At 64.6% G+C, this 56428-nt stretch carries 57 protein-coding genes and 1 tRNA gene (1 of these 58 cut by a window edge); 29 read left to right on the forward strand and 29 right to left on the reverse strand.

Going from position 1 to position 56428, the window contains the following annotated elements:
- Positions 1-34 precede the first annotated feature (34 nt).
- Positions 35-682: a DUF305 domain-containing protein gene (locus AC1U2B_RS27820; protein ID WP_480219323.1), complete on the reverse strand. Its 648-nt coding sequence runs from the start codon at positions 680-682 to the stop codon at positions 35-37.
- A gap of 47 nt (positions 683-729) precedes the next feature.
- A complete protein-coding gene (locus tag AC1U2B_RS27825; RefSeq protein ID WP_480219324.1) occupies positions 730-1125 on the reverse strand; it encodes a DUF6153 family protein in 396 nt (131 codons plus the stop codon).
- A 204-nt stretch (positions 1126-1329) separates the two neighbouring features.
- Here AC1U2B_RS27825 and AC1U2B_RS27830 point away from each other — a divergent pair, with 204 nt between their 5' ends.
- From AC1U2B_RS27830 to AC1U2B_RS27845, 4 genes are all read left to right on the forward strand, one after another.
- Complete coding sequence (locus AC1U2B_RS27830; protein WP_480219325.1) at positions 1330-3153, forward strand: fatty acyl-AMP ligase; 1824 nt, start codon at positions 1330-1332, stop codon at positions 3151-3153.
- A 186-nt stretch (positions 3154-3339) separates the two neighbouring features.
- On the forward strand, positions 3340-5151 hold the full coding sequence (locus AC1U2B_RS27835; protein WP_480219326.1) for a sulfatase-like hydrolase/transferase: 1812 nt from the start codon (positions 3340-3342) through the stop codon (positions 5149-5151).
- A gap of 68 nt (positions 5152-5219) precedes the next feature.
- Positions 5220-6836, forward strand: coding sequence for a peptide chain release factor 3 (locus AC1U2B_RS27840; RefSeq protein WP_480219327.1), 1617 nt, complete (start codon positions 5220-5222; stop codon positions 6834-6836).
- Positions 6837-6914: 78 nt separating this feature from the next.
- Positions 6915-8891: an OPT family oligopeptide transporter gene (locus AC1U2B_RS27845; RefSeq protein ID WP_480219328.1), complete on the forward strand. Its 1977-nt coding sequence runs from the start codon at positions 6915-6917 to the stop codon at positions 8889-8891.
- 163 nt (positions 8892-9054) lie between these two features.
- Here AC1U2B_RS27845 and AC1U2B_RS27850 read toward each other — a convergent pair whose 3' ends face one another.
- Positions 9055-10206, reverse strand: coding sequence for a hypothetical protein (locus tag AC1U2B_RS27850; protein WP_480219329.1), 1152 nt, complete (start codon positions 10204-10206; stop codon positions 9055-9057).
- A gap of 146 nt (positions 10207-10352) precedes the next feature.
- On the opposite strand from AC1U2B_RS27850, the gene AC1U2B_RS27855 reads away from it, so the two are divergent.
- Positions 10353-10772: a GreA/GreB family elongation factor gene (locus AC1U2B_RS27855; RefSeq protein ID WP_480219330.1), complete on the forward strand. Its 420-nt coding sequence runs from the start codon at positions 10353-10355 to the stop codon at positions 10770-10772.
- 38 nt (positions 10773-10810) lie between these two features.
- Here AC1U2B_RS27855 and AC1U2B_RS27860 read toward each other — a convergent pair whose 3' ends face one another.
- Positions 10811-11767 (reverse strand): mechanosensitive ion channel family protein, encoded by a 957-nt coding sequence (locus tag AC1U2B_RS27860; protein ID WP_480219331.1) that lies wholly within the window; start codon positions 11765-11767, stop codon positions 10811-10813.
- A gap of 275 nt (positions 11768-12042) precedes the next feature.
- On the opposite strand from AC1U2B_RS27860, the gene AC1U2B_RS27865 reads away from it, so the two are divergent.
- The 10 genes from AC1U2B_RS27865 to AC1U2B_RS27910 all read left to right on the forward strand — a co-directional run bounded on the left by AC1U2B_RS27865 (position 12043) and on the right by AC1U2B_RS27910 (position 19726).
- Positions 12043-12345 (forward strand): WXG100 family type VII secretion target, encoded by a 303-nt coding sequence (locus AC1U2B_RS27865; RefSeq protein ID WP_480219332.1) that lies wholly within the window; start codon positions 12043-12045, stop codon positions 12343-12345.
- On the forward strand, positions 12345-12632 hold the full coding sequence (locus tag AC1U2B_RS27870; RefSeq protein ID WP_480219333.1) for a WXG100 family type VII secretion target: 288 nt from the start codon (positions 12345-12347) through the stop codon (positions 12630-12632). The genes AC1U2B_RS27865 and AC1U2B_RS27870 overlap by 1 nt, the downstream gene beginning before the upstream one ends.
- A gap of 3 nt (positions 12633-12635) precedes the next feature.
- Positions 12636-15368, forward strand: coding sequence for a glycohydrolase toxin TNT-related protein (locus AC1U2B_RS27875; protein WP_480219334.1), 2733 nt, complete (start codon positions 12636-12638; stop codon positions 15366-15368).
- Positions 15365-15901: an Imm61 family immunity protein gene (locus tag AC1U2B_RS27880; protein ID WP_480219335.1), complete on the forward strand. Its 537-nt coding sequence runs from the start codon at positions 15365-15367 to the stop codon at positions 15899-15901. The genes AC1U2B_RS27875 and AC1U2B_RS27880 overlap by 4 nt, the downstream gene beginning before the upstream one ends.
- Before the next feature lie 142 nt (positions 15902-16043).
- Positions 16044-16865 (forward strand): hypothetical protein, encoded by an 822-nt coding sequence (locus tag AC1U2B_RS27885; RefSeq protein WP_480219336.1) that lies wholly within the window; start codon positions 16044-16046, stop codon positions 16863-16865.
- A 61-nt stretch (positions 16866-16926) separates the two neighbouring features.
- Positions 16927-17403 (forward strand): hypothetical protein, encoded by a 477-nt coding sequence (locus AC1U2B_RS27890; protein ID WP_480219337.1) that lies wholly within the window; start codon positions 16927-16929, stop codon positions 17401-17403.
- On the forward strand, positions 17400-17939 hold the full coding sequence (locus tag AC1U2B_RS27895) for a hypothetical protein (protein ID WP_480219338.1): 540 nt from the start codon (positions 17400-17402) through the stop codon (positions 17937-17939). Before AC1U2B_RS27890 ends, AC1U2B_RS27895 begins: the two co-directional genes overlap by 4 nt.
- The gene (locus AC1U2B_RS27900; protein WP_480219384.1) at positions 17911-18216 is read left to right on the forward strand and encodes a hypothetical protein; all 306 of its coding nucleotides are present in this window, start codon (positions 17911-17913) and stop codon (positions 18214-18216) included. The genes AC1U2B_RS27895 and AC1U2B_RS27900 overlap by 29 nt, the downstream gene beginning before the upstream one ends.
- 162 nt (positions 18217-18378) lie before the next feature.
- Positions 18379-18843 carry a hypothetical protein gene (locus AC1U2B_RS27905; protein WP_480219339.1) on the forward strand — a complete coding sequence of 155 codons (465 nt, stop codon included), beginning with the start codon at positions 18379-18381 and terminating at the stop codon, positions 18841-18843.
- A gap of 184 nt (positions 18844-19027) precedes the next feature.
- On the forward strand, positions 19028-19726 hold the full coding sequence (locus AC1U2B_RS27910) for an SDR family oxidoreductase (RefSeq protein WP_480219340.1): 699 nt from the start codon (positions 19028-19030) through the stop codon (positions 19724-19726).
- A 218-nt stretch (positions 19727-19944) separates the two neighbouring features.
- Here AC1U2B_RS27910 and AC1U2B_RS27915 read toward each other — a convergent pair whose 3' ends face one another.
- Positions 19945-20913 (reverse strand): metallophosphoesterase, encoded by a 969-nt coding sequence (locus tag AC1U2B_RS27915; RefSeq protein ID WP_480219341.1) that lies wholly within the window; start codon positions 20911-20913, stop codon positions 19945-19947.
- Between the two features lie 246 nt (positions 20914-21159).
- Between AC1U2B_RS27915 and AC1U2B_RS27920 the strand changes: the two genes are divergently transcribed.
- Positions 21160-22044, forward strand: a complete 885-nt coding sequence (locus AC1U2B_RS27920) for an HNH endonuclease (protein WP_480219342.1) — start codon at positions 21160-21162, stop codon at positions 22042-22044.
- A 480-nt stretch (positions 22045-22524) separates the two neighbouring features.
- Here AC1U2B_RS27920 and AC1U2B_RS27925 read toward each other — a convergent pair whose 3' ends face one another.
- Positions 22525-26163 carry an N-6 DNA methylase gene (locus AC1U2B_RS27925; protein WP_480219343.1) on the reverse strand — a complete coding sequence of 1213 codons (3639 nt, stop codon included), beginning with the start codon at positions 26161-26163 and terminating at the stop codon, positions 22525-22527.
- Between the two features lie 404 nt (positions 26164-26567).
- Complete coding sequence (locus tag AC1U2B_RS27930; protein ID WP_480219344.1) at positions 26568-28850, reverse strand: AAA family ATPase; 2283 nt, start codon at positions 28848-28850, stop codon at positions 26568-26570.
- 418 nt (positions 28851-29268) lie between these two features.
- Between AC1U2B_RS27930 and AC1U2B_RS27935 the strand changes: the two genes are divergently transcribed.
- Positions 29269-29709 (forward strand): potassium channel family protein, encoded by a 441-nt coding sequence (locus AC1U2B_RS27935; protein ID WP_480219345.1) that lies wholly within the window; start codon positions 29269-29271, stop codon positions 29707-29709.
- Positions 29710-29726: 17 nt separating this feature from the next.
- Here AC1U2B_RS27935 and AC1U2B_RS27940 read toward each other — a convergent pair whose 3' ends face one another.
- Genes AC1U2B_RS27940 through AC1U2B_RS27950 form a run of 3 tightly spaced genes read right to left on the reverse strand, consistent with a single transcriptional unit; the run spans position 29727 to position 32020 of the window.
- On the reverse strand, positions 29727-30533 hold the full coding sequence (locus AC1U2B_RS27940) for a transglutaminase-like domain-containing protein (protein ID WP_480219346.1): 807 nt from the start codon (positions 30531-30533) through the stop codon (positions 29727-29729).
- Between the two features lie 31 nt (positions 30534-30564).
- Positions 30565-31284, reverse strand: coding sequence for an N-formylglutamate amidohydrolase (locus tag AC1U2B_RS27945; RefSeq protein ID WP_480219347.1), 720 nt, complete (start codon positions 31282-31284; stop codon positions 30565-30567).
- Positions 31285-31291: 7 nt separating this feature from the next.
- A complete protein-coding gene (locus AC1U2B_RS27950; protein ID WP_480219348.1) occupies positions 31292-32020 on the reverse strand; it encodes a proteasome-type protease in 729 nt (242 codons plus the stop codon).
- Between the two features lie 391 nt (positions 32021-32411).
- Here AC1U2B_RS27950 and AC1U2B_RS27955 point away from each other — a divergent pair, with 391 nt between their 5' ends.
- The gene (locus AC1U2B_RS27955; protein ID WP_480219349.1) at positions 32412-32747 is read left to right on the forward strand and encodes a hypothetical protein; all 336 of its coding nucleotides are present in this window, start codon (positions 32412-32414) and stop codon (positions 32745-32747) included.
- A gap of 8 nt (positions 32748-32755) precedes the next feature.
- Positions 32756-33655 carry a hypothetical protein gene (locus AC1U2B_RS27960; protein ID WP_480219350.1) on the forward strand — a complete coding sequence of 300 codons (900 nt, stop codon included), beginning with the start codon at positions 32756-32758 and terminating at the stop codon, positions 33653-33655.
- Between the two features lie 27 nt (positions 33656-33682).
- Here AC1U2B_RS27960 and AC1U2B_RS27965 read toward each other — a convergent pair whose 3' ends face one another.
- Both AC1U2B_RS27965 and AC1U2B_RS27970 read right to left on the reverse strand, forming a co-directional pair.
- Positions 33683-34081, reverse strand: coding sequence for a DUF4267 domain-containing protein (locus AC1U2B_RS27965; protein ID WP_480219351.1), 399 nt, complete (start codon positions 34079-34081; stop codon positions 33683-33685).
- Positions 34082-34158: 77 nt separating this feature from the next.
- Positions 34159-35577: an SDR family NAD(P)-dependent oxidoreductase gene (locus AC1U2B_RS27970; protein ID WP_480219352.1), complete on the reverse strand. Its 1419-nt coding sequence runs from the start codon at positions 35575-35577 to the stop codon at positions 34159-34161.
- A gap of 127 nt (positions 35578-35704) precedes the next feature.
- Here AC1U2B_RS27970 and AC1U2B_RS27975 point away from each other — a divergent pair, with 127 nt between their 5' ends.
- The gene (locus AC1U2B_RS27975) at positions 35705-36295 is read left to right on the forward strand and encodes a TIGR03086 family metal-binding protein (protein WP_480219353.1); all 591 of its coding nucleotides are present in this window, start codon (positions 35705-35707) and stop codon (positions 36293-36295) included.
- Between the two features lie 47 nt (positions 36296-36342).
- Here the strand turns inward: AC1U2B_RS27975 and AC1U2B_RS27980 are convergent, their stop codons facing one another.
- The 3 genes from AC1U2B_RS27980 to AC1U2B_RS27990 form a co-directional block, all read right to left on the reverse strand.
- Positions 36343-36543 (reverse strand): hypothetical protein, encoded by a 201-nt coding sequence (locus AC1U2B_RS27980; RefSeq protein WP_480219354.1) that lies wholly within the window; start codon positions 36541-36543, stop codon positions 36343-36345.
- Positions 36544-36934: 391 nt separating this feature from the next.
- On the reverse strand, positions 36935-37597 hold the full coding sequence (locus AC1U2B_RS27985) for a DsbA family protein (RefSeq protein ID WP_480219355.1): 663 nt from the start codon (positions 37595-37597) through the stop codon (positions 36935-36937).
- A gap of 256 nt (positions 37598-37853) precedes the next feature.
- Positions 37854-38729: a formylglycine-generating enzyme family protein gene (locus tag AC1U2B_RS27990; RefSeq protein ID WP_480219356.1), complete on the reverse strand. Its 876-nt coding sequence runs from the start codon at positions 38727-38729 to the stop codon at positions 37854-37856.
- 87 nt (positions 38730-38816) lie between these two features.
- Between AC1U2B_RS27990 and AC1U2B_RS27995 the strand changes: the two genes are divergently transcribed.
- The gene (locus AC1U2B_RS27995) at positions 38817-39689 is read left to right on the forward strand and encodes an NYN domain-containing protein (RefSeq protein WP_480219357.1); all 873 of its coding nucleotides are present in this window, start codon (positions 38817-38819) and stop codon (positions 39687-39689) included.
- Between the two features lie 5 nt (positions 39690-39694).
- On the opposite strand, the gene AC1U2B_RS28000 is transcribed toward AC1U2B_RS27995, so the two are convergent.
- Genes AC1U2B_RS28000 through AC1U2B_RS28010 form a run of 3 tightly spaced genes read right to left on the reverse strand, consistent with a single transcriptional unit; the run spans position 39695 to position 43367 of the window.
- Positions 39695-41173 (reverse strand): glycoside hydrolase family 130 protein, encoded by a 1479-nt coding sequence (locus AC1U2B_RS28000; RefSeq protein WP_480219358.1) that lies wholly within the window; start codon positions 41171-41173, stop codon positions 39695-39697.
- Positions 41170-42192 carry a glycosyltransferase gene (locus tag AC1U2B_RS28005; protein WP_418003027.1) on the reverse strand — a complete coding sequence of 341 codons (1023 nt, stop codon included), beginning with the start codon at positions 42190-42192 and terminating at the stop codon, positions 41170-41172. Before AC1U2B_RS28005 ends, AC1U2B_RS28000 begins: the two co-directional genes overlap by 4 nt.
- Positions 42180-43367, reverse strand: coding sequence for a glycosyltransferase (locus AC1U2B_RS28010; protein WP_480219359.1), 1188 nt, complete (start codon positions 43365-43367; stop codon positions 42180-42182). The genes AC1U2B_RS28005 and AC1U2B_RS28010 overlap by 13 nt, the downstream gene beginning before the upstream one ends.
- 476 nt (positions 43368-43843) lie before the next feature.
- Between AC1U2B_RS28010 and AC1U2B_RS28015 the strand changes: the two genes are divergently transcribed.
- A complete protein-coding gene (locus tag AC1U2B_RS28015) occupies positions 43844-44017 on the forward strand; it encodes a hypothetical protein (RefSeq protein ID WP_480219360.1) in 174 nt (57 codons plus the stop codon).
- Between the two features lie 21 nt (positions 44018-44038).
- On the opposite strand, the gene AC1U2B_RS28020 is transcribed toward AC1U2B_RS28015, so the two are convergent.
- A complete protein-coding gene (locus tag AC1U2B_RS28020) occupies positions 44039-45127 on the reverse strand; it encodes a fatty acid desaturase family protein (protein ID WP_480219361.1) in 1089 nt (362 codons plus the stop codon).
- 197 nt (positions 45128-45324) lie between these two features.
- Here AC1U2B_RS28020 and AC1U2B_RS28025 point away from each other — a divergent pair, with 197 nt between their 5' ends.
- Positions 45325-45456, forward strand: a complete 132-nt coding sequence (locus AC1U2B_RS28025; protein WP_260940144.1) for a hypothetical protein — start codon at positions 45325-45327, stop codon at positions 45454-45456.
- 225 nt (positions 45457-45681) lie between these two features.
- On the opposite strand, the gene AC1U2B_RS28030 is transcribed toward AC1U2B_RS28025, so the two are convergent.
- Positions 45682-45765, reverse strand: a tRNA-Leu gene (locus AC1U2B_RS28030).
- 475 nt (positions 45766-46240) lie between these two features.
- Here AC1U2B_RS28030 and AC1U2B_RS28035 point away from each other — a divergent pair.
- Genes AC1U2B_RS28035 through AC1U2B_RS28045 form a run of 3 tightly spaced genes read left to right on the forward strand, consistent with a single transcriptional unit; the run spans position 46241 to position 47382 of the window.
- Positions 46241-46627, forward strand: a complete 387-nt coding sequence (locus tag AC1U2B_RS28035; RefSeq protein WP_480219362.1) for a hypothetical protein — start codon at positions 46241-46243, stop codon at positions 46625-46627.
- 48 nt (positions 46628-46675) lie between these two features.
- Positions 46676-47047 (forward strand): hypothetical protein, encoded by a 372-nt coding sequence (locus tag AC1U2B_RS28040; RefSeq protein ID WP_043394539.1) that lies wholly within the window; start codon positions 46676-46678, stop codon positions 47045-47047.
- Complete coding sequence (locus AC1U2B_RS28045) at positions 47044-47382, forward strand: DUF3817 domain-containing protein (RefSeq protein ID WP_043394541.1); 339 nt, start codon at positions 47044-47046, stop codon at positions 47380-47382. The genes AC1U2B_RS28040 and AC1U2B_RS28045 overlap by 4 nt, the downstream gene beginning before the upstream one ends.
- A gap of 6 nt (positions 47383-47388) precedes the next feature.
- Here AC1U2B_RS28045 and AC1U2B_RS28050 read toward each other — a convergent pair whose 3' ends face one another.
- The gene (locus tag AC1U2B_RS28050; protein ID WP_480219363.1) at positions 47389-48282 is read right to left on the reverse strand and encodes a haloalkane dehalogenase; all 894 of its coding nucleotides are present in this window, start codon (positions 48280-48282) and stop codon (positions 47389-47391) included.
- Between the two features lie 55 nt (positions 48283-48337).
- On the opposite strand from AC1U2B_RS28050, the gene AC1U2B_RS28055 reads away from it, so the two are divergent.
- Positions 48338-48952: a TetR/AcrR family transcriptional regulator gene (locus AC1U2B_RS28055; RefSeq protein ID WP_480219364.1), complete on the forward strand. Its 615-nt coding sequence runs from the start codon at positions 48338-48340 to the stop codon at positions 48950-48952.
- A 63-nt stretch (positions 48953-49015) separates the two neighbouring features.
- On the opposite strand, the gene AC1U2B_RS28060 is transcribed toward AC1U2B_RS28055, so the two are convergent.
- The 8 genes from AC1U2B_RS28060 to clpS all read right to left on the reverse strand — a co-directional run bounded on the left by AC1U2B_RS28060 (position 49016) and on the right by clpS (position 55045).
- Complete coding sequence (locus AC1U2B_RS28060; protein ID WP_480219365.1) at positions 49016-49927, reverse strand: endonuclease domain-containing protein; 912 nt, start codon at positions 49925-49927, stop codon at positions 49016-49018.
- 163 nt (positions 49928-50090) lie between these two features.
- Positions 50091-50696, reverse strand: coding sequence for an RdgB/HAM1 family non-canonical purine NTP pyrophosphatase (gene rdgB / locus AC1U2B_RS28065; protein WP_043394548.1), 606 nt, complete (start codon positions 50694-50696; stop codon positions 50091-50093).
- Entirely contained in the window at positions 50689-51471 is a 783-nt protein-coding gene (gene rph, locus AC1U2B_RS28070; protein ID WP_480219366.1) for a ribonuclease PH, read from the reverse strand. Before rph ends, rdgB begins: the two co-directional genes overlap by 8 nt.
- Positions 51472-51521: 50 nt before the next feature.
- A complete protein-coding gene (locus tag AC1U2B_RS28075; RefSeq protein WP_043394551.1) occupies positions 51522-52289 on the reverse strand; it encodes a cyclic nucleotide-degrading phosphodiesterase in 768 nt (255 codons plus the stop codon).
- 138 nt (positions 52290-52427) lie between these two features.
- Positions 52428-53087: a rhomboid family intramembrane serine protease gene (locus tag AC1U2B_RS28080; protein WP_043984214.1), complete on the reverse strand. Its 660-nt coding sequence runs from the start codon at positions 53085-53087 to the stop codon at positions 52428-52430.
- A 57-nt stretch (positions 53088-53144) separates the two neighbouring features.
- Positions 53145-54164 carry a P1 family peptidase gene (locus AC1U2B_RS28085; RefSeq protein ID WP_480219367.1) on the reverse strand — a complete coding sequence of 340 codons (1020 nt, stop codon included), beginning with the start codon at positions 54162-54164 and terminating at the stop codon, positions 53145-53147.
- A complete protein-coding gene (gene aosR, locus AC1U2B_RS28090; RefSeq protein ID WP_043394554.1) occupies positions 54161-54742 on the reverse strand; it encodes an oxidative stress transcriptional regulator AosR in 582 nt (193 codons plus the stop codon). Before aosR ends, AC1U2B_RS28085 begins: the two co-directional genes overlap by 4 nt.
- Positions 54743-54745: 3 nt before the next feature.
- A complete protein-coding gene (gene clpS, locus AC1U2B_RS28095) occupies positions 54746-55045 on the reverse strand; it encodes an ATP-dependent Clp protease adapter ClpS (protein ID WP_043394555.1) in 300 nt (99 codons plus the stop codon).
- A 44-nt stretch (positions 55046-55089) separates the two neighbouring features.
- Here clpS and AC1U2B_RS28100 point away from each other — a divergent pair, with 44 nt between their 5' ends.
- Positions 55090-56376 (forward strand): nicotinate phosphoribosyltransferase, encoded by a 1287-nt coding sequence (locus tag AC1U2B_RS28100; RefSeq protein WP_480219368.1) that lies wholly within the window; start codon positions 55090-55092, stop codon positions 56374-56376.
- Positions 56373-56428, forward strand: partial view of an ATP-dependent DNA helicase gene (locus AC1U2B_RS28105; protein ID WP_043394559.1) — the beginning only. It continues 1942 nt past the right edge of the window; the window shows 56 of its 1998 coding nt (coding positions 1-56); its start codon is at positions 56373-56375; its stop codon lies off the right edge, out of view. The genes AC1U2B_RS28100 and AC1U2B_RS28105 overlap by 4 nt, the downstream gene beginning before the upstream one ends.

Raw genomic sequence — 56428 nt, forward strand, 5'->3', positions numbered from 1 at the left:
AGTCACAGCTGTGACTGCCGCGTCTCGGCATTCCCTACATCTTGGCGAGCATGCCGTTCATCGTGGTGATCTCACCCTGCTGCGCAGCGATGATCGCTTCCGCCATCTTCTTGGCGTCCGGGTTGGTGCCGTTCTTCAGCTCGTCGTTGGCCATGGTGATGGCGCCCTGGTGATGCTCGACCATCATCTGCAGCCACATCTTGTCGAACGCCGCGCCGGACAGGCCCGTCAGCTCGGTCATCTGCTGCGGGGTCATCAGGCCCGGCATCGAGTGGCTCATGGTGGCCGACGGCGCGGGCTTACCGAAGCCGGCCAGCAACGTCGTCATCTGCTGCATCTCGGGGGCCTGTGCCCGCTCGATGGCCGAGGCCAGATCCTTGACCTGCTGGTTCTGCGAGCGGGTCGGGACCAGCTTGGCCATCTCGACGGCCTGGGCGTGGTGCGGGTACATCATCTGCAGGAACATCACGTCGGCGTCGTTGAAATTGGCAGCCGGCGCGGTGCTGGTGCCCGACATACCCGGCATCGAATGCCCGGGCATGTTGTGGCCCGACATCGGCATGGACGAGCTGGTCGCGGGCATGGTCGAGGCGTGCTCGCTGGGCGGGCTACACGCCGCGAGTGCGATGGCAGCAGCGGTTCCGGCTACAGCAACGGTGGCGATTGAGGCGATTTTGAACATGGTTGAACTCCTTGAGAATTGGATGGGTTGACGCGGGGCGCGGCCCATCAGATTCGGAGTAGGGACAGTTCCGCGAGGGTGAGCACCGTCCACGGCGGGGCTCTTTGCCTGCGCCGCAACGCCTGTCGAATCCGCGCCTGCACATTCTGCGCAGGCGCGACGCCGAGCCAGTACAGCAAAGCCAGACCCAGGATGGTCAGCAGTTCGGTCATGACGAAGACGCAAGCGTGAAAGCCGTTGTGTCCGTTGCAGTCGCAGGCATCCGACAAGGAGGTTTGCGCAGCCGGGGCACTCGCGTGCTGATGCACAGCCGCCTGCGAATGATGCGACGGACCGTGACCGGGCGTGACGACCAGCGAATGCATGCCGATGATGCCCGCGATCAAGACCAGCAGCCCGACAACCCGCCAGCCGACATGGACGCGCGTGCTGCGATGCGTCACGTCGGCCTCCGGTTCGGGTATCGGTTTCTCAAACTATAGTACCCGAGGGGGGTATATCTCCGGGAATAAATTCGCGGCCGGTGCATGCGGGACCGCGTCCCACGACAAATCACCGGTGGGCCGCATCACATGCGTCATTCGCAGTGGCGACTTTCACCGTTGTCAGACTCGCCACTTAGTTAGACCCGCTACTAGTGTCGACATATGGGTCGGGAAGCCTTGAGTCACAGCATTATTGGGGCGGCAGAGTCGCTGGAGCAATACGTTCAGCCGGACGGCAGGATCGTCATACCTGACGGCATCACGCTGACGTCGTTCCTGGAACGCAACCGCGCGGCGATGGGCGACAGCCCGTCGTACCGGTTCATCGACTACGCGCAGAACCCCGACGGCGAGATCATCGAACTCAGCTGGAACGGCCTCTGGGCTCAGGTCAACGCCGTCGCGGCCCGGCTGCAGCAGGTGACCAAGCCCCGCGACCGGGTGGCGATCCTGGCGCCGCAGGGCGTCGACTACGTGACGGCGTTCTTCGCGGCCGTGCATGCCGGAAACATCGCCGTCCCACTGTTCGCGCCCGCCCTCGCCGGGCACGCCGAGCGACTGGCCGCGGTGCTGTCCGACGCCAAGCCCTCCGCGGTGCTCACCACCACCGCAGCCGCCGAAGCGGTCCGCGCATTCATCAAGACGCTGCCCGCGGCCGAGCGCCCGAGGGTCATCGCGGTCGACGCCGTTCCCGCCACCCTGGCCGAGATGCACGTCAGCCCGGAGACAGGTACCGACGACGTCGCCTACTTGCAGTACACCTCGGGCTCGACGCGCACCCCCGCCGGCGTGGAGATCACGCACCGGAATGTGTGCACCAACGTCATTCAGATGATCCTGGCCGGCGGCCTGGACACCGACATCCGCAGCGTGAGCTGGCTGCCGCTGTACCACGACATGGGCTTGATCATGATCATGTTCCCCGCGCTGTGCGGCGGGCAGATCAGCCTGATGGACCCGATGGCGTTCGTCCGCCGGCCCTACCGCTGGATCCGGCGGCTGGCCGACGAGGCCGCGCACGGCCGGACTTTCGCGGCCGCACCCAATTTCGCCTTCGAGTTGTGTGCGCAGCGGGGCCTGCCGCCGGCCGGTGAGCCGCTCGACCTCAGCAATGTGGTGACGCTGCTCAACGGATCCGAGCCCGTGACGCTGCCGTCCATCGAGCAGTTCATGGAAGCCTTCAAGCCGTACGGGCTGCCCGAGACGGTGGTGAAGCCGTCGTACGGCATGGCCGAAGCCACGCTCTCTGTGGCCAGCATCGCCGCGGACGAAAAGCCGTGCGCCACATATCTGGACCGCGAGGAACTCGCCGCGGGCCGAGCCGTCGTGGTGGGCCGGCATGCCGACGGCGCGGTCCCCCACGTGTCGTGCGGGCGGGCCATCCCCGACCAGTGGGTGGCCATCGTAACCCCCGACGGCGACGAGGCCGCGGACGGCACGGTCGGCGAAATCTGGTTGCACGGCAACAACATCGGCCGGGGCTACTTCGGCCGGCCCGACGAGTCCGAGCGGGTCTTCGGCAACAAGCTGCAGACCCGCCAGACCGTCAGCCACGCCGACGGCGCCGAGGACAACGCATTGTGGTTGGCCACAGGCGATCTGGGCGTTTACGTGGGCGACGAGCTGTTCGTCACCGGCCGGATCAAGGATCTGGTGATCGTCGACGGACGCAACCACTACCCGCAGGACATCGAGGCGACGGTCAGTCGCGCCTCGTCGGCCGTGCGCTCCGGCTACGTGACAGCCTTTGCTGTGCCTGGTGATTCGGGCGAGCAACTGGTCGTGGTCGCCGAGCGCGCGGTGGGTGCCGGCCGCGCCGAATTGGAGCCTGTGGCCGAGGCCGTGCGGGCCGCGGTGTCGCGTCATCACCAGGTTCGCGTCGCCGAGGTGCGACTGGTCGCGGCCGGCCGCATCCCCCGCACGACGTCGGGAAAACTGGCCCGCACTGCCTCGCGTACGGAGTTTCTGTCCGGTCAATTCGACTGACGGCCGGCGGGTCGGGCGCGGTTGCGGCACTTCTGTTTTGGGGCGCCTAGGCCCACTGGGGCACGAGTCGTCTCCAGTTAACAGAACGTTATTTGTCGATCATGCCAATTTGCACCGTCGCGGTCGCTGCTCGTGTTGGATGACGCTGTAGCCCACATAGGCCAGTCCTCCGACGGGAGCACCCAGATGACGCCGCAGCGGCCCGACATCGTCATCCTCATGACGGACGAAGAGCGCGCGATCCCGCCGTACGAGGCCGACGACGTTATGGACTGGCGCCACCGCACCCTCACCGGCCGGCGCTGGTTCGACGAGAACGGTGTGCGCTTCACTCGGCATTACACGGGCTCGCTGGCGTGTGCCCCCAGCCGGCCGACCCTGTTCACGGGCCAGTACCCCGACCTGCACGGCGTCACGCAGACCGACGGTCTCGGCAAGCGGTACGACGATTCGCGGCTGCGGTGGCTGCGCCGCGGCGAGGTGCCAACATTGGGCAACTGGCTGCGGGCCGCGGGCTACGACACGCATTACGACGGCAAGTGGCACATCTCGCACGCCGACCTCGAGGACCCCAAGACCGGCAAGCCGCTGGCCACCAACGACGCCGACGGTGTCGTCGACCCCGTGGCCGTGCAGGCCTACCTCGACGCCGATCCGCTGGGGCCGTACGGCTTCTCCGGCTGGGTCGGACCCGAGCCGCACGGAGCGGCCATGTCCAACAGCGGTTTTCGGCGCGACCCGTTGGTCGCCGATCGGGTCGTCTCCTGGCTCGAGGACCGCTACGCCCGGCGGCGCGCCGGCGACCCGGATGCGCTGCGGCCGTTCCTGTTGGTGGCCAGCTTCGTCAATCCCCATGACATCGTGCTGTTTCCGGGGTGGGTACGCCGCAGCCCGCTACTCGACTACCCCGTCCTCGAACCGCCGCATGTGCCCGCGGCGCCGACGGCCACCGAAGACCTGAGCGACAAGCCGGCCGCCCAAGCCGCCTTCCGTGAGGCGTACTACTCCGGCTACGGCCCGGCGGCGGTGATCGAACGGACCTATCGCCGCAATGCCCAGCAGTACCGCGACCTCTACTACCGGCTGCACGCCGAGGTCGACGGCCCGCTGGACCGGGTCCGTCGGGCCGTCACCGACGGCGGGTCCGAAAACGCCGTGCTGGTGCGGACTTCCGATCACGGCGACCTGCTCGGTGCGCACGGCGGGCTGCACCAGAAGTGGTTCAACCTGTACGACGAGGCGACGCGGGTGCCGTTCGTCATCGCCCGGATCGGCGCGGACGCGACCGCGCCCCGTGAAGTCGAGGCGCCGACGTCACACGTCGACCTGGTGCCGACGCTGCTCGGCGCTGCCGGGGTCGACGTCGACGCGACCGCCGAAACCCTGGCCGCCACGTTCAGCGAGGTGCATCCGCTGCCGGGCCGCGACCTCATGCCGGTGGTGAATGGCGCTGTGGCCGAACAGGATCGGCCGATCTACATCATGACCCGCGACAACATCCTCGAGGGCGACACCGGGGCGTCGGGCGCGGCGCAGGCCATCGGCGCCAACACGAATCCGCCTGCGCTGCTGCGCATCAAGGTGCCTGCGAACGTCGCGGCCAACTTCGAGGGGCTGGTCTCGCGCGTCACCAATGCCGAGGCGTCCGGTGGATCCGGACATCTGTGGAAGCTCGTGCGCACGTTCGACGATCCGGCGACCTGGACCGAACCGGGCGTGCGGCATCTGGCGGCGAACAGCCGGGGCGGCGACACCTACCGCACCGACCCGCTCGACGATCAGTGGGAGCTCTACGACCTGACCGCCGACCCCATCGAGGCCTCCAACCGCTGGGCCGATCCCAGCCTGCACGAGCTGCGCCAGCATCTGCGGACGCAGCTCAAGCTGGTCCGGACGGCGTCGGTACCGGAGCGCAACGATCCGTGGCCGTATGTGAGCCGGCGGCCACCAGAGCCGGGCAGCGCCGTCCGCCGCCTGCTGTGCCGGTTCCGCCCGTAGGCAAACCTGCAGGTCACGCCGTCGCGATTACAGGTTTTACCTGGTCGGCCAATAGCATGTCTGGTGCTATGACCGACACCGCCCCCGCCAGCGATACCCGCGCCACCGGCCGGGTCGCAACCGAAGCCGCCCGTCGCCGTACCTTCGCCGTCATCAGCCACCCTGACGCCGGTAAATCGACGCTGACCGAGGCACTGGCCCTGCATGCCCGGGTGATCACCGAGGCGGGCGCGATCCACGGCAAGGCGGGCCGCAAGTCCACGGTGTCGGACTGGATGGAGATGGAGAAGGCCCGCGGCATCTCGATCACGTCGACGGCGCTGCAGTTCCCGTACCGCGACTGCGTCATCAACCTGCTGGACACCCCCGGCCACGCCGACTTCTCGGAGGACACCTACCGGGTGCTGACGGCCGTCGACTGCGCGGTGATGCTCATCGACGCCGCGAAAGGCCTTGAGCCGCAGACCCTGAAGCTGTTTCAGGTGTGTAAGCACCGCGGCATCCCGATCATCACGGTGATCAACAAGTGGGACCGCCCGGGCCGGCACGCGCTGGAGCTGATGGACGAGATCCACGAGCGCATCGGGCTGCGGACGACCCCGCTGACCTGGCCGGTGGGCATCGCCGGCGATTTCAAGGGTGTGATGGACCGCCGCAAGGGCCACTACATCCGCTTCACCCGCACCGCCGGTGGCGCCACCGCCGCGCCGGAAGAGCACATTCCCGCGGACAAGGCGCACGATGCCGCCGAGGGTGACTGGGACACCGCCGTCGAAGAGTCCGAACTGCTGTCGATGGACGGCTCGGACTACGACCGCGAAACCTTCCTGTCCGGCGAGTCCTCGCCGGTGCTGTTCACCTCGGCGGCGCTGAACTTCGGCGTCAACCAGCTGCTCGACGTGCTGGTCGACCTGGCTCCGTCGCCGGGCGCGATCATCGACGTCGCCAAGGAGCCGCGTCCGGTGGATTCGCCGTTCAGCGCGTTCGTGTTCAAGGTGCAGGCCGGTATGGACAGCTCGCACCGCGACCGCATCGCCTACGCGCGGGTGTGCTCGGGCACGTTCGAGCGCGGCGATGTGCTGACCCACGCCGGGACCGGCAAGCCCTTCGTGACCAAGTATGCGCAGTCGGTGTTCGGCCGGGAGCGTTCGACGCTGGACGACGCGTGGCCCGGTGACGTGATCGGCCTGGCCAACGCGGCGGCGCTGCGCCCCGGCGACACGCTGTATCGCGATGCGCCCGTGGAGTTTCCGCCGATCCCGAGCTTCTCCCCCGAGTACTTCTCGGTGGTCCGCGGCAAGGATCCGAGCAAGCACAAGCAGTTCCGCAAGGGCATCGAGCAGCTCGACCAAGAGGGCGTCGTCCAGGTGCTGCGCTCGGACAAGCGCGGTGAGCAGGCGCCGGTGTTCGCGGCCGTCGGCCCCATGCAGTTCGAGGTGGCGGCGCACCGGATGGCGACCGAGATCGGCGCGGCCATCACGATGGAATCGCTGCCGTACCAGGTGGCGCGGGTCGTCGACTCCGAGGACGCCGAGTTCATGAACAAGCAGGTGTCCTGCGAGGTGCTGACCCGCTCCGACGGCGTCCTGCTGGTGCTGTTCTCGACGCCGTGGCGGCTCGAAGGGTTCCAGCGGGATAACCCGTCGGTGAAGCTGCGCTCTCTGGTGGCCGCAGCCGAGAGCTAGCGGCACGCCCTGATAGCGGGCGCACGTCGGTCCTGAGCCCTTACGGTGTAGAGCACCCGTAAGAGAGAGGACGACGAGTTGGCCGTCGCGACCCCCGCCACCCCGACCCTGCGTGAACTGACCGTCCGCGGGGTTCTGCTCGGCGGTGTCATCACGCTGGTGTTCACCGCCGCCAACGTCTACCTCGGACTGAAGGTCGGTCTGACGTTCGCCACGTCGATCCCGGCCGCGGTGATCTCGATGGCGGTGCTGCGCAGCTTCGCCAATCACTCGGTTGTCGAGAACAACATCGTGCAGACCATCGCCTCGGCGGCGGGCACGCTGTCGGCGATCATCTTCGTGCTGCCGGGCCTCATCATGATCGGCTGGTGGACCGGTTTCCCCTACTGGATCACCCTCGCCGTGTGCGCGGTCGGCGGCACCCTCGGCGTCATGTACTCCATTCCGCTGCGGCGTGCCCTGGTCACCGGCTCGGACCTGCCGTATCCCGAAGGAGTCGCGGCCGCCGAGGTGCTCAAGGTCGGTGACAGCACCGGCGGCGCGGAGGCCAATCGCACCGGGCTGCGGGTGATCATCTTCGGTTCCCTGGTCTCGGCGGCCTTCGGGTTGCTCGCCAACATGAAGCTGCTCGCCAATTCCGTTACGGCGTATACCCGTATCGGTGCCGGCGGGACGATGTTCAGCGCCGGACTGTCGATGGCAATGATCGGCGTGGGGCACCTGATCGGGATGACGGTCGGTATCGCGATGCTCGTCGGGCTGGTCATCTCGTTCGGGGTGCTGCTGCCGATCCGCACGATCGGGGCTTTCGGGACCGGAGAGCCGATCGGCGACATCATCGACGGCATCTTCGTACACGAGGTCCGGTTCGTCGGCGCCGGCGCGATCGCCGTCGCCGCCATCTGGACGCTGCTGAAGATCTTGCGGCCCATCATCAAGGGCATCACCGACGCCTTGACGTCGGCGCGCAACCGGCGCCAGGGCCAACTGGTCGACCTCACCGAGCGCGACATCCCCTTCCCCATCGTCATCGGCACCGTCGTGCTGCTTCTGCTGCCGATCGCCGTGCTGCTGTGGGATTTCGGTCGCGGCACTGCGCTGCAAGGGCATTCGGCCGGGATCATCGTGGCGAGCCTGGTCTTCATCTTCGTCATCGGCATGGTCATCGCGTCGGTGTGCGGGTACATGGCCGGGCTCATCGGCTCGTCGAACAGCCCCATCTCCGGCGTCGGCATCCTGACGGTGCTTATCGCCGCGGTGTTGATCAAGGTGGTGTTCGGGCGTGCCGACGATGGCCAGTCTCTGGCGCTGGTGGCCTACACGCTGTTCGCGGCGGCCATAACCTTCGGCGTTGCGACCATCTCCAACGACAACCTGCAGGACCTCAAGACCGGCCAGCTGGTCGGCGCCACGCCGTGGAAACAGCAGGTGGCGTTGGTGATTGGCGTGGTGTTCGGATCCGCGATCATTCCGCCGGTGCTGAACCTGATGCAGCGGGCGTTCGGGTTCCTCGGCGCGCCCGGTGCCGGCGACCACGCGCTGGCGGCTCCGCAGGCCGCATTGATTTCTTCACTGGCCAAGGGGGTTTTCGGCGGCTCTTTGAACTGGGGGCTCATTGGGTTGGGCGCGGTAATCGGGGTGGTCGCGATTCTGGTCGACGAGACCCTCTCGCGGACATCACGATTCGCGCTGCCACCGCTGGCTGTCGGGATGGGCATGTACCTGCCGATGAGCCTGACGCTGATCATTCCTTTGGGCGCCGTCCTCGGGTACTTCTACAACCACTGGGCTGACCGAACGGGCGGAGATGTCGAGCGCAAGAAGCGGATTGGCGTGCTGCTGGCGACGGGCATGATCGTCGGCGAAAGCCTGTACGGGGTGGTGTTCGCGGGGTTCGTCGCTGGGACTGGTTCCGACGAGCCGTTTGCGCTGTTCTCTGGGTTCAACGGGTCTGTTGCCGAAGTCATTGGCGTCGTGGCCTTCGCGGCGGTGCTGACGTGGATGTACAAGCGGACGCGAACGATTGCGGGTAGCGAGCCGGTTTCTGCGGGTTGACGGTTTCGAGCGTGCGGGTAGTGCGTGGCTGAGACGGGTTTCGCGATCCCTGCGCACGCTCGCTGCGTTGGCTCGGCGAGCTCTCCTGACATGTTCGATTTGGAGCCGTCAAGTTTCCTTGACGGCTCCAAATCGGATGTGCTGCAAGAGAGCTGACGTGCCACTAGCCGGCCTCGTCATACCCCCAAAGCTCTCGCGCCTCGGTCAGGATTTCGTGCCGGTAGCTCGGCCGCAACTCGTCGATCACGGCAAGGGTTTTCGACGTCAATTCATCCCGAATACCACTCTGCGCGTGCGCGTATGGGATGAACGCACGTAGCAGATCGGGAACGTCCAGCGCCACCTCCACGGGCGTGCCGTCGTCGTAGTAGGACGGGTTGCGCATCACGTCGCGGACACGTGTTTCACTCCACCGCAGCGGGTCTTCCGCACCGGTCTCGAAAAGCTCCAGCAGCTGATCCCTGTAGACAGAGCCATCGAACGTAGCCGACAAATCACTGGCGAAGAACGCGTCGCAAAGTTCCTCTGCCGCTTGCCAATCCACAGCCGCGGACCGATGCTCGCCGCCTTCTGGCAGCCGACGCACCAGCCACCGAACCAATGGTTCGTAGAGCGGCCAATCATCGGTTTCGCATGCAAACGTCGGTCTGGCGAATGCGTCTTGAATCCAAGTTCGAGCGTCGGCCGGCGACATCTCGACGACCTCGAGTTCGTCATCGGATTCGGCCATCAACGCGACAGCCTCTTCGATCGGACCTGCAGCCGCGGCGGCGCTGACAATTCCCCCGAATCTGTTGTAGTCAATCAGCACCACGATGGTCAGCTCATGCCCACCATGGAGTCGCGCACCAAGGAAGAGTTCGTCGGCATCTCCGAACACGTCGGTTCTGCGGACCGCACGGTACACGTCAATCCGGGGTAGCTCGGCAATCCATCGCGGCAGATGCTCACGGCGTTCTGACAGCTCCTCCCTGCATCGCAGCTGCAGTTCTGGCTCGTCAACGAGAAGTTCCGCGATCACCGCGAGCACCGCCGTCGTCTCCCGATTCCGCACACCAATCAAGGCATTCAGAGTCCGATCCAGCGGCAAGGGATCGCGGCGAACGGATTTCAGAAACGCCAGCTTGTCGGGCTTGGACAGGTGGATCAAATCGCTGGCCAACCGGAGTAGGCCGAGCGGATGGCCACACGACATGGCGCGTCTCATGAACTCCGTGGCCCGTCTGCCTGCCGCGCCGCCGGCATTGCGCTTCTTCGCTCGCCGCACATCGCGTCGAGCCTGTTTGAGGCTCCGTAAACGTCGTTTGTCGGTCATGTCGCGGACGCTACGCCCGGGCTATGACAAGTAGGCAGCCGCCGTTTTCGCCCCCTGGCTGACACTCGGACGTACATCTCGTGACATCACGGCAAACAAGCTCGCGTGCACGCATCGCGACCCGCGCGTCGACGGATAGTGATGGTGTGGACGCTGTAATTCACCCGAACACCGCGTCAAGGGTTCCGCCCTCACACCCGGTGTCATCGAATGCCGCTGAACAACACGGTGCGGTCATCGCAGACCGGCACCCGCGAGAAACCTCATCCACCAACACAATCGATGCCCGCGACGAGTTGATCCTCGAGGGCCAGGCCGTGCCGGGCGCATGGGTCACCGTGTCGTTCAACGGGGACCCGGAGGACACCGACGTCTTCCAGCTCGTTCTCCCCGCCGACGCCAAGCCGCTGGGCGACACCTGCTCCGTGGAGTGCCCGCTGGGCAAAGCACTCGTCGCCGCTCATGTCGGCGAAACACGGAGATACGTGACAGAATCCGGTCGGAGCATGGCGATCACGGTTCTCGCCGTCGACGGGGTGAACCCGAAGGAGACGGCGGGACGCTGACCGCTCCCCGACCAATGTTGTTCGGGGAGCCCAAGGCACTACTCCGCTGTGCGACCGCCGACCACCGCGTGAATCCGGCCCTGCGGGTACGGCAGCGCGATGCCGTGCTCGTCGTAGGCGCGCAGAACCTCGCGGCGGAGCCGGCGCTGCACTGCGCCTTGCGTGTTCGGCCGGGTTTTCACCGACATCCGCAGGATGAGCAGATCAGGCGAGAGTTCCTGCACACCAAGCATTTCCGGATCGCCCAGCACGTTGGCGGCGACCGCCGGATCCAGGATGGCGGCCTCCGCCGCTTCGATGGCCACCAGTTCGGCCCGGTCGAGGTCCGCGGTCAATGCGACCGGAACCTCAACGTGCGCAACGGCGTAATCCTGGCTCATGTTGCCGACCCGCTTGATCTCACCGTTGCGGACGTACCAGAGGGTGCCGTCGCCGTCGCGGACCGTGGTGATGCGCAAGCCGACGCTCTGCACCTCGCCGGTCACGTCGCCAAGGTCGACATTGTCACCGACGCCGTACTGATCCTCGAGCAGCATGAAGATGCCGCTGACGAAGTCGCGGACCAGGTTCTGCGCGCCAAAGCCGATCGCCAGGCCGACCACACCGGCCGAGGCGATGAACGGCGCGATATTCACGCCCAGCACGCTCAGGATCGCCAGCACCAGCCACACCAGCAGCAGGATCGACACCGTCGACTTGAGTACCGACCCGATGGTCTGGGCGCGCTGGCGGCGCCGCTCGGCGGCCTTGCGCGCGTTCGACGACTGGGACCGGTCGCGCAGGTAGCGCAGCAGCGGCGGGCGGTTGGCCTGCGACTGCTCGTCTACCGCCTCAGCCTTGCCGGCCCGGCCGGTGGTGGCGCTGTCGATCAGGCGGTGCAGCACCAACCGGGCGATGAGGGCGATGACGCCGTAGGACACGATGCGGATCGGGACCTCGATCAGCCAGTGTCGGTTCGTATCCGTCCATTCGAAAGCCAGTTGGTAGACATGCACGGGTCCGACCCTACGAGAGGTCGCGGTATCCCCTGGCCACGGCGAATCTTGGCTGCAGGCGGGACCAGCGGGTTCTCGTCGGCGAGAGATCCAGTCGGTGGATAGGGCTGGTCGTTGCCCGGCTCACACTGGCGGGCACTCGGAGTGAGCCGATCCTGCCAGCAATCTGGCAGAAACCTGTCTAAAACCTGTGAGCGGCAAGGAAATTCGTGTCGGCGACCCCCTGGCGCCCTCGGTAAGCTCCATTCGTCAGCCAAACGCGTTGGGGGTATCGCATGGCCGAGTTACAGGTCGAACCGTCGGAGTTGGTCGCGGTGTCACACGAACTGTCCACCGTCGCGGACGGGCTCCGCACTGGCATCACGTCCCTGGACAACGACGTCTCCGGCCTCATGGGCACCGGATGGACGGGGTCAGCGGCCTCTGCGTACGCGGGTGTCTGGAAGGAATGGCATGAAGGCGCGGCCCAGGTGGCTGCCGGCCTGACGCGCATGTCGGCGCTGCTCAACGATGCGGCGGCCAAGTACACGAGCACCGACGCCGAGGGCGGCGCCCACATCGCGGGATCGGGCCTCTGATGAGCGAGTGCAGCGTCAACCCCGCGGCACTGGCGGCCGTCATCGACCGGATGACGGCGTTCGATAGCGATCTGGAAGCACATCTCGCGCAGGCAGCCGGTTCGGCCGCTCGCCTGGGCTCCAGCTGGTACGGCGACGCCGGCGAGGCGGAACGGTCAGCGCAAGCTCAGTGGAACGAAGGCGCCCGGGAGATGCGGGAAGCACTGGCACGGCTCCGACAGATCGCTGAGGGCGCCCACGAGAACTACTCGTCCGCTGCGAGCAAGAACCACCAGATGTGGTCCTGATCTGTGGCCGGGCCCATCACGGTCGACCCGACGGCGCTCAACTCGGCGGGAGCGTCGGTCGGCGCTGAATCCAACGCCGTCACCAGTGCCATCTCAACTCTGACGGCTGCACTATCTGGGCACGAGTCCGGGTTCGGTCATGACGCTGCCGCCTTCGTCTTTTCCCGCAGCTACACCAACGCGGCGAACGCACTGCTGCACACGGCGGCGTCGGCCGTCAACGCGTCACGGCGCACGGGGCAAGGCATCCAGATGTCCGCCTACAACTATGGAACCGCGAACGCCCACTCAACGGTTGGAGGCGGCGAGTCGCCCGTGCCGAAACCGGGCGATCCCGGAAAATTCTCGGCGCCGGGCGTGCCGTCGGTGTTCGGCGGTGCCATCGCCGCTCCGATCGGCTGGGGCATTGTCGAGGCCTTCGTCGGCGGGGTGTGGCCGGACGGCGATCCTGCACAGATGCGCGCGACGGCTGGCGCGTGGCGAACCTTCGGCTCGTCGATCAGTGGCGGTTCGGGCGCAATGACCGCTGCAGGAACGACTTTGGGCGGGTTTCTGATTCCCGAAGCGCCGCAGATGCAGAAGGCAGCCAACGACATCGGCGGTGGCCTGACCAACATCGACAAGCAGGCGCAAGCGCTGGCCGGTCAAATCGATTCGTTCGCAACCACTGTCGAGAACGCGCAGAACGCCATCCGCGATCTGCTCCACCAATTGAGTCCCAGCGGCATTCTCAGCACCATCGGCGGCATGTTCGAGGGTCACAACCCCATCGAGAAGATCAAGCAGATCGCCCACGACATCGACACCGTCCTGAACAACATGAAGCGTGAAGCCAACGCCATGGATCAGGCTGTCAGCCAAGGCATCAACGATCTCGACGGGTTGACCAACAAGCTGGAGGCGTGGGCGAACAAAGAATTCGTCGAGGTGTTCGGACAAGAGGTCGGCGGCGCGCTGGGCGCGGATTTCACTGCCCTCGCTGATATCACCGAAGGAGGATTCAAATTCGTCGCCCAGACGGCAGAAGGGCTCGAACAACTTGATCCGACCCGCTTCCTGTACGACCCCGAGGGTGCAGGCAAATCGTGGCTGGGCACCGCCAAGGCTCTAGGCGAAATGGCGCTGGTCGGCAATCCCATAACCGCTCCAGCCGCGCTAGCGAATCCTGCCATCCGCAACGACGTGATGAATCTCGGCAAGTCGATGCTCGACGTTGAGGATTTCAAGAACGGTCACCCGTTACGCGGACTCGCATACGACGCAGCACAAGTCGGGTCATTGATCATCCCCGGCGTTGGCGAGGCGGCCCCGGCAGCCGACGCCGCCGGCGGGGCGGCGCGCGTCGGCGCGGCCGGCGCTGAAGCGGAGACGCGGGTGGGTGGCACCGTCGCACGCGATACCGGTGCCGTCGCGTCTCGCGGTGGTGCGGCCGCAGCAGGCGCCGACGAGGTGGCCAGCCGGGCCGGAAACATCGCTAAGAACCTTGACAAGGTTGGCGTACCCGAGGCAGCGCCCGGGCCAAGTGCTGCGGGGAAGGCGCCGGTGGAACCGCCGGCTGCTGCGCCGAAGCCGGAGGCGGCGCCGGTCCCCAAGCCTGAACCTGCGCCTTCCCCGCCACCGCCTCACGAGGCGCCCGCGCCGCACACTCCGCAACCGACCGCGCCCAGCGAGCCGCACACTCCGCAGCCCACGGCGCCCAGCGACCCGCACGGTCCTGCACCGGTCGAGCATCAAGCAGGCAGTCCGGCTAGCCCACACGCCCCGGCCGAGCCGTACCCAGCAACCGCTGCTCCAGGCGCATCGCACCCGGCGCCGGAACCACACGCCGCTCCCGCTGCCGCCGAACCCCATTCGGCGCCACCTACACATTCCGAGCCAGCACCTCAACACGCGCCCGCCCCCACCTCGGAGCCGACCGGGCCAACTCCGCACGAACCTCCACATAGCCAGGGACCGCACACCGAACCGCACGGCGGCGGCGAAATGCCTTCGCCGCGCGAGAGTGAGCATGGCAGCGATGGTCCACATTCGGGCGGCGACCACCATGGCTCTGATTCAGACGTCAACGACGGTGGGCATGGAGCCGGCAATGGACACGACCCCGTGCACTCCGGTGAACAGTCTGGCGACGGCTGGAACCGGCTGCCCGACGGGCCGTTGGACCCGCATTACGGGGAACCCTTAGAGCACCACTGGCCGTTTGACCACGACCCTGTCGACCCCGCGCACGTTAATCCCAAAGTGCAGGACTTGATTCGCGATCCTGACGCACCGTTTGGCCGCGATCCGAACGGCCACGCTTTCAGCGCGCAGGAATACGCCGAGCGCTTCAACCTAGAAGGACCGAACGGCCAGCATTGGAACAACTTTCCGCCGAATGACGGTGCCGTACCTGGCACGAAGGTGGCGTTCGATGATCTCGATCAATACATCAAGCACTACGGCGATGTGCTCGACAGAATTGGAGATGACGGCAAGTATCTCGGCGTCATAGAAGACGGCCATCCCGCATCGTGGGAAGAACGCGCACTCCATGTTGATTCACTGAAGTCTCCTTACAATAGCTACACATTGCAGCAATTGCCCCCTGGCTGGAAGATTGAGGTGTCCGAAATCGCGCCTGGCGTTGCCCAACCAGGAGGCGGCCTCCAAGTACGAATACTCGATGAGACGGGTAAGGTCATGACGGTAGATCAACTGCGCCGGCCAGGCATTGACGTACTGAAACGGCGGTGAGTGTGACGATTCCGATCTCTCAAGAGCTCAAAGATTGGGCAGATCTTGCCGGCTATACCCTGACACCGGATTCAGAGGACGGCCGCGCAGACATTTTCTGGAATCAAGGCGGCGAGATTCGATTTTTTATCCGGAATTCGGCCGACGATTGGATCAACGTCACGTGTTCCGATCGTCTGCAACCGGAGTATTTCTACTTCGCCGGCAAGAACATTGACGTGGTCGAGAAGTTCTTTTTCGGTTGGTTCGGCAACACCATGAGGTCCAACCGCGGTATGCCACTGTTGAATACGCCGATATCAACTGAGCAACTCGCGACCGGATACCAAGTCACACCACGTCAGATTGACGGCATCGATCGGTATGCGCTTATCGACCACGACGGCGTCGCGGTAGCGGTCGCGAGCGGTGGGAAGATTTCAGCCGCAAGTGATCTCGTTCCGCTGTCGATCTACTTACACGTACCGCCAACAGAGATAGTGCGTTCGTTCACAAATGAAAGCGGAGAGCCACTCTTCAGCGTCCTTGACTAATTATATGACAGACGTTGTTTCCTATACTCAGCCAGTGCATCTGCATGCCGCATAGCAACGTCGATGCGCTGAATCCGTATGGCCTGGGCTCATCTGGTCGGCTCGGATGAGTTGCAGGACATTTACGTAGAGGAGAATCGGCGTGCCTGAATGGTTCGTGTTCCAAAAGCTGCTCGCCGCTCCAATTTCACGTGCCATCGTGGAATCGGGACTCGATCAGGTTGGTGGGTACGTCACCGAGGCGTCCGCGGTAGTCGGTCTGAGGACGCCGGCAGAACTGTTGGCGGAGTACGGCATCGACGCCGCTCCCGATTTCGCCGATGTGGTCCGATTTGAGCAACCTCGACTGGCGACGTTCACCAAGCCGAGTGACGCAGAGCGGCCCTGGCGCGACTTCCCCCATGGTTTTCTCCTCGGCGGCTCAGTAGCGCCGGTCTGGCGCATGAGCCGCACCCGGTTCTCGCATGGGGCCGAGTACTGGCGAATCCGTTCCGACGGTGAGCAGAAATGCTTGTCGCACTACGCGGGCGCGGGCCGTGGCTGGGTGGGCGCCAAACGCTGGCGGCCGCCGAGCCCGATGGTCGGCACACTGGCGCGATGGCAGGGCCGGGAGTTCTTCGCCGACGTCATTGCAGAGACCGTGTTGTTGACTGCGCTTACCGAGAATGGCCCAACGGGTTTCGAGCGAGTCCGCCCACAGGCATGGTCCGCGACCGTGCCGGTGTCGGAATGCGAAGTGTTCGAACGGGTTTTCACCGCACAGGTCGACGGCGTGCCCGTGCGCATACTGCGTCGCGCCGGTGAAACCGTCGAGGTGCTGCTTCTCAGCGATGACCCCGCTGATGCCGAGCGAGTTGGCGCCGGACTGGTTGAGGCCGGAGTGTTCGAGGCCGTGGTCGACGCCCGTCGACTGACAAACGTGCAGGGTGTAGAGAACCAGTGGGTTCCGAGCGCGGACGGGTAGGTCGTGAATGAAGCTCAACAGGCCAACCCACGTGCAGGCGACGAATCGATCGTCCGGATGGATGAGCGATTTCACCGAAGAGATTCCTGGCCAGATCGCTGCAATCATAAAACGGCTGGGAGACGGCCGGTACACGTACATGTCGATCTATCCCCTGCCGGCTGACGCAGGTATCTACGACGATGTCCGCCCGACCGAATGGATGCAGACCACCGGCGTCGCGCCTGATCGGCTCACCGTCGAGATCAAACAAGCCGACGCCACAGGGGTGCATCGGCTGTACACCATCGGCCGAGCAGACTCTGCCGAAGCGTCAGCCAAAACTGAGTCAATTCAGAACGGCGACAACACATATCTGGTGCGCCCCACCGAGGTATTGACAGCCACCGACGCCATCGAGCTCTTCCGGCACTACTACGAAACCCACTCCGTACCCGCAGGCTGGAGTCTGCGCGAACAACCCGAGTTCTCCGACACCACGGTCGCAGAACAACACGGCGAAGGTGAGCGGTGCTCAACGGAGACAAAGGTGCCATGACGTACGCCGTCAGCGAATTCGCTACGGTCGTGCTCTCAGACCAGCCGGCGCGAGCCGAGATGCAGCTCAACCATCTCGTCAGCCTCATCGGTGAGCGAAAGCTCTTCATGCTCGTGTTCGAGCTGCCCGGGAACTACCAGACTTCCGACTACGTCGAACCGACTGACAATTACGTGCAGACCACCGGCACTCAGGCCGGACTGACGGTCGAAATAATGAAGAACGGGAAGCTGTTCACCCTCGGACATCCCGGCGGCACGGGGCCGCTGGTATCGCTTGCACGAAAGGATGGCACCTCGGTCGAAGTGAACCAGAACGAAGTGCTCATGCCGGACGAAGTGGGGCGGCTCCTCGTCGAGTACGTCCAAACCAGTTCGATCGACACGTCCGGCTGGGCACTCCGCGATATCCCCTTGGCGGACGACAACCACACAGTCCTCGCAGACTGGAGTCTGCGCGAACAGCCCGAGTTCTCGGACGCAGCAATCGCCGACGAGCGCGCCGATGATGCCTCAGGGCGCCAGGACGAGCGCTAGGCCCGAGGATAGCGTGAGATTCAGCGACGCGTTCGCCTCAAGAGAAGACCGCTACTCGATCGGTGCCGAGCTCGATTCGGGGAGCCACTACGTCGCGATCCCAGTCAGCAACGGGGTGGTGGATTACGTGGAGTACTACGCCATTTCACCCGAGCAGTTCGACGTGTTTCTGGCTGACAGGTCTGCTGCAATCGAGTTTGTCGAGGCCTGCCGGCGGCGCGAGCATGATGATCTGTTGATCCTGAAGCCTGGCGCCAACCGAGGGACGCCCGTCTGATGCGAGCAACGGAAGTTCCTTTGACGAAGGACGGGTTGGCATACCGGCTGTTCGGCGGAATGCCAGAGGAACTTCGCTGCGAGAAATCACGGCCACCCTCCACACTGGAGCCTCCAAGCTGCAGCCGGGACGCGACCGCGAAACCCTCGGAAGGAGGCCAGCATGTCGGCTGACATCGCGGCAACCCTTGCCAAATTGCCCGCGACACCGGGCATTACCTACCGAGGCCTGTCGGGCGCACCCGCGACATCGGCGATCACCTTGACCCAGGTACTGCCGACGTCAGCTGACCCGCGTGTGGCCACCGAGAATTTCACGGCGGAACGCGTCGTCGCCATCGTGACCATCACCGGGCGATTCATCGGGCCACTGTCACGGTATCCCGACCAAATGGAAGTCGCGTTGCTCCCCGCCGCACTCCTGGTCCCCGTCGGTTCTGTCGCGGTCCCCGGGATTGCCAATGACGTCGTCCTCCTTGCCGAGACGGGAACCGCCCCAGGATTACCCGCGGACTTACCGGAGCTCAAGCGAGTCGTCAGCGCACAGGTGTCCGCCGCACTCCAGCGTCCGCCAGCGACCATCCACTCCCCCGGCCGATTCTCGACGCCGCGCGCTCAGCGACGCTAACCGCGTGGCGGTGCCGCCCTCGTCACGACGAGTCGCGCACCGGCGCTGCCGCAACAACGCACGCCGCGCCGCCATTCCCAGCGCTCGTGTCACGAACCGCACACATCACTAGGGGTCACATTCGTCGGCGTCGATGGTTCTATCTCAGTAACGAATCCGTTATTCAGATCGAGAGGAACAAGACATGACCGACGTGGCAGGCAAAGTGGTTCTGGTAACGGGCGGCCGACGGGGCCTGGGCGCAGCCCTGGTCGACGAGGTACTGGCCCGCGGAGCGCGCAAGGTGTACTCCACCGCACGAACCGCCTTCACCGACGACCGCCCCGAGGTGGTCACGTACGGCCTTGAGGTGAGTTCAGCGGATTCGATTGCCGCACTGGCCGATATCGCCACAGACGTCGACATTGTGATCAACAATGCGGGCGTCTCCCACCTCGACGACCTGCTGACCGGCAGCTTCGACGACATCACCGACACCTTCGACACCAACGTGTTCGGACCGCTGCGGGTGACACGCGCCTTCGCGCCGATCCTGGCCGCCAACGGCGGCGGCGCGCTCGTCAACGTGCACTCGGTGTTGTCCTGGCTGGGTGGTGCCGGCGCCTACGGCGCCTCGAAGGCCGCGATCTGGTCGATCACCAACTCGCTGCGCCAGGAATTGCGGCTGCAGCACACCCAGGTGGTCGGGGTACACGTCGGGTACATCGACACCGACATGACGGAGGGCATCAACGCACCCAAGCTCCCTCCGGCGGAGGTCGCCCGACGCATCATCGACGGACTCGAAGCCGGCGCTTCCGAGGTGTTGGTCGACGAACTGTCGACTCAGGTCAAGGCGGCGCTGTCCGGACCGGTCGAGAACCTGGCCTTCACCCGGTCCTAGTGAAAGGCTTTGATCTGCCGCCGTTTCTCGTCACACAAGCGACCGGAACCACCGCCGGGCAGACGGTCAGGAACCTGCTCGACGCCGGCCATCGAGTGAAGGCGTTCGTCCACCGCGCGGATTAGCGTAGCGACGCACTCCGTCGCGGCCGGAGCCGACATCGTGGTCGGTGACATGCCGACTTCAACGCCGTCAGTGCGGCGATGACCCACGCAGAATCAGCCTGCGGGTATTTGAAGGTAATTCTCTACCCGGACAGTCGACTCCCCCGACCACCGATATGCCGTCAGCGCCCCTCCCTTCACGGCGCTGAAGTCCACGCAGGCGGTGCGGTCGGTCCAGTCGAGACCGTGCTCCGGTGTGCCAGTCCGCCAGTAGTGGCCATAGACCACCGGCACATCGCCGCGGTAGACGTGGTCGTCATTGGCCATCGATAGGGACGGCAGCTCCGGGTATGGCGCGCCGTCCGGCGTGGTGAAAGTGCTTGTCATCTCAGCCAGCTCGTTCAGCGTCGAACCAGTGCTCCACCACCGCAGCCGGGCCTGGTCGCGGGTGTGGCCGTCCTTGTCTAGGTAAGGCTGCTGGCCGTGGTCGGTCAGGCTCAGCTCCGGTCCTTTGATGAGCGTCTCGATGGCTTCGTACAGCGGGTGGCCTTTCGTCGACGCGTCGGCGAACTGCGCATCGTTACTAAGGGCATTCGAACCCAGTTCCTGCTCAACGATTTTCATCGAGGGCTCATGCCAGCAGGCATGAACGATCCGCACACCACCGAGGTCCAACCACAGCGGGATGGTGCGGAACCAGTCCAGGTAGTACCGCTGCTGCTCAGCAGTCAACTGCTCCAAGAAGGCGCGGTGCTGATGGGCATTCTTGCCCGAGTGCCGGCGCAAGTAATCACCGTCGGCACGCGGGATGCCGTAACAGATCGCGTTGAACTCGTGGTTGCCCATGGTGATCTGCGCGCTACCAGCGTCGACCATGGCCTTGACGGTCTTCAGGACACGCAGCTGGTGCGGACCGCGGTCGACCAGGTCACCGACGAACACTGCTTGCCGACTCGGGTGCCGAAACGCGCCGTCAGTCTTGCGATAGCCCATGGCAACGAGCAACGAGCCCAGAGGATCGGCGCAGCCGTGGATATCGCCGATGATGTCGTAGCCGGTCACGGGCTGATCATCGCACCTCATGCCCGCGCGGTGCAGACCTTGAGCCCCCAATGCTGAACGTTCCCGGAGAATGGACCACATGGGCGCGGCAAACCGGCTTTCATCCAAACTCACAGACGCGGTAACGCCTGGTCAGCCAAACCAGGCTTAGTCCAAGAGCCACTGAAACCTCAATGCAGTTGCCTGACTCGCGCCACAACAGCAGAGCATTTCAGTGGCATCGAAGTGTCGTTAGGGACACAGATGACCGCGTGGCAGAATGCACTCGTGGATAGCCAAGTCGAGTTGCAGCTCCGCAGAATGATCTTCGAGCGTCTCGAAGAAATCGTTGCTGACCGCGGCGTTGTTACCCGCGCAGAGCTCGAGTCCGTAGTAGTCGGCGGCGATGTCTATAAAACGGTCGATCGAAGCAGTGGAATTTGGAATCCGAGCGCTTTCATGGCGACACTGTCTGTTATCTCGGATCCGAAAGGCAAGTACGATGACACCGATATCGGCGACTCGTTGTTTTCGTACGCTTACGAGGACACGAGCCTCGACGGCAAGAACATCAAGATGCGCCGGGCCCTCGAACTGAACTTGCCTATCATCCTCCTCCGCAAGATCGAGCCAGGTGTTTTTGTACCGACATTTCCCGTTTATGTTGTTGCCGACGACATAAAAAACAGACGCTTCGTGCTAGCACTTGATGAGAGCCTTCGACTGATCCCAGACCCGCTCCATCTCAGGCCGTCAGAACGCGATTACGCCGAACGAATCGTAAAACTTCGCCTCCACCAGCCGGAGTTTCGCGGGAGGGTTCTTGTTGCTTACGAAAAACGTTGCACTGTATGCAATTTGAAACACGGGCGGCTGTTGGACGCGGCCCACATCATCGGCGACAACAAGCCCCACGGACTGCCCATCGTCCAGAACGGATTGAGCTTATGCAAGATCCATCATGCTGCATATGATGCAAACCTTCTCGGCATCTCGCCGGACTATGTCGTACGCATCAACCGCGAGCTGATGGACGAAGTCGACGGTCCAATGCTGCTACATGGCCTACAAGAGATGGACGGGCGGACGCTTACCCTCCCGAAGCGCATCGGCGACCACCCCGCGCGAGATCGTCTTGAGGAACGGTTTAACGAGTTTCGCGCAACCGGCTGAAGATGCAGCCGAGCAAGTTTCACTCCGACATCCAGCGATCCGTCGGAGTGTTTAGAATTATTCCGCCTTCATTCGAGACTTAACGGACTCAGTACGCTGCGGCGTATATAAACTGCACTAAGGTCCCCATATTCCGTTTCAGGTTGTCGGTCTCAGTCACCCCCCAGAGCTCGCTACGGCCTGCTTCCCAGTCTGCCGCCGAAGTTCAGTCGCGCCACGGGCGCGATGTAAACGGCGACTAGCCCCTCTACGCAGCAGGCACACATAGGGGCATCGTTGGCAGGCCGTAGTCCACCGGGCCAATTCGGCCTATCAGCGCAGCCCCTGACCGAGTCGAGGCCAAGGGTCTTCCACCACTCGACGAGGGTTCCATAGACACAAAGGACATCGCAGATTGCCGAACTGGTCCGGCGGTCTAATTCGATACAAGCGACCAATCGGTATCAAAAGTGCGCACCACAACTCTGGAGCGCGAAGGCGCTATGGAATCGCCGGGGTTCCATCGGAGATCTCTGTGTCTGATTCCGCCGTGGCCCGAAGGTATAGGCGTAGCTCGCGCATGGCACGGGTGTCATCCTCGTTGTAATCGACGAGTGTCTGCCATGCGCCATTATCGCCAGCGCAAGCTCGATCGACCAGCTGAAGGACGCCGGCGCCGTCCAACTCCGCAGTGCGCCAGATAAACCCACTAGTCAATGCAAGGCGCTTGAGTCCGTAGCCAACGCCTGAGAAGTAGTGCGCGCGGATCGTTGCCAGCAAGTCAGTGGCAATGTCCAGCAGTTCCGCGGAATCCGCGCCCAGGAGTCGGACAAGAAACGTCGGTTCTGTCGAGCCATAGTGGAATATGCGACACGTCCGTCCATGAGCGTGCGCGTGGTGCACGATAGCTTTCAATTCGGCACACAGCTGTTTGGCGAGGCTTTGATCGTCGGAGCCAGCGTCGGGTGATCCGATAGACGTATACGTTGACTCGCCATCAACGGTGACCAAGTACCCCCAAAGGCAAGCCTGGCCCTTGCTGTCATGTTCGAGGTCGAGATCAATCTCAACATCAGCAGCGATGTCAAGTGCGCCAGTAGTCAATCTCACCAAGCCCGTATAACTCACGACGACATCGGTTGCCTCGTCTGGTTCACCGAGAAGCTCACGGACGAGCTTGTCAAGCTGTCTGCCGTGCTCCGATTCTTGAATCACAGCTCGGAAGTCTTGTCGCACAGTGATGTAATTAACCGAAACTAGCTCACGTTGACTAAAGAACTTAGCCAATTCCCGAGACACTTGACTGATACTCGTGTGCAGTGCGTTGTCTGGGTCAAAGTCGGGGATCGGCAGTTTCCAGATCTGTTTGCAAACGTCGCGCTCATCCTTTCCGTAGGACATGAGTGGCCGTACGAGCGTCGTGAGCACAGGTGCGTTCAGGATTCCGGTCAAGTAGTGGGCTTCAGACTCGGTCGACACCGCGCACCAGTAGAGCTTGTAGTCGATCACGATGCGAGGGTCAGTGACGATTGCGGCGTGAACGTGCATACCTGCCGAGGGGTACACAACTCTGATCGGCCCGGCCGGGAGTTGGTTGGTGAGATCGCTCATGTAGTTGAGCCGTTCAGTAAAATTCATGGTTCCTGAACTGTTTTTACGCCATTCCTCATCAACCGTACGCATCCACTTCGCCAATCCGTGATAGGTATCGATCTTGGATTTGCCGATGTCGAGTAGCTCGCCACGCGGTGTGAGCGGCAGAACAAAGGTGTCTGGCGCCAAGGTACGAAAGGGCACGACGTGTTCACCGAGGAATACCGGGTGAAGAAATTGGCGCTCCACAGTCCCGACATAGTCGGGCAACGCTTTCCATGGCGCCTTTTCGGTTGACGACCGTACTGAACGCACAGACGCCGATCCACTCGGGACACCAAGTGGGGCTTGAACTTCCTGGACTCTGACGAAGATCCGCGGGAAGAGCGTTGCCCCAGTGGAGAATCGGCGATGATATGGCGAAACATCGTCGTCGCCGCTGGAAATAGTTAAAAGTTCGAGATTTTGCGTCAAGCCGATAGCGTCCGCCGACGCCAAATGGCGATGAGGTGCCCGGCCTCGCCATACAACCGCTTTCGCGGGCATCGTGCTGTAGTTGGGCGTACGGCTACCATAGACGACGGCTGCGCCGCGAGGGAACAGGTGCGGGCGGATGCGCCGAAGATCCCACGGAACATCGAATTTGACTCCGGCCCCGTCGAATACACCTCGGCGAAAGCCATCCCAGAAGTCTCGGTCGATCACGGAGTTCGGCACGACGAATCCAAACCTGCCTCCGGTCTTGAGATAGCGCTCGACAGCGCATGCGGCGAAAACCCCGGCCAGGTCTTGGTGAGTTGCCGTTGACGCCTTGTGCCAAAAATTTCGAGCTTTAGACATAGCCTTGAATTCGGCCTGCATGCCTTTGGTCATGAATCGGTAACTCAGCCACGGCGGATTTCCCACAAGGCAATCCACCCGGTTTTCTTCACGGGATAGCCATGCGGGACGCGACAGATTGCGGACATAATAGGACCAAATGTGGTTTTGATCGGCCTCGTGAAGCTGTTTGAGGCGCAAAAAGTTCTCATTGAGCACAGGTACATCGTCCTCGCTGAGTGCAAGTCGTCGGATCGTACCTTCACTGAGACGGTTTCGGTTCGTTCCCCTCGCGCGGCCACTTTCATCGACGAGCTCTGAAACGATCTGATCGAAGCGGGCCGCATCTGCCAACAGGTGCTCGGGGAACAACAGCGGAGGAGACTCGAGCTGGTCCCCAACATCCGTTGGGATCACGAGCGTGTCTACTGAAAGTAGTTCCTGCTGTTGCTTCCATCCAAGGGAGTCACCGAGATAGATGGGCACCGCAAGAGTGCCGCGATTGTCTTGTGCGAGGCGGTCGCGGCCGAGAGCCAGCAGATACGTAACTCGAGCGAGTGCCACGGCGACGGGATGCAGGTCAATACCGATCACGCGCGAACTGACCAACGCCATTGCTTCGGTCAACGGCATACCTTCAGCCTCGGCCGCGTCGAGAAACCGTCGAACGGAGTAGAAGATGAATGTGCCCGAGCCACATGCCGGATCGAGCACTCGCTGATTGACCGGATCGGTGACGACCTCTTGCACCACTCTGTTGGCGAGCCAATCCGGCGTGTAGTACTCGCCTAGCGCTTTTCGTACGTCTGCACTGATGACTGATTCGTACAGAACCTTGAGAACGTCGTGCTCCACGTGCGACCAGTCGAAGCGCGACAGGCGTCGCGCCAGAGACGAGACGAATCCAGTTCCTCCTGGTACCTCAATTACCCAGTCGAAGAAATCGCGATCTACCACGCCGTACACACCTGCTGCGACGAATAAATCGCCGGCCAGCAGTGTTTCGGCGGCGATGTCGGTCACCTTCAGACCGAGCACCAAATGCGCAATGATCTCGGCAGAGTTAACTAGCAATGTGTGCTCTAGGAACAATTCATCGGTGTTGGTGAACTGCGTTCCGAGCGCGGACGTCAGTAACTTGGCCCATAATTCGCGCTTCAGCACAACTGTGGGTTCGTGGCGGTGCTCTTCGTATATCGCTCGTAGCGTCGCATAGTCGAGTGCGTGGGACGAAGAGCTCGCACCAAGTCTGTGTCGAATCTCCTCGGGGGTAGGTGCAATAGTGCGCTTAGTGGCCAAAACTCCTTCGAGCCAGTTCAACAGCGCGGTCGCGCCGCCCTCGCCCGTCGATGCGCGGTGGCGGGTTGCTTCTGCCAATTGCCCGTCGATTTCGTGGAACGCGATCCACAGAGCTCCGTCTGTCAGGATGCCAACATAGCGTTGCCCCATCTCCATTTGCCGGGTGCATACGTAGTCGGACAGTTGCCCCGTAGCCGCCAAGACCGCTGACGGCGAATCGAGCGACTTCTTGACCTCAATGACGGTGCAGCCGACTTCCACGTCGATCCGTCGGTGCTTATCACCGACATGAGCTTCCAGCTGCACTTCGTACAGGCCGAGCGCACTGTCAAGAAGGAGCATGCGTACGTCGGATTGGATCGTTGCCTCAGACCGTACTGCTTGTGTCTTCCCAGCCAGTCTGTCCATCAGAGCTACGCGATCCGTCATGAGTGCGACAGTAGCGGGCCGCCGACTTCCTAAAGCCTGTTCTTCCTCTTGGGCTTCTCGGCATGTCTGCAACGGAGGCCAGAAGTGATTGCCGCCATTGTGCACATGGAGTACTCGCACTGCATATTGCACGCGCTAGTCTCAGCTGAGACAACCCGGAGGGGACCACGCTCGAAACCGAGCACAGTGATCGAGGTTAGGGACCTATAGAGTCTAGGACGCTGGTCAAATCCGCCGGGATGCCCGCCACCGTGGGTACCCGTTATTCTCCTAGCCCATCTGCGCGGCCTTATGGGGGCAGCCAGCGGTCCATGTCGACCGGACGAATTGATGTGCCGTAGCCGCCGGTTGACTGGGCTTTGTGGCCCGTTTGGACCACTCGGGCCGCACACGAGGATAAACCGCTATGCAATAGCCGCCGGATCTATACCCGTAGCCTTGCACATCCGGTCGAAGTGCTCCTCATCTGCGGACTTCAGGAACTCCATGCATCTACGGATCTGCCCATGGACGACGCGGCCGTCGAGCACATCAACGCTCTCGTTGCCTTCACCATGTGAGTAGCGGTTGCAGAAGTCGTAGACATCGCGGTAGGGATTAGACGCAGTGTCACCCATCAGAGCTGCAAGACGCTGGTCGAAGTTACCCAAATGCGGTGCCTTGTAGCTCGTGAATACCTCCAAAACGCGGCGGGCTGCGTTCGGTAACAAGAAGAGGCTATCGTGATCGCTACCGTTGGCCACTCCGGCCATGACGTTGCTGAATAGGTACGCGTACTCGGTGGTGTGCTTCGACAGCATCGAAGGAAGAGGCGTCACCTTCGTGCGGAGGACACCCTGGTCTGCCGCAGCGTACATCTCGAGGAAAGCGACCTTCGGAAAGCGCGCTTCGTCGGCGTCGCCGCTACCGATTTTTTTACGCGAGGTGTCCCACGCGTTCTTATGCGACTTGAGGAAGAGCCGGAGGAGGCCGAAGTCGTGCGTGAGCACGATAATTTGGCCGAAACCGTTGAGTGTGTCGACTAGCCACTGGTGTGTTGCGAATAGCGACTCCCGATCGAGGGAGCTCGACGGGTCATCAATGACCACGATCCGCGTACTCTTGTCGCCACTGACAGATTCGTCCTCCAACTTGCGCAGAAAATAGAGCAACGACAGAGTGGTGCGCTCACCGTCACTCAGGTGGGTGGCTGCCGACCCGCCACGTCGACATGCGTACGACTTGCCATCGTCGGTTATCGCAACACTCAGATGGTCTTTTCCATATACCCTTGCCAAGTCGTTGGTGAGGGTCTCCGCCATCTGACTATTTGAAAACTGCTTCTGGCGAAGCGCAGCCAGAGTACGTTCCGCAAGTTCGGCCGCATCATTTGCTGCTTTGGCCTCTCCCTCTGCCGCTGCACTCTGAGCTTCGCAGCTGCGGAATGCTTCAGAGCGAGAGCCAACGATGTGGTTGAGAACACTCTCATAACGGCCTTCGACGACGACTGCATGGTCGGCAACCTGCGTGTTGTGTTCCGTGACCGCCTGCTGTAGCGGTTCCGCGGAGAAGCTCGCGTTCAGCATCGTCCACTCCGGCACCACCGGAGTAGCGCTTGGATCGTCAACCTTGACACGGATCGCTGCCTCGACCTCGCCGAGCACCTCCAGACGAGCCGTGATCACATCTTGCACGGATGCGACGTGCAGGGCGTACCCGTCTCGCAATTCGCAGGACAGGTCCTTTGGGTTTGGGACGCCGCTTAACCAGCCGGATACGGCCGACTTAGCTCGAAGGACGTCCTGTAGTAGGGACTGCGCACGCTCGCGGATCTGCAGCCAGCTCTGATCGAAGTGCATCGCAAGTTGGTCGCGCCGCGCGTCTGTGAATGGGCCGCCACAGAACAGGCATTCGTCCAAATGCTCGTGAAGTTGTAGTCCGCTCTCGACCCAAGCCTGTCGATCTTGTTCTAATGTAAGCGATTCGAGGGCCACCCTTGATGGGGTTTCCGCGAGTATCGACTCGAGGCTCGAAAGGGTGGTGAGGCGACCTGGCGGCGCTGGAATAGGAGTCACCTGTTCGGCGACACCTTCTCCAAGACGCTTAAGCGCCTGAGCATGCGCATTCTCGTCGGGGAACTCACCTCTGTACTCGCGGAGCTTTCCCTCAACCACCGGCAGCGAGTAGCGGTTCTTCGAAAAGCGCTGGTAGTCGAACTCTCGCAGTTGGTCAGCTATCGAATCTTGGGCTGCTGTCGCGGTCTTCTTTGCCCTGGCGGTGTGATCCTGCCGCTTCTTTTCGGCCTCCTTCGCCTTGGCGCGGAGATCCTCGATCTGCCGAGTGAGTTCTAGTTCCTGTTCCTTAGCCTCAATGGCATCTTCACCGAGGGTAACGATCGGCGATGCACCCTCTCCGTCGAGAAACTGCGACAAGTTCCGCCTTACCCACTCCTTGGTGAAAACGGCCATGGTGGGTGACGGCCCACCATGGCCGGACATTACTTGGTGACTGTGGCCGTACTCGTCCTCCCAGAGCACATCGGTGGACGCCTCGTCTGAAGCAATCTCAAGCAGAAGCGATGCGAATGATGATTTGCCGCTGCCGTTGTGACCGTAGATGACTGAGCGCTTGCCCAACGGCACGCCATTGGGCCAGAACCCATTAGTCAGAGAGCGGTAAGAACGGACCGGTTCGATGCGGCGGAGCATAGACCGACTGTAGCGAGCGATGCCGACACAAAGCGGTAGCTAGATCGCGACCACAGCCAACATCAATACGCCCAGACCAGAGGACCCCAAGGGCGTACCGCGAACTAGAGCAACTGACTTTCCGAGCCGGATACCCTGCATTTTCAAATCGTCTGCAGAGTCCTGCACGCCAGACTGAATCGATTTGCGTGGTCGCCGCGCTGCAGTCGACCCCCCCGATACCGGCCTATTGTGGGAATTGGACGACCTAGTCAAATAGGGCGGACCGTGACGACGAGGCGGCACACACCGGCCCGGGGACCACCCGGGACCGTCAGCCAAGCGCATCGCAAAGCCCCTCGCCCACAACCAATTCCAGACCGTCGCATCGAAGACCGGGCCGGCAAATCGCGTCCATTTCAACCCAGTAGGCTCCACCATGGCTGATGCAGAATCGCTCCAGACCAACATCTCCGGCGTCACCGCCAACGGCATGCCCGAACCCTGGCGTGGGGTCCTCCTGGTCTACGTTGGCGCGCTGGCGGAGCTGGAAACGGAGCGCTTCGCCACTGGATCCCACATCACCAATTTCGGCGACGCGGTCTGGTGGGCGATCACGACCATCACCACCGTCGGCTACGGCGACATCTACCCGGTCACGACCACCGGACGCTTCATCGCCGTCCTGATGATGATCGGCGGGATCAGTCTGGTCGGTTCCATCACCGCGACCATCGCTTCCTGGGTCATCCACACCGTGTCGGTCGAGGACAAGGCCCACAACGCCGTGACCGCGGCGCAGATCGACGGGCTGCACAACGAGCTCACCCAACTACGAGAGTTGTTGCAGCAGCGCGCCGAATCACCGCCGGCCCAGTGAAGGTGTAGAACAGATCGCTACGCCACCTCGTCCGCCCACACCCGGAAACTCGTCAACGTGTTGGCGCCGAACGCGTTGCTCAGTGCTACGTCGGCGGCATCACGGCCACGCGCGATCAACACCCGGCCGATCCGCGGTGTGTTGTTGCGGGCGTCGAAGGTGTGCCAGTGGCCGTCCAGGAACACCTCGAACCAGGCGGCGAAATCCATTGGCCCATAAGGCGGTGGCGTTCCGGTATCGGGGAGGTACCCGGTGCAGTAGCGCGTCGGGATGTTCATGCAGCGGCAGAAGGCCACCGCCAGGTGCGTGAAATCACGGCAGACACCGACCCGACCCTCGTACGCCTCCAACGCCGTCCGCGCACTGTCCGCCTGCAGATAGTCGAACGTGATGTGTCGGTTCACGTAGTCACAGATGGCCTGGACGCGGGCCCAGCCCGGCGGTGTCTGCTCGAACAGGTCCCACGCCGTCTGCGACAGCCGATCGGTATCGCAGTACCGGCTACCCAGCAGGAAGATGAGCGTCTCGTCGGGCAGGTCCGGGACCGGTGTCTGGCGCGCCCCAGGGACCAGGACGTCGGGGAGTCCACTGTCCCTGACGATAGCGTCTCCCGAAATGCGAGTGGTCCCCTTCCGCGCAACGATGCGAGTGCACCAGTTGCCGAAGTCGTCACGATAGGCCGTCATCGGCACCGGCGGGTCGGCCACCAACACGTCGCGGCCGATCAGATCGGAGACCCGGGTGAAGTGGACGTTGAGGTTGAAGATCATCGGGGTGGGTTTCGGGCAGTCGAAGACCATCTCGTAACCGACGTTGAGTTTCATGGTGTCTCCGTTTTCGCTGTGGCGCTTTGGTTTACGCGGTTGGATCGGATTGGGGTGCACAAGCCGCGGACAGGGAGTCGATCAGCACGCCGCGCAGCGCTGCCCAGGGCTGTCCGGCTGCGGCCACGATGCGCTGATTGATCTCAAGTTCGATCCCCACATACTCGTTCTCCCCGAAGCGCTTGCGCAGGTGTGACGTCAGGCCGTCCGCCTTGCCCGCGTATGGATAGTTACGGCGCACCCGAAGTTCCGGATGAAGTGCCGCGAGCGACGCCTGCCAGCGCGTGCTCAGCCGCGCCTCTGCGCGGCGACGGGGGTCGTAGAGCAACCCGACGTCGGCTTGGCGCACCACCCCGTCCAGTTCTGGCGTGAAGCTGTGGGAGGCGATGTGTATCACCCGATGTCCAGACGAGATTGACTGCCTGACATAGTCTTCCACTGCATCGCGATGCGGCCGATAGTGCTGCGCGACGATCTGCGCTTTGACCTCCCTCGACGCGGCCCGCGTCATCGGCGAGAAGAGCTGCGGGTGACCGATCGACCGGTTGAGATCGACGAGGAGCCGGCTGGTGGTCGATGCGACCAACGGTGCCCGGGTCGCCGCGGCGAGCGCCTCAGCCATCACCAACGCACCGGTGTCCCATCCGCGATGGGAGTTCAGCAGCGCCCGATGTTCGGCAAAGAGCGGTCCGAACGGCGCCGGTATGGCGTTGCCGCCGTGTTCGCAGGTGATGAGCTGGACGTCCGGCACGACGCGGTCACCAACGGAGGTCGGGTAGCTTGCTGAATACCGTCCGGGTGCCTTCGCTCCACGCCTCCTTGACGGCCGTGAAATAGGGGTCTTCGTCATCGAATCGCCGCCGCCACGGCACCTGGAGGCTGTCCCGTTCGTAGCTGATCAAGTCGATGGGCATGCCGACCGACAGGTTGCTCCGCATGGTCGAATCAAAGGACACCAGAACGCATTTCGTGGCGTCGGCGAGCGACGTTTGGGGCGTGAGGACCCGGTCGAGGATCGGCTTGCCGTACTTCGTCTCACCGGTCTGCAGGAACATCGTGTCGGTTCCAGCTTCGATGAAGTTGCCCTCCGCGTAGATGCGGAAGAGTCTCATCGGCTCACCGGCGAGTTGCCCACCGACGATGAACGAGGCGTTGAAGCCGGCCGGGTTGCCGTCCAGATAGCCCGCGTCGCGCTGGTCGACCTCGCGCATCGCATCCGACACCAATCGGGCAACGTCGAACATCGTCGCCGCTCCGAGCAGGTTGGTTGTGGCGGGGCCGTCGGCACAACGCTGCCGCAGCACGCTGACGATGGCCTGGGTGCCGGCCAGGTTGCCCGAACTCAACAAGGCGATCACGCGGTCGCCGGGCGTCTCGAACACCGTCACCTTGCAGAACTTGGCGAAGTTGTCGACGCCTGCGTTGGTGCGGGAATCAGCCGCGAAGATGATCCCGTCGTCGAGCAGCACACCGATGCAATAGGTCACGATAAGTGCCTGCCGCACATCTGAATTCACCGATCCTAGAACGGGTGAATCTGACTCGTGGCAGACGCGGGGCGTACTGGTCCACGTCGGGTATTGGGCCCGGCTGAACGCCGCCGATGCCTCAACCCTACGCCGCGTGGCGCCAGGGCGCGCGTCGGCTCAGCTCACCACCCGCGTGTAGTCGACCGCGCTCCAGTACGGGCCTATGGTGGAAATGGACGTCCCGGTCAAAAAGGGCAGACGATGGTGAACGACGAATCGGTTCCGATGACGATCCCGGGAATAGCACCCGAGGACCGCGGATCGCCCGTACGACAAAAACCGTTCGCCGACAAGGTATTCCAGCGCGGCACATCCGGTGGCGTCCTACCCCACTACAAGGAGGCGCACCATGGCTGATGCAACATCACTCCAGACCGACATCTCCGGCGTCACTGCCAACGGCATGCCGCAGCCGTGGCGTGCGGTCCTGGCCCGCCATCAACGCAACATCGGCGACATCGTCGACGACCCCAACCGCGGTCCGTGGAACTCCGTCCACAACGGCCAGACCTACCAGGGCACCTTCGACGCCTTCGAACAGCAGGTGACCACCGCCGAGCAGATCGCCTGGGTGCACACCTTCAGCGACGGCATCACCCGCGACAGCGGCGACGTGCTCATCGAGCTGATGGAGTTCGCCATCCAGTGGCGCAAGGCCAACAACCTGCCCACCACCGCGAAATGAGCTGAGCGATGACCACTTTCAGTGATGTCGCCGCCAGCATCTCCGGGGTCTTCCACGTCCGCCACGCGGTACTGACCTTCGCCGGCACCTGGGCCGCACCCGGCACCGGCTATCCCTCCGACGTCGTTCGCGCCGCCGACCCCGACCTCGTCTTCGAAGTCCCGATCCAAGCGCCGTGGACCTTCGGACCCATCCCACCCGGCGCGCCGCTGTCACCCAGCTACGCCGAGTCGGTGCGGATCGCCGTCACCAACGCGATCGCCTGGATCAACACCTACCCACGGCAGACATTCGCCCTCGGCGGCTACAGCCAGGGCGCCGAGGCCGCCTCCCGGGTCCTGGCCGAGATCATGACCGGCGCCCTGCAGTGGGCCAAACCGAACCTGATCGGTGGCTACACCTTCGGCAACCCGTGGCGGCTCACCGGCCACACCTTCCCGGGCGGCATCGACCCCGGCGGCCGCGGCATCGCCGTCACCCGCCTGACCGCAGCGCAAATTCCCAAGGACGCCAACGGCATTGACACCTGGTGGGACTTCGCCAACCGCGGCGATCTCTACGCCACGACGCCGAACAACCAGGCCGGCCGCGACATCACCGCCGTCTACAAGGCCGCGGTCCAACTCGGCATCAGCATCAACGCGGCCATCACACTGATCGCCGGACTCACCGGCCAGGGCAGCCTCGCCCAGCAGGTGCTGGCGCTCGTCACCGACCCGATCGTGGGCGGCCCCGCCCTCGTCGAGGCCATCGACCGGGCCGTCGCCTTCTACGCGACCAACCCGCCGACCCTGCCGCACATCACCTACGAGTACGTCGACGCGCTCCCCCACCAGAGCTCGGTGCAGGTGGCCACCAATCACCTCAATCAGATCGCCGCGGCCACCTCAGCGCGGATGGCGGCATAGCGAGGCACACACACCCAACCGCCGCAGTCAGGGCGTAGCGGCAGCCCCAACACCGACAGCCCGGCGCCGCGTCGCACCCCATAGCCCGACACCGATCCCGACGACGGCACCTCCGAGACCGATGTACTTCTGCGATGGCCTCATCTCATGATGAATACCCATGCCGCCCAACAGATCTGCCGCATCCGCACCACCGGAGGCCAGGAACCAGCCTCGGGTGTCTCGGCCACGCAGTGCCGCCGAAGCGAGCAGCCCGCCGATCAGCGCATCGCGGTAACCCATTGAGTGCAGCAGCAGCCACGTTGATCCCGTCGGCTTCTCGGGGTCACCCCACAGCCGATTCGCCCGGGCTGGGTCGACCAGGAACGAGACCCCCGACGCAAGGCGGATACAACCGACGACGAGCCCAGCACGGTCAACAGACATGGTTCGCAGCGTAGGGCGTCACTTCACTGCCCGTAGGCAAGTTGAGAGTCCCGCCCGGGACCCGCGAGAGTCGCGTCCTACCAAGGACTCTTCGCGTAGTCCTTCAAGAAGCACCCGTAGATGTCCTCGCCCAATTCGCCTCGCACAATCGGGTCATACACGCGCGCAGCACCATCCACCAGATCCAGCGGTGCGTGGAAACCTTCCTCGGCCAGCCGCAGCTTGGTCGGGTGCGGGCGTTCGTCGGTGATCCAGCCGGTGTCGACGGCGGTCATGAGGATGCCGTCCTGCTCCAGCATCTCCCCCGCGCTCGTGCGGGTCAGCATGTTCAGCGCGGCCTTGGCCATGTTGGTGTGCGGATGCCCGGGCCCCTTGTAGCCGCGGCTGAACTGGCCTTCCATCGCTGACACGTTCACCACGTACTTGCGCCGAGCGGGCGAGGCCGCGAGAGCCGGACGCAGCCGACTCACCAGAATGAACGGCGCCGTCTGGTTGCACAGCTGCACTTCGAGGAGCTCCATCGCGTCGACCTCGTGCACCCGTTGGGTCCAACTGTTGACCGACGCGGTGTCCGGCAACAACCCACCCGCGTCGATCGCGAGGCCGGCGGCGATCCGCTCCGGCGACGCGCTGCGCGCGGTCAGAGCCAGCTCGGTCAGCGCGTGCGCGGAGGGGTGCTCGCCGAGACTCCCGGCCAGGGCATGCGGATGCGCATCACTGACGTGGTCGAAGGTGATCACATCCACCAACTCCGGCGGCGGGGTCCGCTCGGCCTCCACCAGCGCGGCGTACGAGCCCGGCGGGCGACGCACCGTCTGCGCCGCGTTGTTGATCAGAATGTCCAACGGCCCCTGCGCGGCCACCTCGTCGGCCAGAGCGACCACCTGGGCCGGGTCACGCAGGTCGATTCCCACCACCCGCAACCGGTGCAACCAGTCGGCGCTGTCCTCCATCGCGGCGAAGCGGCGTACCGCGTCATTGGGAAACCGGGTGGTGATCGTGGTGTGCGCGCCGTCGCGCAACAACCGCAGCGCGATGTACATGCCGATCTTGGCGCGCCCACCCGTGAGCAGCGCGGTACGACCCGTCAGGTCGGTGCGAGCGTCCCGCTTGGCCCGGTTGAAGGCCGCGCAGTCCGGACAAAGCTGGTGGTAGAACGCGTCGACCACGGTGTGGTGGTTCTTGCAGATGTAGCAGGCCCGCGAGCGCAGCAGCGTGCCCGCACTGGCCCCGACCGTGGTGGATACCAGCGGTAGACCCTGGGTTTCATCGTCAATCCGTCCCGGCGCACCCGTGGCGGTAGCGGCGATGACGGCGCGGTCAGCGGCCGCAATCGCGTCGCGTTTGGCGGTCCGGCGCTCCTTCTTCAACGCCTTGAACATCTTCGCGGTGGCGAGGCGCACAGCAACGGCGTCAGGGTGCTCGGGCGGCAGCGCGCTCGCCTCGGACAGCACCCGCAGGCAGGTGCTGAGCTCGTCGGGATCGATCGCGGTCACCGTGGAAGGGTACGGGGACTGGGCCTGAACAGGCCAATTAGCGAATCGACCACAGGTCGGTGCAGGCCGACCGTCGCCGCGGTTCGGCAGCCAGATTCTGTCGGTGCCCGCTCGTACGGTGGTGTCTATGAGCGAAGACACGACTCCCCGAATTGACGTGTTGGCCGCCGAGGCACTCGACCTGTTCACCGCTTCGGTGCGGGAGATTCCCGCACAGCGCTGGGATGATCCGTCGAACCTGCAGAAGTGGACGGTGCGCGAATTGGTCGGGCACGCAACGGGTAGCGCCACCAGGGTCATCGTGCTGGTCGAAGACGGCGAGCTGTGGGACGGACCTTCAAAACCCTCGGACTGGATGTACGACGACCCCGCCACGCACCTGAGCGAGTTGGGCATTCGACTGCGCGACGCCCTCCCCACGGCGGACCTCGATGCCCTACGCAAGTCCCCGCAGGGCGAGGTTTCGCTGCGCCGGGCGCTGATGTTCCCGGTGGCTGATCTGGCGCTGCACAGCTGGGACCTGCACCGCTCGTTGGGCGAATCGATCGAGCTGCCCGATGACCTGCTCACCCTGTCCGAAGCGCTGGTCGAGTCCGTGCCGGAACCGATGCTCCGACGGCCCGGCGCTTTCGGGCCGGCTCAACTTGCGCCGGCGGATGCGTCACGGACCACCAAGCTGTTGGCGTTCCTCGGCAGGACTGTCAGCCCCAGTGCGTAAGGCCGCCCCGTCGATGACAGGGGCGGCCTCAGCGGTGACAGAAAGTCTCAGCGGTGGTTGTGCTGGTGGTGGTGATGCACCGGGGTGCCCGGCTGCGGGGCGTTCTGCTGATGCGGGAACGCGTGGTGGGTACCGACCGGGGTGTTGTTTGTCGAGACATCGGCGTGCGCGGTGGCGGCGCCCAGGAAGATGACGGCCGGGGCGGCGGCGAGGGCGAATCCGGCGGCGATGCGGTTGGTGAGGTTCATGTCGACTCCTTTGTGCGGGAAGGCTTTTCAAGTTCTTTCCGGTGTGTTCCGGTGTTGAACTAAGAATGCCGTCCGCCGAGGTCGACGGGTATCCGCCAACCGGCCCCTGCACCGGTTGAATCCCGTGTCCCCCAATCGGGGGAACCGCGCCCAGCCCGGGCGCGAGACCGTCGGTTCACCCGAGCTGTAGAGAAACGTCGTACGTCGAACGTGCGGCTTTCTGTGTCGACACGCCGACGCGGATCACGCCATGGCCCACGCTCGACGTAGGAAGCCCGAACGCATCCCCTTAACCGGGCGCCACGGTCTCCCTGACGCCGCAACGCACGAGGCCGCCCCGTCGAAGAACGGGACGGCCTACCGAGGTGGGATCGTCGCTACTGGCCAGCGCTCAGGCTGGAATCCGGCTCAGCCAATCGTCGTCGTCGATGATCTGGCCGTCGATCACGACCTGCGGCACACCGGGGTTCGGAAACTCGTGCAGGAGCTTGAGGTTGTTGGCGGCGATCGCCCGGGAGTCGTAGCCGACCGGCAAGCCGACCCGGATCAGGTCCTGGGCCTGCTGCGGCGCACCGGCATCCCCCGCCAAGACAGCCAGCTGATCGTTGCTCAGGTCCGTCGGCCCGCCCTCTTTCGGCTGGTGCTCTTTCGAGAAAATCTGCTGCACGAAGCGCCACGCCACGTCACTCGATTTCGACTCGCCGGCCACGGCGAACGCGGCGTAGATCGCCCGGCGATCGTATGTGCCACTCGCCGAATACTTTTCGAGGAAATTCACCAGCCGTAGGTTCACCCGAATTGCGCCGTTCTCGATACGACGGCCCAGCTCGTCGCCTTCTTTCTGGATCAGCTTGCCGCTGTACGGGCACAGCGGGTCCAGGTAGAGATCGACCTGACCGAGGGCGTTGGGGTCACCGATGGAGATGACGTCGCCCGCCGGTGCCGCGACCGCCGCGCGCGCCGTCCCGGCGATCGGTCCGCACAGCAGCGACACGACCACCGCCGCGACAGCGCCCAACGCGCGAACCAATCGGGTCAGTCGTGTCCAATCCATACGTCCATCATGCCCGTGCCACCCGGCGAAGTCCGCCAGTTTCCCGTGTCTGGCAATCAGCTCGACGTCAGCGTCGCGCGAGCAAGGCCGTCATTGGGCGCCGGATTCGATGAAGCACCCAAGCGTTCACGCGCCCAACCGTCCCGACGTCCGGTTCAGCCGACCCAAGCTTGCGTCGTCAAGTCCGTTGAACTGCAAGGCCTTTCCTCCGGCGAGGTTGGCGTCGAACGGAGAGGCGACCGATTCGCGCGCCACCTCAGTCGGCGATGCAGCGGAACCCGATGTGCGACGTCGCGCTGTCCTGTGACTGCGACGACCGCGCCGCCGGCCGGTACCGATGGCAGTACTCCGGCGCGCACAGATGCGAGCCACCCTTGAGGGTTTGCATGATCGCCGGGTCGCCGGACGGTGCCGGGCAGCATCCGGAGACCTCGGGATTGTTCTGATGCCGCGGCGCGTACCGGGTGGTGGTCCACTCCCACACGTTGCCGATCATGTCGACCAACCCAAAACCGTTGGGCGGGAACGTGCCAACGGGTGTCGTGCCAACCCAGCCCAGCGCACCGGTGTTGCGGTACGGGAACTGGCCTTGCCAGGTGTTGGCCATCAATTGCCCGTCGGGCCGCACGTCGTCGCCCCAGGCGTAGGCCGTCGTCGCGCCCGCGCGGGCGGCGTACTCCCACTGCTCTTCACTGGGTAGTCGCCGGCCCGCCCACGCCGCGTACGCCGCCGCGTCCGGATAGGCGACCTGGATCACCGGGTGGTCGAGCCGGTCGGCGATCGACGATTCGGGACCGAAGGGATGCTGCCAACAGGCGCCGGGCACCCATGTCCACCATTGCCGCCAGTTGCGCAGATCCACCGGGCCCGCGGTGGGATGGAACACCAGCGCACCGGGAATGAGGTCTTCGGCGGGCACGCCGGGAAACGCTGACGGATCGAGTTGTTGCTCGGCAACAGTGACATAGCCGGTCTCGGAAACGAATTCGGCGAACTGCCCGTTGGTGACCGGATGCCGCTCGATCGAGAACGGCGCGACTGTCACGTCGTGGACCGGCGCTTCCTCCGGGTAGAAGTCCTGCGAACCCATGCGGTACGACCCGCCGCTGAGGGCGATCAGTTCGGTGAGCACCCCGACAGGTTATGCATTCGCGCGCAAAAAAGGGCGCCCGAGTGGGGTTCGGAGCTTTTACTCGCCGGGATAGACGACACTAGACACATGACGGATACCGCTGCCAGCCGCGTAGCGGTCTACCTCGACTTCGACAACATCGTGATATCGCGGTACGACCAGGTCCACGGCCGCAACTCGTTTCAGAAAGACAAGGCCAAGGGCCTCGAACAGGACAAGCTGACCCAGGCCACCGTCGACGTCGGGGCGGTGCTGGATTTCGCGTCGTCCTTCGGCACGTTGGTGCTCACCCGCGCCTACGCGGACTGGTCCGCGGACGTCAACGCCGGCTACCGGCAGCAGCTCGTCGGCCGCGCCGTGGACCTGGTGCAGCTCTTCCCCGCGGCCGCGTACGGCAAGAACGGCGCCGACATCCGGCTCGCCGTCGACACGGTCGAAGACATGTTCCGGCTGCCCGACCTCACCCACGTCGTCATCGCCGCCGGCGATTCGGACTACATTCCGCTGGCCCAGCGCTGCAAGCGTCTTGGCCGGTACGTGGTGGGTATCGGGGTGGCCGGGTCGTCGAGCCGGGCGCTCGCGGCGGCCTGCGACGAGTTCGTCAGCTACGACGCGCTGCCCGGTGTCCCGGCACTCGAGCCGCCCGCCGAACCAGCGCCACCGAAACGTGCCCGCCGCACAGCCGAACCCACCGAGCCCACCGAGCCCGAACCCCCGGACCCTCAGATCTCGGCGACCGCCCTACTGACCCGCGCGCTGCAGATCGGGCTGGAGAAGGACGACGTCGAGTGGCTGCACAACTCGGCGGTCAAGGCGCAGATGAAGCGGATGGACCCGTCGTTCAGCGAAAAGTCGCTGGGATTCCGGTCTTTCAGCGATTTCCTGCGCTCGCGCACCGATGTCGTCGAGCTGGACGAGAGTTCGACGACGCGGATGGTGCGGCTGCACGTCCCGCAATAGGCCGCTTAGAGGCGCAGTACCGCGAGTAGCTCCGTCAGCGGCACCGTAGCGAAACCGATTGCGGCATCGCCGATACCGTAGGGCAGCACCAGGGTGTCGCCGTGCACCATTGCGCCACACGAATACACGACGTTCGGCACGTAGCCGTCCTGCTCGTCGCTCTCGGGGCTCAGCAGAGGCTCCGGTAACCGCCCGATGATCCGGGTCGGGTCATCGAGGTCGAGCAGAATCGCGCCGATCGAGTACGTCCGCATCGGACCGACACCATGGGTGAGCACGAGCCAGCCCGCATCGGTCTCGATGGGTGCCCCGCAGTTGCCCAATTGCAGTGTCTCCCAGGCCTCGACCGGACGCTGGCAGGTCGACGCATCGCTCCACACTGAAAGGTGGTCGGAGTAGGCCAGGGTGTTCGATTCCCGGTCCGACCGGGACATCGCGGCGAACCGTCCGGATATCCGGCGGGGAAACAGCGCCAGGCCCTTGTTCGCGGCCGCCGCGCCGACCATCGGCATCGACGTGAACGACCGGAAGTCGTCGGTCGTCAACAACTGCTGGCGGATCTGCGATCCGCTGTACGCCGTGTAGGTGGCGTGGTAGGTGGCGGTGCCGTCGTCGTCGACGAAGCGGACGAAACGCGCGTCTTCCATGCCTGCCGCCTCGGCACCAGTCGCCGGCCAGAGCACATGCTCGGAAATGTCTGTGGCTGAGGAGAATTCGACAGCGTACGACCGATCGGCGATATCCCGGATCAGCGCGATGGTCGCCGGCGCGTGCTTGCGGGTGCTGCGGTGGAGCAGCAGCTTGTCCAACTGTTCATCGAGGTCGGTGCGGGTGAACTGGTCGCCCAGCGCGTCGAGCACATAGTCGGCGGCCTCGCCGGCGTCGTCCAACCGGGCCAGCTCGCTGCGAAACACCACCGCGTCGAGCAGCGTCGGCACCACGGTGCCGACGGTGGCGACCGGAGCTCGATCGTCGATCGTGACGCAGCCCGCATGGTCCACGGTGCCCGTCCGAAACCCGATCGAGGACCGATGCCCCTCCCCGATTCCCCTGACACTCAGCACAAATCGCAGACTGCCCGCGGCCACACCCGTCTGATCAGGGTGCGCGACGATGCTCGGATTGCACAGTGCCGCCCCCTCGATCGCGAACTCACTGGTGAATGTCGCACCCACCAACAACATTCGGGTCTCAGAGATTTTCGTGCCGGGCTCGAGGCGATCAGCGAGCTCGCGTGCATGACGCCGAAAGGTGCCGGCCAGATCGCGGTGCCGGTGGTCGAATCGACGGACGACACTGTCGAGCGCTGACCGCACGTCGGCCTCGTCCAGCGCCAGCACCCGCTGCAGCACCGCACCGGCACGGGAATCCTGGACCTCGAAGCCTTCCTGCCCCGGAACGAACAGCCGGGTGATCACCCGTGCCGGGTCTGCGGTCAACCGCAGCCTGCTGCGTGTGACCAGCCCCGACCGCACCGCGGTCATTGGGACACCGCGACCAGGCGGCGGGCCTGCTGGAACGTGGACAGCACCGCGAGCGTCGACTCGGCGCCCTGGTTGAGGTTGACCCCGTCGGCCTGCAGTCCGTCGAATCCGCCACCGGTTGCCGGATTCCACATCGTCGCTCCGACATCGTTCGTGCCTTGGAACCAGGCCGCGGCTGCCCGGACGGTGTTCGGCCAGAGCGCGCTGGCGTCCACGTCGGAGGCGCGGGCGCACGCATCGGCCAGCGTGGCCACCTCGATGGGTTGCTGGTCGAATCCGGGCCGAGGATCGCCTGCCGCCCAGCCCCCGGCCGGGCTCACCGACAGGTGCCCGTCGACGGTCTCGCCATCGATCAGCCATTCCAGCAGGTCCAGGCCGTGCTGGCACAGCTCCGAGTCGTCCCGGGCGACGCCGGCCGCGATCATCGCCTCGGGCAGCAATGCATTGGCGTACGACAGCCGCGCCTCAGGCCATGGCCAATCGCGGTCGCCGTTCGGCTCGGCCACACCCGCGGCGTAGTCATCGATGAGGTGACGCGCCGCCGCATGGTCAGGATCGACGCTGAGTAACTCGGCGGCGCCCAGCGCCGCGAACGCCATCGCGCGCGGCCATACCGACCGGCCATGTGCGGCTCGCTCGAACTGGACAACCGACAGACTGCGGACCAGACCGACATCGCTGTGCGCGGCGGCCGTGCCCAAGCCCCACAGGCAGCGTCCCCAGCAGTCCTCGAACGCGAAGTCGTCGGTCCAGCGACCGTGGCGGTCCATCCGGTTACGGCAGCCGCCGGCGAACGCCTGCGCCTCGTTGAGGAACTTCACGGCCAACCTGGCCAGTGCATGCACGGCGTCCCCGGCGTCAGGTTCGCGACTGGCAACGACCAGAACTCTGGCCATGTCGTCCGTGCAGTAACCGTGTTCCAGGCGCGGCTCGGCGCCACACGCATGCTCGAAGGTGCCATGCCGGTCGGTCAATGCGAGCAGATGGTCGAACTTCGGGGACGGCACTATTGCAGCCACGTCCGCTCCGGTCGCTTGGTCAGAATCCGTTGTGCCAGAGCTTGATACGACCTGGCGATGATCGGCCAGGACATCGACGGTGCCAGCCGGCGCGCCTCTGCCGACATCGCGCCGGCCAATCGAGGCTCGGTCAGTACCGTGCGCAGCGCCGTGCGGAGTGCGTCGGGATCATCGTGCGCCACCACGATGCCGGCCCCGGTCGACAGCAACTCGACCGCATGCGGGAAGGCCGTGGCGACAACCGGCCGACCACTGGCGATGGTGTCGACCAAGACGCCGGACGTGGTCTGATCGGTGGAGTCATACGGCAGCACAACCACTGCTGCGGACAGCATCAGCGCGATCAGCGACGGGATGTCGCGGTAGCCGGCATCGAAGTGCACCGAATCGGCCACCCCGGTGCACCGTGCCTGCTCGATCCGGGCGTCGCGGTAGGCCTCGCCGTCGGCGGCGATCACCTTTGGATGGGTCTCGCCGGCGACCAAGTAACGCGGCCGGCTGTTGAGCTGGTGTAGCCCGCCCATCGCATCGATGACGCGCTCGACCCCCTTGCCCGGCCCCAGCAGGCCCCAGGTCAGCAGCGTCGGCCGGCCGCCGCGCTTGGTGTGGCCACGAACCGGAACGGTCGCGCCATGCGGAATCGTGCTGATCTTCCGCCGGTCTACGTCGAACCCGTAACGCAATTGCGCGCTCGCGGCGTCGGACAGCACCACCACCTGGTCGGCGAGCGTCACAATGGCCTCGAGTACCGACCGCTGATGCCGCGTCGGATGTTTCGGAATCGTATGCGCGACAACGATCGACGGGACCTGCAGCGCGCCGATGATGTCCACGACTTCATCGCCGTCGGGGCCGCCGTAGATGCCGTACTCGTGCTGGATCACCGCGACATCACTCTGGCTGAGCAAATCCACCGCCGCTGACGCTGACGACGCCGATCCGTTGGTCAGTTCCCCGACGACACGAGCGTCACTGGTGGATGACCCGTCTGCGACGCGAACCACACTGACATCAGCGCCGTTGACGGCCAACCCGCGGCTCAGTGCGGCGCTGAAGGTTGCCAGGCCGCATCGGGTCGGTGGATAGGTGCTCAGAATCCCGAAGCTCGGCAGGCCGGCACTCTGGTGACTCAGTACCGATGTTTCTGAAAATTGAAGACTGGCTTGCGATTTCATGGTGATCCCGTCGCGTGGTTGTCACCGAGGCGTGTCCGGCGCGAGCGGCTGCTCGGGGGAATGCAAGCGGCAAAAGGCTGACTACGCCCGCACTGACTGGGTTCCCAACCTCTTCCACGCTACACCCCCGAGCCCCTCCGAGCGGAGCGAGCAGCGGCCCTGTTGACCAGTCGTTGCAGTTCACGGCAGCAAACGGGTGTAGTGTGACAGGTGGACAGAACTCCAGTTGTTCGAGCCCAACGTATCGGTGACCCTTGATGCCTTCGGATCACCATGGCCGACAACTTGCCGACATGCCCGTCTGGGCGGCCGAATGCCAGAACCGAAGGCATACAACGTGTTACGCCAATGCGCCTGAGCCCGTTGCCACCGAGTAGCCCACGGCGACAACGTAATTCGGCTGCGGTTGACAAACCGGACCTGAAACCCAGCGCGGACCAACGCGCTGCACTGAACTGACAATAGAAAGACCAAACATGAAATTCGCAAAAACCATGGCCCGCAAAGCAAAACGTGCGTCAGACGCCACCAAGAGCTACTTCGGCTTCAGCGTCGGCAACAATGGACCGTACGACGACGGACAGGCGCATCAAGCCGCCGCCGACACCGGACAGATGCGAGCCAAAATCCAACGGGCCTTCGACGTTTGACGCATTGCCGGTCATCGGCGCTCATCCGTGACTGACAGCCGTTGCGCCATCCGGGAATGCCAGCCGGCAGATGGTCCGCACGGTCTGCAGGTACTGCCGAGTTAGCGAGCCGGTGGTGTAGGGCAGGTCGTACTTGTCACACAGCTGACGCACCCGAACACTGACCTGCGCCAACCGATTGCTCGGCAGATCCGGAAACAGGTGATGTTCGATCTGGTAGCACAGGTTTCCGCTCGAAAATGCCAGCACCCGACCGGCTTTGAAGTCCGCGGCTCCCAGCATCTGACGCAGATACCACTCCGCTCTGGTCTCGGACCGCAGGACCTCCGGGGCGAACGTCTGCACGCCATCGGGAAAATGCCCGCAGAAGATCACCACGTACGACCACAGGTTGCGCAGCAGGTTGGCGGTCGCGTTGGCCGCCAGCGTTCGGCGCCAGCGGCGCAGGCTGAGCGCAGGCACGAGGAGGTAGTCCTTGGCGGTCTGCCGAGCGATCTTGATCAGCATCGCCTTCTTCACCACCTGCCGCGCGTCCTCTGTGCTGGCCCGTTCGGTTTCGGAATGAAATCCGTGGCGCGCGATACCCCATTCGAATACCAAGGCCAACAACATGTTTCGCAGAGGCTGCCACAGATATGCGGGCTTCCAGGGTTGATCGCGGGTCACCCGGAGTACCCCGAATCCCAGGTCGTCATCCACCCCGACCACATTGGTGAACACATGGTGGCGGTAGTTGTGCGAGTACCGCCACTGCGCCGACGGCCCGACCATGTCCCACTCCCAGGTGCTTGAGTGGATTTCCGGATCGTTCATCCAGTCCCATTGACCGTGCGAGACGTTGTGGCCAATCTCCATATTCTCAACGATTTTCGCGTACGCCAACGCCGCCGAGCCCACTGCCCAACCGACCCTGGACCGACTCCGGGCGATCTGGAGCCGAGCCACGACGTCCAGAATCCGCTGGAATGTGATGACGCGGCGGATATAGGCCGCGTCCTTCGCGCCGAGGGAGTCCTCGACATCGGCGCGAATGGTGTCCAGTTCAGCCCCGAACGCCTCGACGTCCGCTGGGGTCAGCCGCGCGTACGCGGCAATATCATTGATAGACAAAGGAATTCCCGGTCCGTCTACGCGCGGCAGCGGGTCTTGGCCACCTAGGGTGTGTGTCACCACCAGCCTATGCCCCAGCGCGCAACGGCGCCACATGGGCCGTCAGCAGCATTGACTACTGCATTGCCCGCCTGTCAACGGTGCGCGTATGGTCGGGTAATAGGGACCATCCAGGCCCCCGAACAAAGGGGCCAGTCATGTCTGACAAATCTCCGCGCCAGAGTATGTCCAAGAAGCCCGGCAAGTCGCTCAAAGAGAAACGCGCGGAAAAGCGCGCCAAGACAGACCCGGCGCCGACCGAAGGCATCCTGCACTCCAAGAAGCGCTGACACAGGGAACAACAAAGCAGGCCAACGCTTTTCGTAGGGCGTCGCTGACAGCCTGGCCGCCGGACGCGGTAGTTTCACCGCCGTCGAACCAGGCCAGGACGGGCGGCCTGCGGTGAGCTCGTCAGCCCTGCCAGAGTCGGGTGGTCCAATCAGGCCCCACCGGCAGGTCAGGCGCAGAAGCGGCAAACGCCGGGCTCGCCCGAGCCGATAACTCGACTCAATGAGTGCGGGCGGTGGGACTCGAACCCACAAACTCTCACGAGCACCGGCACCTAAAGCCGGCATGTTTGCCAATTTCATCACGCCCGCAACACCCCGAGGATACCGGTACCGAACAGCTCCCGACTTGTCGGATGTCCGTCATACGTTGGTGACAACGAAGGACGGAGGGCACATGCGCGACCTCGACGAGTTTGATCAGGTTCGATCCCTCGTCGCGGCCGGTATGAATGACTGCGCCGTTGCGCGTGAGACCGGCGTCCCGCGCACAACCGTCCGCGGTTGGCGACTGCATCCACCGACAAACCTCGTGAAGCGGGATCGGTCGTCACCTTGCGGGGTTCTGCACGATTTCGGCGGGCTTCCTGCCGGGCCGTACGCGTACCTACTCGGTCTCTATCTCGGCGATGGCAACATCTCGCGCGCCCGAGAGATTTGGAGGCTCCGCATCACGCTGGACAGGAAGTACCCGTCGATCGTGCAACGTTGCCGTGAAGCGATGGCAGCTGTGATGCCGGGCCAACATGCGGGAATCGTCGGGAGGGTGGGGTGCGTAGATGTCTCGATGCACTCGAAGCACTGGCCCTGCTTGTTCCCGCAGCACGGCCCCGGCAAGAAGCACGATCGGCTCATTGCACTCGAGGCATGGCAGCGTGACCTCGTCGACCAAGCCACCGAAGAATTCGTCGTCGGCCTAATCCACAGCGATGGGTGCCGCATCGTCGCCGACGACCGCGGCGTCATGAGCGTCCGCTACCACTTCTCGAACATGTCCGAGGACATCGTCAACCTGTTCACCGGCGCGCTCGACCAACTCGGCATCCACTGGCGGCGCTCGTCGAGAAAGCAACTCTCGATCTACCGCAAAGCAGACACCGCTCGTCTCGACGAATTCATCGGCCCGAAGTCCAGGCTGGTGCCGTGGCCGTGTGTCCAACGTCCGGCGTCGTAGCCCGGCCGCGAATCGCAAACCGCACGTCACGCGCGGTACCGTTGCCTTATGTCCACTACACGGCGTAGGAGGCCGGCGCTCATCGTGCTGGTGACCGTCGCTGCCCTGGGCTGCATGGCCCTGGCCTGGTGGCAGTGGTCGCGGTTCCAGTCCAGCGCCGGCACCTTCCAGAACCTGGGCTACGCGCTGCAGTGGCCGATGTTCGGCGCATTCTGCTTCTACGGCTACTACAAGTTCGTCCGCTACGAAGACGAGGGACCCGTCGCGCCGTCGACCGATGGGCCCACCGAGATCCCCGAGGGTCTGCTCCCCGAGCGCCCCAAGGCCGCCAAAGACACCGCGGACCCGACCCTCAACGAGTACAACGCCTACCTCGCCGAACTGGCCGAGAACGACAAACAGGACAGGACCACCACATGACCGAGTCGCAGCCGACCACCCTGTCGAAAGACACCATCCGCAAGGCCCTGATCGCCTACCGCGTGATGGCCTGGGCGACCGGCATCTGGCTCATCGCCCTCTGCTACGAGCTGGTCGCGCATTACATCTTCAACGACGCCAGCCTGAACTGGATCGGCATCGTCCACGGCTGGGTGTACTTCGCCTACCTGCTCTGCACGTTCAACCTGGCGGTCAAGGTCCGCTGGCCCCTCGGGCAGACCATCGGCACTCTCTTTGCCGGCACGGTCCCGCTGCTCGGCATCATCGTCGAGCACTTCCGCACCGAAGACGTCAAGAAGCGCTTCGACCTCTGACCCGTATCAGCCGAGGTGCTTGAGGACCTCGGCTGCCAGCTGCTCGCCCCGATCCTCCTGCAGGAAGTGCGACGCACCTTCGATCCGCACCTGCTCAGCCACGGTCGGGATCAGGTCGACGAACGCCTCGCCCGCACGCGGATACGGGAAAACCGGGTCCTGATCGGAGAACGCCACCAGCGCGGGCTTCTCCCAGCGCGACAGCGCATCGGTGACCGCGCGCATCTCCGTCGCACCCGCGGCGTCGTCGGTGATCGGCACCAACAGCGGGAACTGCGCGGCGCCGGCTTTGGACTCCGCCGTGGGGAACGGCGCGTCATAGGCCGCGACGATCTCGGGTGACAGCTCCGTCGTCGTCGCGCCTTGGATCACAAAGCCGACGGGCAGGTCCGGATTGGCCTCCGCGAAGGCGCGCCAGGCCATGAAGCCCTTCGATACCCGGCCGGTGAACAGCCCCGTGTTGAAGATCGCCAGCGCCCCAACCTGATCCGCGTTCTCCGTCGCCCACCGCAAGCCGATCGGCCCGCCCCAGTCCTGCACGATCGCGGTGGCGTCGTGCAGATCCAGACCACCCAGCAGCCGGGTCACCAAGTCGACGTGCCGGTCGTAGCTGTACCAGCGCCGGTCAGTGGGCTTGTCCGAGCGGCCGAAGCCCGCATAGTCAGGCACGATCACGCGGTGCCCGGCGTCGACGAAGGCGCCGATCATCTTGCGGTACAGGAACGCCCACGTCGGTTCGCCGTGGAAACAGACGATGGGCTTGCCGTCGCGCGGTCCCTCGTCGAGGTAGTGCAGCCGCAGCCCGTCGATGTCGACGTAGTTCGGCGCGAAGTCATAACCCGGCAGATTCGCGAAACGTTCGTCCGGGGTGCGGAAAATCTCAGTGGTGGTGGCGGTCATGTCGTCAAGCTAGCCATAGTTGACCGACCGGTCAACTATTAATTACGATTCTCAGGTGCCCCGAAGTTCAGATGCCCGCGACCGCCTCGTCGCGACCGCCGCCCGCCTCTTCCTCGAACGCAGCTACCAGGCCGTCGGCGTCGATGAACTCTGCCGCGCGACCGACATCAAGAAGGGCAGCTTCTACCACTATTTTCCGTCGAAATCAGAACTCGGCAAAGCCGTTATTGACTTACACGCCAAGGCCTTTCAACGTCAGCTGACCGGCTCCCCCACCGCGACGCCCGCCGAAAAGCTGCACGCCGTTCCCGACGCCATCGGCGTCATCCAGTCCTCGCTCGAAGCGCAGTTCGGCCGGGCGGTGGGCTGCCCCTTCGGCAACTTCGCCGCCGAACTGTCCACCACCGACGACGATCTCCGCGCCCATCTCGCGCACACCCTGGCCGCGATGCAGCACCACATGGCACTCGTGTGCCAGGAAGCCGTGGCCGACGGAACCCTGCGGCCGAGCACCGATCCCGAGCAGCTCGCCCACGCGCTACTCGCGCAGTATCAGGGCATCATCCTGCTGGCCAAGCTCAACGATTCCGGCGTCGCGCACCTCGCACCGGCACTGCACGCTTTCATCGACGGCTACCTGACCAATCCAGCTTCCGCCGACCGCAACTAGGCGGCGGTAATTCGGCCCTTGAAAACCGCCCTGCGGTTGCGGTCGGATAGCCCGGAGCCATCGCTACGACGCCCGCATCTCAGTGGGCCACAGTCTCTCCGCCTCGTCCCGTGGGAATCGCCAGGCAATATCGTCAACCGCACCCCGCGAAGCACGACCGTTGATGAGCCGATGCAGTACGGCGCCAGCCGGGTCGCGCGCAGTCACCCGAATGACGAGCCAACCCACCTCAACCATGCACTCGATCCTCGCGATGTCTCGACGAACCGCATCCGGATCGGTGTGGTGCACGCCCTCGTACTCGATTGCGATCTTCAACTCCGGCCACGCGAAATCGACAACCCCGATCAGCGCTCCATATTCGTTGTAGATCGGGTGCTGACTCTCCGGCTTCGGAAGCCCGGCCCGAATGATCAACAGCCGCAACGCCGTTTCCCTGGGCGACTCGGCTTTCGAGTCAACGAGTGCAATCGTCTTCCGCGCCTGGCGAATCCCCCGCTGTCCACACTGACGCTCCGCTGCCGTCTCAATATCAGCCACCGTCAGTCGTGCTGCGCGAGCCAATGCATCAATGGCAGCGACGGCAGCATCCTCCGGAAGTCTTCGGGCCAAATCAACCGCGGTGCGTACTGGAGTCGTCAGCCGCATCTCGCCGATGCAGCACACCTCATCGTCGGGTGGGATGTCTCGCCACAACACGACACCGCGCTCACTGCGGCAGTAGCGGTCACAGATGTAGGCGGGTACTTCAGGCCCGATGAACCTGGCCCCATGCAACGCGGCCGCCGAGAAACCCGCGAGCACTCCCCGGCGTTTGGATCGCAGCCACACCGCCTTCGCTCGCATGATCGCGGTCGGCCTCGTACCTCTCGGCACGTAAACGTCCTTGTGCACAGCCACAAAGTTCGTCCGTAACTGATGACGAGTCAGGCGGCCCGCAGATAGGGCTTCGCTCCCGATAAATGGCTCCCCCACCACGGCAGTGTGCCCAGCGGATCGCGAATCTCGCCAGCATCGGCGGGCGCAGCCTGTGGATAACCCGCGGACGGTTCCCCCAACGCAACTGTGTGGCGGAAAAACAGCCTGAAAATCGCCCTGCAATTGCGTTGGACGACGGCAGTGCGCCGGCCGGCCGCAGCTAGCCCGCAGCCAACTCCCGCAGCGCCGGCACCAACTGCGCCAACGCCCGCCCGCGATGTGACGCCGCATCCTTCTCGGCAGCAGTCAGCTCTGCCGCGGACACCGAACCACCGGCAGGGACGAACACGGGGTCGTACCCGAACCCGCCCGAGCCCCGCGGCTCCCGCGCAATAGCGCCGGGCCACTCACCGCGAACGACAACAGAACCCGCGGCGGAAACCAGCGCGCAGCACGACACGAACGCCGCGCCGCGGCGCGAATCCGGCACATCCTGGATCTGGCCGAGAAGCAGCGAAAGGTTCGCCGCGTCGTCCCCGTGCCGCCCGGCCCACCGGGCCGACAGCACTCCGGGCATGCCGTTCAACGCATCGACCGACACCCCGGAATCGTCTGCGATACAAGCGATTCCGGTGGCCGCAAAGCCATCACGAGCCTTGGCCAAGGCATTCTCTTCGAACGTCGCCCCGGTCTCGGGCGCCTCGGGATACTCGGGCACATCAGACAACGACAACAGCCTCAGACCGACGACACCCGCGGCATCGAGAACGCGCTGCAACTCCACAAGCTTCTTCGCATTGCGGGAAGCAACGAGTAGGTCAGGCACCAAATGCCTTCTTGGCCGGGGCCGAAGACTCCGGCAGCACGCCCGGGTACGGCAGCTCCAACGCCTCACGCTGCAGCGCGAACAACTGGTCGCACGCGGCCAGCGCGGCATCAAGCAGCTTGTCCAGCGTCGACCGCGGGAACGTCGCACCCTCGCCGGTGCCCTGCACCTCGACGAGAGTCCCGGTATCCGTGGCGACGACGTTCATGTCGACCTCGGCGCGCGAGTCCTCGGTGTACGGCAGGTCCGTGCGGACCCGGCCGTCGACCACACCGACCGACACGGCGGCGATCGCACACGACAACGGGCGCGGATCCTTCAAGCGCCCGGCCGCGGCCAGGTAGGTGACGGCGTCGGACAACGCCACGTACGCGCCGGTGATCGCCGCGGTGCGGGTACCGCCGTCGGCCTGCAGCACGTCGCAGTCGATGGCGATGGTGTTCTCGCCGAGGGCGCTGAGGTCGATGCACGCGCGCAGCGAGCGGCCGATCAACCGGCTGATCTCCTGGGTCCGTCCACCGACGCGGCCCTTCACCGACTCGCGGTCGGAGCGGTCATGCGTGGCGGCCGGCAGCATTGCGTATTCGGCGGTCAGCCAGCCCAACCCGGAGCCCTTGCGCCAGCGTGGCACCCCTTCGGACACCGAGGCGGTGCACATGACCCGCGTCTCGCCGAACTCCACCAAGACCGACCCTGCCGGGTGCTTGGTGAATCCTCGGGTGATCTTTACCGGGCGGAGCTCGTCGTCAAGGCGACCGTCTTCTCGTCTGGACACCCGACAACCCTAGCGGGCCGCCGAATGCGGGGTCCCGACTTGCCCAAGTCTTACCGGCGGGTGATGTCGAACGACTCGTTGCAGACGACGCCGTGCACGGGTCCGTCGAACTCGGCCTTGGCCTCGCTGATGACGTCCTCGCGGGAGGTCCACGGCGGGATGTGGGTCAGCAGGAGCTCTTTGACCCCGGCTTCGCGGGCGGCGCGTCCCGCCTCGGTGCCGGACAGGTGCAGCTTCGGCGGGCGGTCGGGCGAGTCGGTCCACGACGCCTCGCACAGGAAGACATCGGCACCGCGGGCGAGGTCAACCAACGCGTCGCAGTAGCCGGTGTCAGCCGAGTAGACGAGCGTCGCGCCGGACGGATCGGTGAACCGCATGCCATACGACTCCGTCGGGTGACACACCAGTCGCGGCGTCACGGTCAGCGAGCCGATCTCGACGTCTTCGCCGTCGACCCAGACCTTGATGTCGAAGATGTCGGTGATGTCGTCGATCTCGCCGCCCTCGGGCGACGACGCCGCGCCGAGCCGGTGCCAGGTGGCCGCCGGACCGAACATCAGGGCGCGACCAACGGGAGGATTCGGGTGATACCGACGCCAGACGAACAGCCCGGGCAAGTCCAAACAATGGTCGGCATGCAGATGTGACAGCAATATATTTACGGCGCCCGGATCAGCATGCCGCTGCAGTGCTCCGAGTACCCCGCCGCCGAAGTCGATAACCATCGGTGTGGTGTCCGGAGCGGTCAGCAGATAGCCCGAGGCCGGAGAATCCGGCCCACCCACGCTGCCGGAGCAACCGAGAATGGTGAGGCGCACACCCCTAGCTTGCCACGTCAACACGTCCTGCGACGAAAAGACGGCACCTTTAGGCGGTCAGTTTCTCGATTGGTCCCGAAAGCGATACCGATCACGCTTCGGGCATCACCGCGCGCGGCGAATTCCAAATTCAGCAAATTACGTCGGAATCGACGGCAGGGCTGAACCCTTACGCCGTTCGCGCGCTTCTCTTTCCGGACTACTCAGCAAATACGCAGCAAGCACGCCGGCGAGGCCACCGCACAGATGGCCCTGCCACGACACGCCGAATGTGCCCGGCAGCGCGCCCCACAGCACACCGCCGTAGACGAACAACACGATGATGCCGACGATGATCTGCCACGCGTGCCGAGTGAAGAACCCGAACACGATGAGGAACGTCAGCCAACCGAAGATCAGCCCGGACGCCCCGATGTGGACGGACTCCACACCGCGCGGCGCGCCGATGTTGCCGATCAGCCAGGTACCGAATCCGCCGAGAATCCAGATGATCAACGTCGCCCCGAGGAACCGGCCCATGCCGGCGAGCGTCACCAGGAACCCGAGCACCAGGGCCGGGCCGGTGTTGGCGATCAGGTGCGCCCAGTCGGCGTGCAGCAGCGGCGCCCACAAGATGCCCCAGAGCCCATCGGTCTCCAGCGGCCGGATGCCGTCCTGATTCAGTCGCTGCTGATGCAGCGCATCCCAGCCCTCGATGAGCCAGAGCAGCCCGACGAAGCCGACGATGGTGACGCCGCCAACCTTCCACGTCGCAGGCGGCTGCGGCTTGGATGAGGTGGTCGACAGGTCCGAAGTCATGCGCGATCCGCTCCGCTACTCGCTGACGTCATACCCCCAGGCTACCGGCGGAACGCTTCAGCCGAAGGCTCCTGGCAGCAGGTCGCGGTAGGTCGGTATATCGGCGATCGACTCGGCGGCCAGCACCCCGACCATCACGGCGGTGGCGAGCGCGTCGGCGGCGGCCGCCCCGATCTCGGAGATGAGTCGCGTCTCGGGGTTCATCTGTTCCGGCGTCGCGGGGTCCGGCTCGATGCGGACCCGTCCGGTCGCGAGCGCGAAGACGGTGTCGCCGTCGACGGCGGTGTGCGCCGGACGGATGGTGTGGGCCAGCCCGTTGTGCGCGGCGACGGCCACCTTCTTACAGCCGGCCGGGCTGAGCGCGGCGTCGGTCGCGACGACGGCGATGGTCGTGTTGAGCGGCTTCGGGTCTTTCACCCGCGTGCGGTACGCCTCGATCTGGTCGGGCGGCGGAGACTGCAGCCCGAACCGGGCGATCTGGTCGGCCGACCACGGCAGTCCCGTCTGCGGGTCGACGACGTGGCCGGCCGCATTGACGATGACGAGCGCACCGACGGTGACGCCGTTGTCGAGCGTCACCGAGGCCGTCCCGAGCCCACCTTTGAGCGCGCCCGCCCGCGCACCGGCGCCCGCACCGACATTGCCCGTCGACACGTCGGTGCCGGCCTGGGCCACCGCCTGGTAGCCGAACTCGGCCGTCGGCCGGTTGGCCCACGCCCCCACCGGCAGATCGAAGATCACCGCGCCCGGCACGATCGGCACCCGTCCGCCGGGCATCTTCACTCCACGATCGTGTTCCTCGAGCCAGGTCATGACGCCGTCGGCCGCGGCCAGCCCGTAGGCGCTGCCGCCGGTGAGCACGATCGCGTCGACGTGCTGCACGCTGTTGGACGGGTCGAGCAGGTCGGTCTCGCGGGTGCCGGGCGCTCCCCCGCGGACGTCGACCGCGCCGATCGTTCCGGGTGGGGCCAGCACGACGGTGGTGCCGGTGGCCCAGCCGCCGCCCAGGGTGGCGTCTTCGATGCGGTGGTGATTGCCGACCAGCATGCCGGCGACGTCGGTGATGGAGCCCGTCACCGCTCGTCCAGCAGGCTCAGCACCAGGTACTCCTGCAGATACGTCAGCCACTGATACACCTCCAGATGCCCCGCCATCGGATGGTCCGGCGAAAGCCGTTGCGGCCCATCGGGTCCGATGTCGAGCATCGCGCCGAGGGCCAGCCGGACATCGTTGATCGCGGACGCCCAGCCCTCCGCCTGCTCCTCGGTCAGCTCGAACTTGCCGGCCGGTTCCGGCAACGAATCCAGAAGCCGTTGGGCGGCTTGTCGTTTGGCGTCGACGATGGTCGGCTCGTGCAGGCTGCGGAGGGCGCCGTTGAGGCTCTCGCCGGCGGCGCGGCCATCCGGATGCGTGGCCGGATCGTGGTAGAAGTCCGGCAGGAGGCGGCGCATGGTGTCGTCATCAGGGGCCTGCGACGGCCCGATCTTCATGCCGGTCAGCTCGGCGAGTTCGTCACGCGGTGAAGCGGATTCGCGATCGTCGAGCATCTCGACCAGCGAACCGACCAAGTTGCGCAGCATCATGACTTCGTGCGCTTCGAGGCCGGACCTGATGCGCACACCCGACGACGTGTTGACCCGCTTCCACTTGCGCATCGGTCAGTGGTCCTGCTGCATGGTTGCCCACAGTCCGGCCGCGTGCAGTTTGGTGACGTCGACCTCCATCGACTCCCGGCTGCCCGCCGAGACGACGGCCCTGCCCTCGGTGTGCACCTGCATCATCAGCTCGGTGGCGCGCACCTCGCTGTAGCCGAACAGCTTCTGGAAGACGTAGGTCACGTAGGTCATCAGATTCACCGGGTCGTCCCAGACGATGGTCACCCACGGACTGTCGAGGCTCGCCGCCTCTTCGACGTCAGTCGCCGGGCTTGTCCGCGCGACCGGGGCACCCAGAACCATGAGCCCAGAATAGCCGGGTGGTTGCCAGTCGCAGAACCAGTACGGTGAGCTCTGTGACCGCAGCTCTGCTGACCGACAAATACGAGCTCACCATGCTCGCTGCTGCGCTGCGCGACGGCACCGCACACCGCCGCGCGTCGTTCGAGGTGTTTGCCAGGAGACTGCCGTTCGGGCGCCGGTACGGCGTGGTCGCCGGCACCGCCCGGTTCCTGTCCGCGCTCGCCGAGTTCCGGTTCGACGACGACGCGCTGGCCTCGCTGGACTTCCTGGACCCCGAGACGCTGCGCTGGCTGGCCGACTACGAGTTCCGTGGCGACATCGACGGCTACCCCGAGGGCGAGCTCTACTTCCCCGATTCGCCGGTGCTGTCGATCCACGGCACGTTCGCCGAGTGCGTGATCCTCGAGACGCTGGCGCTGTCGATCTTCAATCACGACACCGCGATCGCCTCGGCAGCCGCTCGCATGGTCAGCGCGGCAGTCGGTCGGCCGCTGATCGAAATGGGCTCGCGGCGCACCCATGAGCAGGCCGCGGTCGCCTCCGCGCGCGCCGCGTACATCGCCGGCTTCACCGGCACCTCGAACCTGGAGGCGCAGCGCTCGTTCGGCGTGCCCGCGCTGGGTACCAGCGCGCACGCCTTCACCCTGGTGCATACCGCGACCACCGGTCCCGACGAGGTGGCCGCGTTCCGGGCCCAGGTCGACGCGTTGGGCGTCGGGACGACGCTGCTGGTGGACACCTACGACATCACCCAGGGCGTGGCCAACGCCATCGCCGTCGCGGGGCCCGAGCTCGGCGCGGTGCGCATCGACTCCGGCGACCTCGGCGTGATGGCCCGCCAGGTCCGCGACCAGCTCGACGGGTTGGGCGCGACCGGCACCCGCATCGTGGTGTCCGGCGACCTCGACGAGTACTCGATCTCCGGGCTGGCCGCAGCCCCCGTCGACGTCTACGGCGTCGGGACGTCGGTGGTCACCGGTTCCGGTGCGCCGACGGCGTCGATGGTCTACAAGCTGGTCGAGGTCGACGGCATGCCGGTGGCAAAACGCAGCAGCCACAAGGAATCTCACGGTGGACGCAAGGCCGCACTGCGGTTGGCGAAGGAGTCCGGAACCATCGTCGAAGAGGTGGTGCACCCGGCTGGTACACCACCAGTTGACGACGGACGCGTCTTGACGGTGCCGCTGGTGCGTTCGGGCTCCGTCGTGTGCGACTCGTCGCTGGCCGACGCCCGCGCACGCGTCGCCGCCGGACTACGCAGCCTGCCCTGGGATGGGCTCAAACTCTCCCGCGGCGAGCCGGCCATCCCGACCCGACTGGTGGGCGCGTGAGCCGCAAAACCGATCCGACCGACGTTTCCGCGCTGCTGTCCATCGCGGTATC

The organism is Mycolicibacterium sp. P4_G11, from assembly GCF_056555145.1.

Coding starts and splice junctions, on each gene's coding strand:
- AC1U2B_RS27820 (WP_480219323.1), bottom strand. CDS start 682: ATGTTCAAAATCGCCTCAATCGCCACCGTTGCTGTAGCCGGAACCGCT.
- AC1U2B_RS27830 (WP_480219325.1), top strand. CDS start 1,330: ATGGGTCGGGAAGCCTTGAGTCACAGCATTATTGGGGCGGCAGAGTCG.
- AC1U2B_RS27835 (WP_480219326.1), top strand. CDS start 3,340: ATGACGCCGCAGCGGCCCGACATCGTCATCCTCATGACGGACGAAGAG.
- AC1U2B_RS27840 (WP_480219327.1), top strand. CDS start 5,220: ATGACCGACACCGCCCCCGCCAGCGATACCCGCGCCACCGGCCGGGTC.
- AC1U2B_RS27850 (WP_480219329.1), bottom strand. CDS start 10,206: ATGACCGACAAACGACGTTTACGGAGCCTCAAACAGGCTCGACGCGAT.
- AC1U2B_RS27865 (WP_480219332.1), top strand. CDS start 12,043: ATGGCCGAGTTACAGGTCGAACCGTCGGAGTTGGTCGCGGTGTCACAC.
- AC1U2B_RS27870 (WP_480219333.1), top strand. CDS start 12,345: ATGAGCGAGTGCAGCGTCAACCCCGCGGCACTGGCGGCCGTCATCGAC.
- AC1U2B_RS27890 (WP_480219337.1), top strand. CDS start 16,927: ATGAGCGATTTCACCGAAGAGATTCCTGGCCAGATCGCTGCAATCATA.
- AC1U2B_RS27895 (WP_480219338.1), top strand. CDS start 17,400: ATGACGTACGCCGTCAGCGAATTCGCTACGGTCGTGCTCTCAGACCAG.
- AC1U2B_RS27900 (WP_480219384.1), top strand. CDS start 17,911: ATGCCTCAGGGCGCCAGGACGAGCGCTAGGCCCGAGGATAGCGTGAGA.
- AC1U2B_RS27905 (WP_480219339.1), top strand. CDS start 18,379: ATGTCGGCTGACATCGCGGCAACCCTTGCCAAATTGCCCGCGACACCG.
- AC1U2B_RS27910 (WP_480219340.1), top strand. CDS start 19,028: ATGACCGACGTGGCAGGCAAAGTGGTTCTGGTAACGGGCGGCCGACGG.
- AC1U2B_RS27915 (WP_480219341.1), bottom strand. CDS start 20,913: ATGAGGTGCGATGATCAGCCCGTGACCGGCTACGACATCATCGGCGAT.
- AC1U2B_RS27925 (WP_480219343.1), bottom strand. CDS start 26,163: ATGACGGATCGCGTAGCTCTGATGGACAGACTGGCTGGGAAGACACAA.
- AC1U2B_RS27930 (WP_480219344.1), bottom strand. CDS start 28,850: ATGCTCCGCCGCATCGAACCGGTCCGTTCTTACCGCTCTCTGACTAAT.
- AC1U2B_RS27935 (WP_480219345.1), top strand. CDS start 29,269: ATGGCTGATGCAGAATCGCTCCAGACCAACATCTCCGGCGTCACCGCC.
- AC1U2B_RS27940 (WP_480219346.1), bottom strand. CDS start 30,533: ATGAAACTCAACGTCGGTTACGAGATGGTCTTCGACTGCCCGAAACCC.
- AC1U2B_RS27955 (WP_480219349.1), top strand. CDS start 32,412: ATGGCTGATGCAACATCACTCCAGACCGACATCTCCGGCGTCACTGCC.
- AC1U2B_RS27960 (WP_480219350.1), top strand. CDS start 32,756: ATGACCACTTTCAGTGATGTCGCCGCCAGCATCTCCGGGGTCTTCCAC.
- AC1U2B_RS27965 (WP_480219351.1), bottom strand. CDS start 34,081: ATGTCTGTTGACCGTGCTGGGCTCGTCGTCGGTTGTATCCGCCTTGCG.
- AC1U2B_RS27975 (WP_480219353.1), top strand. CDS start 35,705: ATGAGCGAAGACACGACTCCCCGAATTGACGTGTTGGCCGCCGAGGCA.
- AC1U2B_RS27980 (WP_480219354.1), bottom strand. CDS start 36,543: ATGAACCTCACCAACCGCATCGCCGCCGGATTCGCCCTCGCCGCCGCC.
- AC1U2B_RS27985 (WP_480219355.1), bottom strand. CDS start 37,597: ATGGATTGGACACGACTGACCCGATTGGTTCGCGCGTTGGGCGCTGTC.
- AC1U2B_RS27995 (WP_480219357.1), top strand. CDS start 38,817: ATGACGGATACCGCTGCCAGCCGCGTAGCGGTCTACCTCGACTTCGAC.
- AC1U2B_RS28000 (WP_480219358.1), bottom strand. CDS start 41,173: ATGACCGCGGTGCGGTCGGGGCTGGTCACACGCAGCAGGCTGCGGTTG.
- AC1U2B_RS28010 (WP_480219359.1), bottom strand. CDS start 43,367: ATGAAATCGCAAGCCAGTCTTCAATTTTCAGAAACATCGGTACTGAGT.
- AC1U2B_RS28015 (WP_480219360.1), top strand. CDS start 43,844: ATGAAATTCGCAAAAACCATGGCCCGCAAAGCAAAACGTGCGTCAGAC.
- AC1U2B_RS28025 (WP_260940144.1), top strand. CDS start 45,325: ATGTCTGACAAATCTCCGCGCCAGAGTATGTCCAAGAAGCCCGGCAAG.
- AC1U2B_RS28035 (WP_480219362.1), top strand. CDS start 46,241: ATGCACTCGAAGCACTGGCCCTGCTTGTTCCCGCAGCACGGCCCCGGC.
- AC1U2B_RS28040 (WP_043394539.1), top strand. CDS start 46,676: ATGTCCACTACACGGCGTAGGAGGCCGGCGCTCATCGTGCTGGTGACC.
- AC1U2B_RS28045 (WP_043394541.1), top strand. CDS start 47,044: ATGACCGAGTCGCAGCCGACCACCCTGTCGAAAGACACCATCCGCAAG.
- AC1U2B_RS28050 (WP_480219363.1), bottom strand. CDS start 48,282: ATGACCGCCACCACCACTGAGATTTTCCGCACCCCGGACGAACGTTTC.
- AC1U2B_RS28080 (WP_043984214.1), bottom strand. CDS start 53,087: ATGACTTCGGACCTGTCGACCACCTCATCCAAGCCGCAGCCGCCTGCG.
- aosR (WP_043394554.1), bottom strand. CDS start 54,742: ATGCGCAAGTGGAAGCGGGTCAACACGTCGTCGGGTGTGCGCATCAGG.
- clpS (WP_043394555.1), bottom strand. CDS start 55,045: ATGGTTCTGGGTGCCCCGGTCGCGCGGACAAGCCCGGCGACTGACGTC.